Annotated in this window: 53 protein-coding genes and 3 riboswitches (1 of these 56 only partly in view); of the genes, 20 read left to right on the plus strand and 33 right to left on the minus strand. The window is 73.0% G+C overall.

Annotated features, from left to right (window positions below; genetic code table 11):
* Positions 1–94: 94 nt before the first annotated feature.
* From ACWDBB_RS19045 to ACWDBB_RS19055, 3 genes are all read right to left on the minus strand, one after another.
* On the minus strand, positions 95–484 hold the full coding sequence (locus ACWDBB_RS19045; RefSeq protein WP_074000911.1) for a DUF3040 domain-containing protein: 390 nt from the start codon (positions 482–484) through the stop codon (positions 95–97).
* 479 nt (positions 485–963) lie between these two features.
* Positions 964–1,716: a methyltransferase domain-containing protein gene (locus ACWDBB_RS19050; RefSeq protein WP_392922450.1), complete on the minus strand. Its 753-nt coding sequence runs from the start codon at positions 1,714–1,716 to the stop codon at positions 964–966.
* A 181-nt stretch (positions 1,717–1,897) separates the two neighbouring features.
* Complete coding sequence (locus tag ACWDBB_RS19055) at positions 1,898–2,479, minus strand: SAV_6107 family HEPN domain-containing protein (RefSeq protein ID WP_449790711.1); 582 nt, start codon at positions 2,477–2,479, stop codon at positions 1,898–1,900.
* Positions 2,480–3,094: 615 nt separating this feature from the next.
* Here ACWDBB_RS19055 and ACWDBB_RS19060 point away from each other — a divergent pair.
* Both ACWDBB_RS19060 and ACWDBB_RS19065 read left to right on the plus strand, forming a co-directional pair.
* The gene (locus ACWDBB_RS19060; RefSeq protein WP_449790712.1) at positions 3,095–3,694 is read left to right on the plus strand and encodes a DUF4126 domain-containing protein; all 600 of its coding nucleotides are present in this window, start codon (positions 3,095–3,097) and stop codon (positions 3,692–3,694) included.
* 23 nt (positions 3,695–3,717) lie between these two features.
* Entirely contained in the window at positions 3,718–5,235 is a 1,518-nt protein-coding gene (locus tag ACWDBB_RS19065; protein ID WP_449790713.1) for a phytoene desaturase family protein, read from the plus strand.
* Between the two features lie 16 nt (positions 5,236–5,251).
* On the opposite strand, the gene ACWDBB_RS19070 is transcribed toward ACWDBB_RS19065, so the two are convergent.
* Both ACWDBB_RS19070 and metF read right to left on the minus strand, forming a co-directional pair.
* Positions 5,252–6,127, minus strand: a complete 876-nt coding sequence (locus ACWDBB_RS19070) for a hypothetical protein (RefSeq protein WP_449790714.1) — start codon at positions 6,125–6,127, stop codon at positions 5,252–5,254.
* Positions 6,128–6,297: 170 nt separating this feature from the next.
* A complete protein-coding gene (gene metF / locus ACWDBB_RS19075; RefSeq protein ID WP_449790715.1) occupies positions 6,298–7,212 on the minus strand; it encodes a methylenetetrahydrofolate reductase [NAD(P)H] in 915 nt (304 codons plus the stop codon).
* 197 nt (positions 7,213–7,409) lie between these two features.
* On the opposite strand from metF, the gene ACWDBB_RS19080 reads away from it, so the two are divergent.
* The gene (locus ACWDBB_RS19080) at positions 7,410–8,564 is read left to right on the plus strand and encodes a polyprenyl synthetase family protein (protein WP_449790716.1); all 1,155 of its coding nucleotides are present in this window, start codon (positions 7,410–7,412) and stop codon (positions 8,562–8,564) included.
* 93 nt (positions 8,565–8,657) lie between these two features.
* Here the strand turns inward: ACWDBB_RS19080 and thiE are convergent, their stop codons facing one another.
* The 3 genes from thiE to ACWDBB_RS19095 are packed head-to-tail and all read right to left on the minus strand — an operon-like array spanning position 8,658 to position 10,918.
* Positions 8,658–9,305 (minus strand): thiamine phosphate synthase, encoded by a 648-nt coding sequence (gene thiE, locus ACWDBB_RS19085; RefSeq protein ID WP_449790717.1) that lies wholly within the window; start codon positions 9,303–9,305, stop codon positions 8,658–8,660.
* Entirely contained in the window at positions 9,305–9,670 is a 366-nt protein-coding gene (locus tag ACWDBB_RS19090; protein WP_449790718.1) for an Rv2175c family DNA-binding protein, read from the minus strand. The genes thiE and ACWDBB_RS19090 overlap by 1 nt, the downstream gene beginning before the upstream one ends.
* Before the next feature lie 42 nt (positions 9,671–9,712).
* On the minus strand, positions 9,713–10,918 hold the full coding sequence (locus ACWDBB_RS19095) for an NAD(P)/FAD-dependent oxidoreductase (RefSeq protein WP_449790719.1): 1,206 nt from the start codon (positions 10,916–10,918) through the stop codon (positions 9,713–9,715).
* A gap of 161 nt (positions 10,919–11,079) precedes the next feature.
* A riboswitch (TPP riboswitch) is annotated at positions 11,080–11,192 on the plus strand.
* On the opposite strand from ACWDBB_RS19095, the gene thiO reads away from it, so the two are divergent.
* The 4 genes from thiO (at position 11,187) to pknB (ending at position 15,334) form a co-directional block, all read left to right on the plus strand.
* Positions 11,187–12,371 (plus strand): glycine oxidase ThiO, encoded by a 1,185-nt coding sequence (gene thiO, locus ACWDBB_RS19100; protein WP_449790720.1) that lies wholly within the window; start codon positions 11,187–11,189, stop codon positions 12,369–12,371. Its footprint overlaps the riboswitch before it by 6 nt.
* Complete coding sequence (thiS, locus tag ACWDBB_RS19105) at positions 12,368–12,622, plus strand: sulfur carrier protein ThiS (RefSeq protein WP_449790721.1); 255 nt, start codon at positions 12,368–12,370, stop codon at positions 12,620–12,622. Before thiO ends, thiS begins: the two co-directional genes overlap by 4 nt.
* Positions 12,623–12,625: 3 nt before the next feature.
* A complete protein-coding gene (locus ACWDBB_RS19110; RefSeq protein WP_449790722.1) occupies positions 12,626–13,423 on the plus strand; it encodes a thiazole synthase in 798 nt (265 codons plus the stop codon).
* Positions 13,424–13,552: 129 nt separating this feature from the next.
* Positions 13,553–15,334 carry a Stk1 family PASTA domain-containing Ser/Thr kinase gene (gene pknB, locus ACWDBB_RS19115; protein ID WP_449790789.1) on the plus strand — a complete coding sequence of 594 codons (1,782 nt, stop codon included), beginning with the start codon at positions 13,553–13,555 and terminating at the stop codon, positions 15,332–15,334.
* Between the two features lie 19 nt (positions 15,335–15,353).
* On the opposite strand, the gene ACWDBB_RS19120 is transcribed toward pknB, so the two are convergent.
* A complete protein-coding gene (locus ACWDBB_RS19120) occupies positions 15,354–15,983 on the minus strand; it encodes a sulfite oxidase-like oxidoreductase (protein WP_449790723.1) in 630 nt (209 codons plus the stop codon).
* A 223-nt stretch (positions 15,984–16,206) separates the two neighbouring features.
* On the opposite strand from ACWDBB_RS19120, the gene bfr reads away from it, so the two are divergent.
* Positions 16,207–16,686: a bacterioferritin gene (gene bfr, locus ACWDBB_RS19125; protein WP_402405344.1), complete on the plus strand. Its 480-nt coding sequence runs from the start codon at positions 16,207–16,209 to the stop codon at positions 16,684–16,686.
* Positions 16,687–16,703: 17 nt separating this feature from the next.
* On the opposite strand, the gene ACWDBB_RS19130 is transcribed toward bfr, so the two are convergent.
* Together ACWDBB_RS19130 and ACWDBB_RS19135 are read right to left on the minus strand one after the other, a co-directional pair.
* Complete coding sequence (locus tag ACWDBB_RS19130; RefSeq protein WP_449790724.1) at positions 16,704–16,994, minus strand: (2Fe-2S)-binding protein; 291 nt, start codon at positions 16,992–16,994, stop codon at positions 16,704–16,706.
* A 160-nt stretch (positions 16,995–17,154) separates the two neighbouring features.
* Complete coding sequence (locus ACWDBB_RS19135; protein WP_449790725.1) at positions 17,155–18,504, minus strand: class II 3-deoxy-7-phosphoheptulonate synthase; 1,350 nt, start codon at positions 18,502–18,504, stop codon at positions 17,155–17,157.
* A gap of 302 nt (positions 18,505–18,806) precedes the next feature.
* Here ACWDBB_RS19135 and ACWDBB_RS19140 point away from each other — a divergent pair, with 302 nt between their 5' ends.
* The gene (locus ACWDBB_RS19140; RefSeq protein ID WP_449790726.1) at positions 18,807–20,744 is read left to right on the plus strand and encodes an anthranilate synthase family protein; all 1,938 of its coding nucleotides are present in this window, start codon (positions 18,807–18,809) and stop codon (positions 20,742–20,744) included.
* Between the two features lie 75 nt (positions 20,745–20,819).
* Here ACWDBB_RS19140 and ACWDBB_RS19145 read toward each other — a convergent pair whose 3' ends face one another.
* From ACWDBB_RS19145 to ACWDBB_RS19155, 3 genes are all read right to left on the minus strand, one after another.
* Positions 20,820–21,515 (minus strand): response regulator, encoded by a 696-nt coding sequence (locus ACWDBB_RS19145; RefSeq protein ID WP_392869375.1) that lies wholly within the window; start codon positions 21,513–21,515, stop codon positions 20,820–20,822.
* Positions 21,512–22,738 (minus strand): MacS family sensor histidine kinase, encoded by a 1,227-nt coding sequence (gene macS, locus ACWDBB_RS19150; RefSeq protein ID WP_449790727.1) that lies wholly within the window; start codon positions 22,736–22,738, stop codon positions 21,512–21,514. Before macS ends, ACWDBB_RS19145 begins: the two co-directional genes overlap by 4 nt.
* Before the next feature lie 64 nt (positions 22,739–22,802).
* Positions 22,803–23,624 (minus strand): lysophospholipid acyltransferase family protein, encoded by an 822-nt coding sequence (locus tag ACWDBB_RS19155; RefSeq protein WP_449790728.1) that lies wholly within the window; start codon positions 23,622–23,624, stop codon positions 22,803–22,805.
* 200 nt (positions 23,625–23,824) lie between these two features.
* Between ACWDBB_RS19155 and ACWDBB_RS19160 the strand changes: the two genes are divergently transcribed.
* Both ACWDBB_RS19160 and ACWDBB_RS19165 read left to right on the plus strand, forming a co-directional pair.
* Positions 23,825–24,619: an alpha/beta hydrolase gene (locus ACWDBB_RS19160; RefSeq protein WP_449790729.1), complete on the plus strand. Its 795-nt coding sequence runs from the start codon at positions 23,825–23,827 to the stop codon at positions 24,617–24,619.
* 10 nt (positions 24,620–24,629) lie between these two features.
* Positions 24,630–25,388, plus strand: coding sequence for a hypothetical protein (locus ACWDBB_RS19165; RefSeq protein WP_449790730.1), 759 nt, complete (start codon positions 24,630–24,632; stop codon positions 25,386–25,388).
* On the opposite strand, the gene ACWDBB_RS19170 is transcribed toward ACWDBB_RS19165, so the two are convergent.
* The 5 genes from ACWDBB_RS19170 to ACWDBB_RS19190 form a co-directional block, all read right to left on the minus strand.
* Positions 25,385–26,212 (minus strand): endonuclease/exonuclease/phosphatase family protein, encoded by an 828-nt coding sequence (locus ACWDBB_RS19170; RefSeq protein WP_449790731.1) that lies wholly within the window; start codon positions 26,210–26,212, stop codon positions 25,385–25,387. The two genes, ACWDBB_RS19165 and ACWDBB_RS19170, sit on opposite strands and share 4 nt — an antisense overlap.
* 169 nt (positions 26,213–26,381) lie before the next feature.
* A complete protein-coding gene (locus tag ACWDBB_RS19175) occupies positions 26,382–27,326 on the minus strand; it encodes an ROK family glucokinase (RefSeq protein WP_449790732.1) in 945 nt (314 codons plus the stop codon).
* 191 nt (positions 27,327–27,517) lie between these two features.
* Entirely contained in the window at positions 27,518–27,985 is a 468-nt protein-coding gene (locus ACWDBB_RS19180; protein WP_449790733.1) for a DUF5304 family protein, read from the minus strand.
* Between the two features lie 138 nt (positions 27,986–28,123).
* Positions 28,124–29,296 (minus strand): ArsA family ATPase, encoded by a 1,173-nt coding sequence (locus ACWDBB_RS19185; RefSeq protein WP_449790734.1) that lies wholly within the window; start codon positions 29,294–29,296, stop codon positions 28,124–28,126.
* A gap of 25 nt (positions 29,297–29,321) precedes the next feature.
* Positions 29,322–29,783, minus strand: coding sequence for an SRPBCC family protein (locus tag ACWDBB_RS19190; RefSeq protein WP_449790735.1), 462 nt, complete (start codon positions 29,781–29,783; stop codon positions 29,322–29,324).
* A 337-nt stretch (positions 29,784–30,120) separates the two neighbouring features.
* On the opposite strand from ACWDBB_RS19190, the gene ACWDBB_RS19195 reads away from it, so the two are divergent.
* Positions 30,121–31,914: an AMP-dependent synthetase/ligase gene (locus ACWDBB_RS19195; RefSeq protein ID WP_449790736.1), complete on the plus strand. Its 1,794-nt coding sequence runs from the start codon at positions 30,121–30,123 to the stop codon at positions 31,912–31,914.
* A 58-nt stretch (positions 31,915–31,972) separates the two neighbouring features.
* Here the strand turns inward: ACWDBB_RS19195 and ACWDBB_RS19200 are convergent, their stop codons facing one another.
* On the minus strand, positions 31,973–33,109 hold the full coding sequence (locus ACWDBB_RS19200) for a glycosyltransferase family 4 protein (RefSeq protein WP_392869394.1): 1,137 nt from the start codon (positions 33,107–33,109) through the stop codon (positions 31,973–31,975).
* 215 nt (positions 33,110–33,324) lie between these two features.
* On the opposite strand from ACWDBB_RS19200, the gene ACWDBB_RS19205 reads away from it, so the two are divergent.
* Positions 33,325–34,695, plus strand: coding sequence for a glycosyltransferase 87 family protein (locus ACWDBB_RS19205; RefSeq protein WP_449790737.1), 1,371 nt, complete (start codon positions 33,325–33,327; stop codon positions 34,693–34,695).
* A gap of 11 nt (positions 34,696–34,706) precedes the next feature.
* Here the strand turns inward: ACWDBB_RS19205 and ACWDBB_RS19210 are convergent, their stop codons facing one another.
* The 6 genes from ACWDBB_RS19210 to ACWDBB_RS19235 form a co-directional block, all read right to left on the minus strand.
* Positions 34,707–35,738, minus strand: coding sequence for a hypothetical protein (locus tag ACWDBB_RS19210; RefSeq protein ID WP_449790738.1), 1,032 nt, complete (start codon positions 35,736–35,738; stop codon positions 34,707–34,709).
* A gap of 170 nt (positions 35,739–35,908) precedes the next feature.
* Positions 35,909–36,955: an NlpC/P60 family protein gene (locus tag ACWDBB_RS19215; protein ID WP_449790739.1), complete on the minus strand. Its 1,047-nt coding sequence runs from the start codon at positions 36,953–36,955 to the stop codon at positions 35,909–35,911.
* Positions 36,956–37,181: 226 nt separating this feature from the next.
* Complete coding sequence (locus ACWDBB_RS19220) at positions 37,182–38,297, minus strand: NlpC/P60 family protein (protein ID WP_449790740.1); 1,116 nt, start codon at positions 38,295–38,297, stop codon at positions 37,182–37,184.
* Positions 38,298–38,307: 10 nt separating this feature from the next.
* A riboswitch (cyclic di-AMP (ydaO/yuaA leader) is annotated at positions 38,308–38,461 on the minus strand.
* Positions 38,462–38,799: 338 nt separating this feature from the next.
* Positions 38,800–39,840, minus strand: a complete 1,041-nt coding sequence (locus ACWDBB_RS19225) for an NlpC/P60 family protein (protein WP_449790741.1) — start codon at positions 39,838–39,840, stop codon at positions 38,800–38,802.
* 201 nt (positions 39,841–40,041) lie between these two features.
* Complete coding sequence (locus tag ACWDBB_RS19230; RefSeq protein ID WP_449790790.1) at positions 40,042–41,355, minus strand: NYN domain-containing protein; 1,314 nt, start codon at positions 41,353–41,355, stop codon at positions 40,042–40,044.
* A gap of 252 nt (positions 41,356–41,607) precedes the next feature.
* Positions 41,608–41,871: a hypothetical protein gene (locus ACWDBB_RS19235; RefSeq protein WP_449790742.1), complete on the minus strand. Its 264-nt coding sequence runs from the start codon at positions 41,869–41,871 to the stop codon at positions 41,608–41,610.
* A 201-nt stretch (positions 41,872–42,072) separates the two neighbouring features.
* Between ACWDBB_RS19235 and ACWDBB_RS19240 the strand changes: the two genes are divergently transcribed.
* Positions 42,073–42,900 carry a rhomboid family intramembrane serine protease gene (locus tag ACWDBB_RS19240; RefSeq protein ID WP_449790743.1) on the plus strand — a complete coding sequence of 276 codons (828 nt, stop codon included), beginning with the start codon at positions 42,073–42,075 and terminating at the stop codon, positions 42,898–42,900.
* The gene (locus tag ACWDBB_RS19245; protein ID WP_224278336.1) at positions 42,897–43,178 is read left to right on the plus strand and encodes an Lrp/AsnC family transcriptional regulator; all 282 of its coding nucleotides are present in this window, start codon (positions 42,897–42,899) and stop codon (positions 43,176–43,178) included. The genes ACWDBB_RS19240 and ACWDBB_RS19245 overlap by 4 nt, the downstream gene beginning before the upstream one ends.
* Positions 43,179–43,181: 3 nt before the next feature.
* Here ACWDBB_RS19245 and ACWDBB_RS19250 read toward each other — a convergent pair whose 3' ends face one another.
* The 3 genes from ACWDBB_RS19250 to ACWDBB_RS19260 form a co-directional block, all read right to left on the minus strand.
* Positions 43,182–44,549 (minus strand): aminotransferase class V-fold PLP-dependent enzyme, encoded by a 1,368-nt coding sequence (locus ACWDBB_RS19250; RefSeq protein WP_449790744.1) that lies wholly within the window; start codon positions 44,547–44,549, stop codon positions 43,182–43,184.
* Positions 44,550–44,601: 52 nt separating this feature from the next.
* Positions 44,602–44,720: riboswitch (SAM riboswitch) on the minus strand.
* Between the two features lie 109 nt (positions 44,721–44,829).
* The gene (trpD, locus tag ACWDBB_RS19255; RefSeq protein WP_449790745.1) at positions 44,830–45,906 is read right to left on the minus strand and encodes an anthranilate phosphoribosyltransferase; all 1,077 of its coding nucleotides are present in this window, start codon (positions 45,904–45,906) and stop codon (positions 44,830–44,832) included.
* 117 nt (positions 45,907–46,023) lie between these two features.
* Positions 46,024–46,449, minus strand: a complete 426-nt coding sequence (locus ACWDBB_RS19260) for a response regulator (protein ID WP_402405385.1) — start codon at positions 46,447–46,449, stop codon at positions 46,024–46,026.
* 395 nt (positions 46,450–46,844) lie between these two features.
* Here ACWDBB_RS19260 and ctaE point away from each other — a divergent pair, with 395 nt between their 5' ends.
* The 5 genes from ctaE to ACWDBB_RS19285 all read left to right on the plus strand — a co-directional run bounded on the left by ctaE (position 46,845) and on the right by ACWDBB_RS19285 (position 51,656).
* On the plus strand, positions 46,845–47,465 hold the full coding sequence (gene ctaE / locus ACWDBB_RS19265) for an aa3-type cytochrome oxidase subunit III (RefSeq protein ID WP_049651835.1): 621 nt from the start codon (positions 46,845–46,847) through the stop codon (positions 47,463–47,465).
* 187 nt (positions 47,466–47,652) lie between these two features.
* Positions 47,653–48,462, plus strand: coding sequence for a cytochrome bc1 complex diheme cytochrome c subunit (gene qcrC / locus ACWDBB_RS19270; RefSeq protein ID WP_360353819.1), 810 nt, complete (start codon positions 47,653–47,655; stop codon positions 48,460–48,462).
* Positions 48,463–48,470: 8 nt separating this feature from the next.
* The gene (qcrA, locus tag ACWDBB_RS19275) at positions 48,471–49,523 is read left to right on the plus strand and encodes a cytochrome bc1 complex Rieske iron-sulfur subunit (RefSeq protein WP_449790746.1); all 1,053 of its coding nucleotides are present in this window, start codon (positions 48,471–48,473) and stop codon (positions 49,521–49,523) included.
* Positions 49,520–51,181, plus strand: a complete 1,662-nt coding sequence (gene qcrB / locus ACWDBB_RS19280) for a cytochrome bc1 complex cytochrome b subunit (protein ID WP_449790747.1) — start codon at positions 49,520–49,522, stop codon at positions 51,179–51,181. Before qcrA ends, qcrB begins: the two co-directional genes overlap by 4 nt.
* 103 nt (positions 51,182–51,284) lie before the next feature.
* A complete protein-coding gene (locus ACWDBB_RS19285) occupies positions 51,285–51,656 on the plus strand; it encodes a GntR family transcriptional regulator (protein ID WP_449790748.1) in 372 nt (123 codons plus the stop codon).
* Between the two features lie 8 nt (positions 51,657–51,664).
* Here ACWDBB_RS19285 and ACWDBB_RS19290 read toward each other — a convergent pair whose 3' ends face one another.
* From ACWDBB_RS19290 to ctaC, 4 genes are all read right to left on the minus strand, one after another.
* Positions 51,665–52,921: an Ig-like domain-containing protein gene (locus ACWDBB_RS19290; protein WP_449790749.1), complete on the minus strand. Its 1,257-nt coding sequence runs from the start codon at positions 52,919–52,921 to the stop codon at positions 51,665–51,667.
* Positions 52,922–53,094: 173 nt separating this feature from the next.
* Positions 53,095–53,511: a cytochrome c oxidase subunit 4 gene (locus tag ACWDBB_RS19295; protein ID WP_392869420.1), complete on the minus strand. Its 417-nt coding sequence runs from the start codon at positions 53,509–53,511 to the stop codon at positions 53,095–53,097.
* Positions 53,511–55,286 (minus strand): aa3-type cytochrome oxidase subunit I, encoded by a 1,776-nt coding sequence (gene ctaD / locus ACWDBB_RS19300; RefSeq protein WP_449790750.1) that lies wholly within the window; start codon positions 55,284–55,286, stop codon positions 53,511–53,513. Before ctaD ends, ACWDBB_RS19295 begins: the two co-directional genes overlap by 1 nt.
* On the minus strand, positions 55,283–55,917 hold the 3' portion of the coding sequence (gene ctaC / locus ACWDBB_RS19305; protein ID WP_392869423.1) for an aa3-type cytochrome oxidase subunit II. Its footprint extends 220 nt past the window's final position; 635 of the gene's 855 nt are visible here — the last part of the coding sequence; its start codon lies off the right edge, out of view; the stop codon is at positions 55,283–55,285. The genes ctaD and ctaC overlap by 4 nt, the downstream gene beginning before the upstream one ends.

Genomic DNA, 55,917 nt, shown 5'->3' on the forward strand with positions numbered 1-55,917 from the left:
CACCTCGGGGTCGTCGGGGGCCAACGCCAATGCTCTCTCCAGGAGTTCGGCGGCTGACTGCCCGCCCCGGCTTCACAGGTATCGGCCCGGCGGCTCAGAAGCCCCCGGTCTGCTCGTCCCGGCGACGCTGCCAGCGCTGCTCCACCCGGTCCATCATCCCGGCCTTGCGGCGCGGGGCGGCGGCCGGGCGGGCCCCGGCCCCCTGGCCGGCGGGCCCACGGCGCCAGCCGGTCACGGCGAACACCGCACACCCGAGCATCACCAGGAAGCCCACGACGCTGACCCAGATCTGGTCCGGCACGACCATGCCGCCCATCAGCAGGCCGATGCCCACCACGAAGCCGGCGACGGCCAGGTAGACCCGCCGACGGGTGTAGGTGCGCAGCCCGGTTCCCTCAAGCGCAGACGCGAATTTGGGATCTTCGGCATACAGCGCTCGCTCCATCTGGTCGAGCAGTCGCTGCTCGTGCTCCGAGAGCGGCACGGAGTCCTCCTACTCGTCGGTCGCGGGTGCGACCGGTCCGCCCACCCCGGTCGGGGAGGCAAGTCCAATCAGCCTTGGGGCACACGGTCGGACGCCCGTGCGGGGGACCCGGCCCGTGTCGTCCATATGCCCCACGCGTCCGGCTGTCATGCTTTCCGGCTTTACCCAGATCATACGGTCCGTGGGCCCGTTACGGAGTGGTCGGCGCCGCGTGGGACGGGCCACTTCGTGCGGGGACGGCCGCACCGGTGTCAACGCACCACGCCCCGGACAAGTGCCCGATCGGATGGAATCGTCCCGGACCTGGGCAGGTTCGCCACCGGGCGCCGTGGCAGGGCCGGAGCCGGGCGGCGCGGGACGGGGACACGGCCGGGAGAACCGGCGGCTTCAAGATCCTGAACCGGCGCCGTACGGCGTGCGAAAAAGCCGTACGGCGGCGGGAGGGTCGGTGAAGGGGCGCGCGGGCCCGGAGGGGCGCCTCAGCCCAGGGTGGCCAGCAGGTGCAGCTGGGTCGCCACGGCGTGGAAGGCGGGCTGCGCGGCGGCGGCCTCCTCCAGCTTCAGCAGCGCGTCCAGCGCGCCCGGCTCGGTGTCCACCAGCACGCCGGGGACGAGGTCGGAGAAGACCCGTACGCCGTGCACCGACTCCACCCGCAGGCCCGCGGCCTCGGCCAGCCGGCCCAGCTCCTCGCCGGTGAAGCGGCGCGGCATCGGGTCCTGCTCGCCCCAGCGGCCGTCGGCGGCGGTGAGCACGGTGCGGGCCTCGTTGAAGTGGCCGGCCAGGGCGCGGGCCAGCACGGCGCCGTTGCGGTTGGCCGCCAGCAGGCTGACCACGCCGCCCTCGCGCAGGGTGCCCGCCAGGCTGCCGAGCGCCTCGGCCGGGTCGTCCACCATCTCCAGCACGCCGTGGCAGAGCACCGCGTCGACGCTGCCGGCGGCGACCAGCTCGGGCAGGGTCTGGGTGTCGCCCTGGACGGCCCGCACCAGGTCCGTCACACCGGCCTCGGCGGCCCGGCGCTCCAGGGCGAACAGGGCGTCCGGGCTCGGGTCGACCACGGTGACCCGGTGGCCGAGCTTGGCGACCGGCACGGCGAAGTTCCCGGTGCCGCCGCCGGTGTCGACCACGTCGAGCACCGGCTGGTCCAGCTCGGCCGACCGCTTCTCCAGGGCCGCCCGGACCACCTCCCACACCACGGCGGTACGCAGGGCGCTGCGGGGACGCGTCGGGTACAAGGTGGGGCTCCTTGGCACGTGCAGTTCGATCAGGATGCCTCCACCTTAGAGCCTGTCCCTCGGATCCTTGCCGGGCCCACGACGCTCCCCCGGCCTGCGGCCGGGAGGTGCCCCCACCTCCGCCTTGCGATGCACGCACCCCGACGCCGCGGCCTGGTCCGACGAAATCCAGGAGACAGGTCTAAACCGGCCCGGCGGGGACCACGCCCACGCCCGGCGGCTCGCCGCCGTCCGGCGGCAGCCGGGGCGGGGGCGGGACGGCGTGCAGGCCGAGCAGGCGCTCGACCAGGCGCAGGAACAGGGCGGAGTTGCGGATCAGGTCGTCGGCGTCGCGGGCCGAGGCGGCGCCCCTGATCCCGGCCTCGGCGGCGGCCCGGCGGCGGGCACCCGCACCGTAGTAGAGCGCCCACTCGGCGAGCTCGGGGGCCACCTCGGGCAGCACCTCCCACGCGCTGCGGATGGCCTTGCGGCGGCGCGGGCTCTTCTCCGGGCGCCCGCGCACCGCCAGGACGGCAGCCACCGTGCGCAGCGCGGCCAGGTGGGCGGTGGCGTAGCGCTCCAGCGGATCCTCCAGGGCGCGGGCCCGGGCGAGGGTGCGGTGGGCGTCGATGAGCAGGTCGAGGGCGGCCGGCGGCGCGGAGACCCGGCGCAGCACGGGATGGACGTCCGCTGTGGCGGGGCGTCCGGCGGACGGACCCGGGAAGAGCGGCAGGGCGGCGGAGTGGAGGCGGGCGGTGACGGGCTCAGGACGGCTGATGGTCATGGTCTCCCCCGTTCCGAGGCAGCGCGCGGACCGGGTGGCCCGTGCGTCTCCATCGTGGACGGCGGCACTGACAATCCGGGCCCCCGGTGAGCCGGAAGCGGGCAAGGGTGGCCGGAAAGGCTCCGGAAACGGCGTAAGGCGGCGGGCGCGGTCCTCCCCCGGTTCCGCGCCGCCGCCATGCCGTCGCTCCGCCGATCCCACGGTCGGCGGTGCGACTCCCCCGTACGGCCGGTCTCCCCCCGGCCCGCTCCGCCGCCCCGTGTCGGCGGTGCGAGGACCGTGACCAGCCCCGTGGCGGTCCGTCCGCCGCCTCCCCCTGGCGTTTCGCTTCCGGGGGACGGACGGATCCGCCGCCCGGGTGGGCCCGGCGCCCGACGCGCCGCCCTCCCGGGTGCCTCCACTCTCCCGTCTGCGCAGGTCGGCGGCCATCCGCTGAGGTACTCAACCGTGGATCTGAGTATCCGTACTCAGTCCGCCCCGGCCCGCCGGCCGCCGGAACCGGGAGGTGCGCCCACCGCGTCCCGGCTGCCGGTACGGTACGGCGGAGCCGGGCACGGACCGACCCCGCCGGACGACGAGACGACGAGGGGACGCGATGACGAGGAGGGGGACGAGATGACGGTCCTGCCGCTGATCTTCACCAGCGGACTGGCCAGCGGCGTCAACGCCTACGCGGTGGTGCTGCTGCTCGGCCTGCTGGGCAGGTTCGCCGACGCGGACTCGGTGCCGCGGGCGCTGGAGCGCACGGACGTGCTGGTCGTGGCCGGCGTGCTGTTCGCACTGGAGGCGGTGGCCGACAAGATCCCGTACCTGGACAGCGTCTGGGACGCCGTGCACACGGTGATCCGGCCGGTCGCCGGCGCCACCGTCGGCGTGCTGATCGCGAGCAACGACCCCGGCTCGCTGAGCGAGGTCGCGGCCGGCGCGATGGGCGGCACCTCGGCGCTGGTCAGCCACCTGGTGAAGGCCTCGCTGCGGATGGCCGTCAACACCTCCCCCGAGCCGGCCAGCAACATCGTGGTCAGCCTGGCGGAGGACCTCTCGGTGGCCGGCCTGATCACCCTGGCGATCTTCCACCCCTGGCTGGCCGCCACCGCGGCCGCCGTGGTCCTGGCCGTCGGGCTGCTGCTGGTCCGGCTGGCGGTCAGCAGGATCCGGGCCTTCCGGGCCCGCCGCCGCGAGCGCCGGGCCGCCCGGGCGGCGGGGGTCGCGTAAGGGCCGTCCTAGGATCTGGTGCCATGGCACGGATCGTCATCATCGGCGCAGGAATGAGCGGGCTCGCGGCGGCCTCACGGCTGGCGACCATCGGCCACCGGGTGACGGTCTGCGAGGCGGGCGGCACCCACGGGGGCATGGTCGGGCGGTACGAGCGCGAGGGCTTCGCCTTCGACACCGGGCCCGGGCTGCTCGCCCTCCCCGCGGTCTACCGCGACCTGGCGCTGAAGACCGGCAGGGAGCCGCTGGAGCAGCTGGTCGAGCTGGCCCCGGTCGACCCGGAGAGCCGGCACCTGTTCGCCGACGGCACCGTCGTCACCCTGCCGAACGCCTCCCGCGGCGGTGTCAGCCAGGCCCTGGACGCCGCCTTCGGCGCGGGCTCCGGCGCCCGCTGGAGCGCGGTGATGAACCACGGCCGGACGGTCTGGGAGGCCACCCGCCGCCCGCTGCTGGAGGAGCCGCTGCCGGCCGAGCGCGGCGTGCTGTCCGCGGCCGACCGGGCCCTGCTGGGCACCGACCCGTACCCCGTCCCGCCGCGCACCGGCCTGGCCCGGCTGCGCCGCGCGCAGCCGTGGTCCCTGGAGCACGTGGCCGCGCGCGAGCTCGGCGGCCACCCCGGCCTGACCGCCCTGCTGTTCGAGTCGGCCGTCCGGTACGGCTTCAACCCGGCCGAGGCGCCCGCCGGGGCCACCGTGCTGCCGTACATGGAGCAGTCCTTCGGCGTCTGGTACGTCCGGGGCGGCCTGCGGGCGCTCGCGGACGCGGTGTTCCGCCGCTGCGAGCTGCGCAAGGTCGAGTTCCGCTTCGACACCCCGGTCACCCGGGTGGTCGTCGAGGGCGGCCGGGCGCGCGGGGTCGAGACGGCGGGCGGCCGGATCGACGCGGACCTGGTGGTCTCCGCGATGGACACCGCCGCCCTCCACCGCCACGGCCTCTCCGAGTGGCCGGGGGTGCCGGCCGAGGACTGGGAGCCGCAGGAGGTGCCCGGCCGGTTCAGCGTGCTGCTCGCACTGCGCGGGCCCCGGCCGGAGGGCACGGCGCACCGCACGGTGGTGCACGCGGCCGATCCGGCTGCCGAGGCGAACGCCCTCACCCTCTCCGTCCCGCCGTGCGAGCGCCCCACCGTCCAGGTGCTGCGCCCGGACGACCCGGCGCTGCGGCCCGACGACGACCACGAGAGCGTGGTGCTGACCGCGACCGTCCCCGCCCAGGGCGAGTTCGACTGGACGGCGCCGGGCGTCGCCGACCGCTACGCCGACCACCTGCTCGCCCATGTGGACGCGGCCGGCCTGCGCCTGCGCGAGCGGGTGCTGTGGCGGGTCGTCCGCACCCCGGAGGACACCCGCAGGGAGACCGGAGCCCTCGGCGGCGCGGTCGCCCGCCCGGCCCTGGCCGGCTCCGGGGGCTCCTGGCTGAAGGCCGCCAACGAGTCCCCCGTCCCCGGGCTCTACCTGGTCGGCGGCAACGCCCACCCCGGCGGCGGCCTCGCCCGGGTCGGCATGTCGGCCTGCATCACCGCCGGGCTGATCGGCCCGGCCTAGGGCCGTCGGACCGGGGTCAGCCCTGGTGCCAGGTGTGCTGCTGCTGGTAGCCGTGGTTCTGGTCGTACGTCGGCTGCTGCGGGATGCCCTGGACGTTCGGGTCGGGCTGGGGCTGCCACTGCTGCTGGGGCTGGGCGTTCTGGTCCCAGGCCTGCTGGTGCTGCGGCTGCTGGTAGCCCGCGTACGGGTCCTGCTGCGGGTAACCGCCGTACGGGTCCTGCTGTTGCTGGGGGTAGCCGCCGTAGGACTGCTGGTCGTAGGACGACTGCTCGTACGGCTGCTGCTCGTAGCCGAAGGCGGGCTGCTGCTGGGTCTGCCACTGCTGCTGGTCGTAGCCGGCCTGGTAGGCGCCGGCGTACGGGTCCTGGGGCTGGTGCTGGACCTGCGGCTGCTGCTCGTAGTACGCGGAGGCGTAGACGCCGTCCTGGGCGAGTTCCTGCATCTCGAAGGCGGCGGTCTGCTCGACCTCCGGCACCTCGTCGGGCACCGGCAGGGGCTCCGGGGTCTCCTCGACGGCGCTGACCTCGCCGACCCGCTTCCGGGTGGCCGCGGCGGCCGCCACCGCGGCGGTGCCGCCGGTGAGGGCGCCGAGCAGCGGCACCTTGGCGAGCGGTCCGGGCAGGCTGCCGTCGGGCTTCCGCAGGGACCAGCCGGTCTGGTAGCCGCGCCTGACCGAGAGGGTGACGAAGGTCTGGCCGACCGCGAACAGCGCGGCGCCGGCGCCGATCACCACGACCGAGCCGAGGACCATCCCGACGGCCACGCCCAGGAAGCCGGCCAGGGCCAGGACCCGCCAGTGCACCGGGGCCCGGTTCTGCAGCAGCACCTCCGCGACCAGCCAGAGCGCCACCACCGCCAACGCGGCGTACAGCAGCAGGTATCCGATGCCCATCCGCCCGCTACCTCCAGTCGCGTGCCCGCGCGTGTGCGCCGCGCGTGTGCGGCGACTGTACCGGTTCAACGGCCGGGGTACCGCATCGCGTTCCCCGGGCCCCGGACACCGGCCGCACACGACCGGGCCCGCCACCCCCGGTACGGTGACGGGCTCGTGAACACCCGGCGTCAGCGCCGGTGCAGCCCCAGGTTCTGGTAGATCTCCAGCGTCGCCGTCGAGTGGTTCAGCGTGATGAAGTGCAGACCGGGCGCGCCCTCGGCGAGGAGGCGCTCGGCCATCGCCGTGGCGTGCTCCATGCCGACGGCCCGCAGGGCCTCCGGGTCGTCGATGGCCGCCCGCAGCCGGGCCTCCAGGTCGGCCGGGAAGGCCGAGCCGCTGAGCTGCGGGAAGCGCTCCAGCTGTTTGGCGTTGGTGACCGGCATGATCTCCGGGATGATCGGCGCCTCGCAGCCGGCGGCCGCCACCCGGTCGCGCAGCCGCAGGTAGTCGTCCACCTCGAAGAACATCTGGGTGATCGCGTAGTCGGCCCCGGAGCGGATCTTCGCGACGAAGTGCCGGATGTCCTCGTCCCAGTCGGTGGAGCGCGGGTGCATGTTCGGCGAGGCCGCGACGCCGACGCAGAAGTCGCCGATGCCCTTGATCAGCTCCACCAGCTCGTACGCGTAGGTGACGCCGTCGGGGTGCCTGACCCACTCGCCCATCGGGTCCCCGGGCGGGTCGCCCCGGACCGCGAGGACGTTGCGCACGCCCTGGTCGGCGTACTGGCCGATGATGTTGCGCAGCTCGGCGATCGAGTGGTCCACCGCGGTGAGGTGGGCGACCGGGGTCAGGGTGGTCTCGGTGGCGATCCGGCCGACCATGTTGACGGTGCGCTCGCGCGAGGAGCCGCCGGCGCCGTACGTCATGCAGACGAAGTTGGGGTCGAGGGGCTCGAGCCGGCGGATGGCGTCCCAGAGCTTCTGCTCGCCGACCTCGGTGCGCGGCGGCATGAACTCGAAGGAGAAGGAGCGCTTGCCGGCCGCCAGGAGTTCGCGCACGGTCAGTGCGCGATCCGTTCTCGTGGAAGCGATGCCGAGTGCCATGCTGGCAGGCTATCCGGCGGTCGGAGGGGCCGGACATCGGATTCCATCTATTGAGACAACTGATGGACGGCGCTCCGGTTCACCCCGGTAGGGCTCCGCGGCGCCTCCCGCGCGCCCCCGGCGGGGCCGCTCGCACGCCCGTTCCCGGCCGCCCCGCTACGCTTGCTGCACCCCCAGAGAACCAGCGGAGCCCCATCGTGACCTCGTCCAGCACCCGGCCGGCCAACCCCGGTTCGGCCATCAGTGCGGCCAGCAGTGCGGCCAATCCCATTGACGTGGAGGACGTCCGCACCCGCGTCAACGCGGCGCTCGCCGCGTTCATGGACGGCCAGTCCGTGCTGCTCGACAAGATCTCGCCCCGGCTGGCCCCCGCCGCCGACGCGCTGCGCGACTTCCTGCTGGACGGCGGGAAGCGGCTGCGCCCGGCGTTCTGCTACTGGGGCTGGCGCGGCGCCGGCGGCCCGGCCGGGGGCGCCACCGGCGAGGCGATCGCCAACGCGGCCGCCGCCCTGGAGCTGCTCCAGGCGAGCGCCCTGGTCCACGACGACCTGATGGACCGCAGCGACACCCGCCGCGGCCTGCCCTCGGTCCACCGCCGCTTCGAGGCGCTGCACCGCGACAACGGCTGGCGCGGTGACCGCGAGCAGTACGGCACCTCGGCCGCGGTGCTGCTCGGCGATCTGCTGCTGATCTGGTGCGACGAGCTCTTCCTGCGCTCCGGCCTGGAGCCCGCCGCCGTCCTGGCCGCCAAGCCGGTGTTCGACCTGATGCGCACCGAGGTCATGCTCGGCCAGTACCTGGACGTGCTGGAGCCGGTGGCCGGCGACTCGACCGACGAGGGCGCGCTGGACCGCGCGCAGACCGTGCTGCACTACAAGTCCGCGAAGTACACCATCGAGCGGCCGCTCCAGGTGGGAGCGCTGCTGGCCGGCGCCGGCCCCGAGCTGGTCGAGGCGTACGGGGCGTTCGGGCTGCCGCTGGGCGAGGCCTTCCAGCTGCGCGACGACCTGCTCGGCGTCTTCGGGGACCCCGCCGTCACCGGCAAGCCGGCCGGGGACGACCTGCGCGAGGGCAAGCGCACCCTGCTGGTCGCCCACGCGATGCGGGGCCTGTCGGCCGCCGACGCCCGACACCTGGACGAGCGGCTCGGCGCACCGGACCTGGCCGCCCCCGAGGTCGCCGAACTGCGCGCGCTGGTCGCCCGCAGCGGCGCGCCGGAGGTGGTGGAACGCCGGATCGAGGAGCTGATGCGGCAGTCGCTGGCCGCGCTGGAGGCGGCGCCGCTCGCCGACGGGCGGGCCCGTGCGGTGCTGCTGGCACTGGCCGAGGCCGCCACCGTCCGCAAGTACTGACGGACGGCGACGGCCTCGGGCGGGTTCTCTACCGGTTCGGGCCGGGGCCCCACGGATCCGGGGGGATCCGGCGGGTTCCGCGGACCCGGGCGGTCAGAGCGCGGCGCGCACCCGGCGGGACAGCTCGGCGGCGGCCGCCCCCGGGTCCGCCGCGGCGGTGATCGCCCGCACCACGACGATCCGGCGGGCGCCGGCGGCCAGCACCTCGTCCAGGTTGCCGAGGTCGATCCCGCCGATCGCGAACCACGGCCGGTCGGTGGCCTGCTTCGCCGCGTACGAGACCAGGCCGAGGCCCGGGGCCGGGCGGCCCGGCTTGGTCGGGGTCGGCCAGACCGGGCCGGTGCAGAAGTAGTCCACGCCGGGCTCGGCGATCGCCGCGTCCACCTCGGACTCGGCGTGGCAGGAGCGGCCGATCAGCACGTCCTCGCCGAGGATCGCCCGGGCGGCCGGTACCGGCAGGTCGTCCTGGCCGAGGTGCAGCACGTCCGGTCGGGCCGCGTGGGCGACGTCGGCGCGGTCGTTGACGGCCAGCAGCCTGCCGTGCCGTCGGCAGGCGTCGGCGAAGACCTCCAGGGCCGCCAGCTCCTGCCGGGCCTCCAGGCTCTTGTCGCGCAGCTGGACGACGTCCACCCCGCCCGCCAGCGCCGCGTCCAGGAACTCGGCGAGGTCGCCCTGCTCCCGACGGGCGTCGGTGCACAGGTACAGCCGGGCGTCGGCGAGGGCGGCGCGGGGGTCCGTCATCACAGCGCCATGGCCTGGGCGCGGCGCTTGACCTCCGTCGCCCGGTTCTCCCACAGCGCCTGCACCGGGGTGCCGGGCAGCGACTCGTCCTCGGAGAACATCCACTCGATGATCTCCTCGTCGGAGAAGCCGCTGTCCCGCAGCACGGTCAGCAGGCCGACCAGGTGCTTGACCGGGCCGGTCTCGTCGATGAAGGCCGCCGGGACCTGCAGGGACTTGTTGGGACCGCGGCGGACCGCGATCAGGTCACCCTTCTTGACCATGTTGCGGACCTCGGTGACCAGCACACCCCACCGCTCGGAGATGTCGGGCAGGTACAGCCACTCGGGGACCAGGGCGTCAGTCTTGGCATCGATCTCACTCACGGCACCAGACTGCCACCTCGACGGCCCGCCGCGCACCCGGCCCTACGCCACGGCCGCCTTCAGCGGCACCGCGGGGTCGGCCGCGCGGACCGGATCCAGCGCCGTGCCGCGCTCGATCAGCCTGCGCCCCTGGGTGAGGTCGCGCGGCCGGTCCACGGCCAGCAGCGCGCTCGGCACGCCGTCGCGCAGCCAGAGCACCGACCACTCGCCGTCCTGCGGACCGCCGCGCCAGAGCGGCACGTCGCCCTCGGCGTGCCGGCCGGCGTACTGGACCATCCGCCCGAACTGCTCGGACCAGAAGTACGGCACCGGGTCGTAGTCCGGCGCGTCCGCGCCCAGGACGGCGGCGGCCACCGCCTCACCGGACTGCAGGGCGTGGTCCCAGTGCTGGACGGCCAGCCGGGCGTCGGCCCGGGCCGACGGGTAGCTGACGCAGTCGCCCGCCGCGAAGACGCCGGGCACCGAGGTGCGCAGCCGCCCGTCCACGACGACGGCGCCGGTCGCGTCCAGCTCGACCCCGGTGCCGGCCAGCCAGCCGGTCGCGGGGCGGGCCCCGATGCCGACCACCACCTCGTCGGCGGGCAGGTGCGAGCCGTCCGCCAGCAGCACCGCGCCCGGCTCCACGGCGGCCACGCCGACGCCGCAGCGCAGCTCGATCCCGGCCGCGGCGTACCAGGCGGCCATCGCCGAGCCGATCTCCGTCGGCAGCGCGCCGGGCAGCGGCGCCGGACCGGCCTCGACCACCGTCACCTCGCAGCCGGCCGCGCGGGCCGCGGTGGACACCTCGGCGCCGATCCAGCCCGCGCCGACCAGCACCAGCCGCAGCCCGGGGCGCAGCAGCGCGCGCAGCGCCAGGGCGTCGTCCAGGGTGTGCAGCAGGTACGCCCGCTCGGCGCCGGGCAGGGCGCGCGGCACGGCGCCGGTGGCGATCACCAGCGAGCCGTACGGGAGGTCGCCGCCGTCGGTGTGCAGCACGCCGGGGGTGAGGCCGGTGGCGCGGCGGCCGGTGAGCAGCTCGATGTCGAGCTGCCCGTAGTCGATGTCCAGGGCGGTGGAGTCGGCCTTGCCGAGCAGCACGTCCTTGGAGAGCGGCGGCCGGTCGTACGGCGCGTGCGGCTCCTCGCCGACCAGCACGATCCGCCCCTGCCAACCGCCCTGCCGCAGCTTGAGGGCGCACTGCGCCCCGGCCAGCCCGGCTCCGACGACGACCACCTGATCCGTTCCGCTCAGCTCTGCCACGCCGGTCACTGTACTCAGCGGCCGACCGGCGGCCGCGGGGCCGGGGGTGGGCCGGGGGTGCGGGCGGTCCCTCCCCGGTTCGGGCCTCCGGCCGGGCGGGTCCCACCTCCCGCGCCGCTGTCCACCCCGCGTACGGGCCTTCGGCCGGGCCGACCCCCGGCGTTAAGGTGGGGGCACCACACGGGAGCCCGGCGGACCGGGCTGAGAGGCGGGCTGACACGGCCTGCGACCGTCCGAACCTGATCCGGGTCATACCGGCGAAGGGAGAAGAGCAGCTTTGTCACGCTTGCCATCGCCCGCCCACGCCGACGTGCTGGTGATCGGCGGGGGCGTCATCGGCCTCGCCATCGCCTGGCGCGCCGCCCAGCGCGGCCTGCGGAACGTGACCGTGGTCGACCCCTCCCCCGGCGGCGGCGCGGCCCGGGTCGCGGCCGGCATGCTCGCCCCGGTCACCGAGCTGCAGTACGGCGAGGAGCCGCTGTTGCGCCTCGGCATGGCCTCGAACGAGCGGTACGCGGACTTCGCCGCCGAGCTCACCGAGGCCGGCGGCGGCCGGGACACCGGCTACCGCCGCTGCGGCACGCTCGCCGTCGCGCTGGACTCCGACGACCGCGCGGAACTGCGCGAACTGCACGCCTTCCACCAGCGCCTCGGCCTGGACTCCGGCTGGCTGACCGGCCGGGAGGCCCGCAAGCTGGAGCCGATGCTCGCCCCCGGGGTGCGCGGCGGCCTGCACGTGGCCGAGGACCACCAGGTGGACGGCCGCCGGCTGCTGGACGCCCTGGTCTTCGCCTGCGAGGGCGCCGGGGTCCTGTTCCACCGGGCCGAAGCCGTCGAGCTGCTGGTCGGGAACGGCCGGGCGACCGGCGCCCGCCTGAGCACCGGGGAGACGGTGGGCGCCGAACAGGTCGTGCTCGCCGCCGGCCCGCACAGCCACCGGCTGCCCGGCCTGCCCGAGGGGGTGCTGCCCGCGATCCGCCCGGTGAAGGGGCAGGTGCTGCGGCTGCGCGTCCCTGACGCCTACCGTCCGTTCCTGTCCCGCAACGTCCGTGCCGTCGTCCGCGGCCGGCACGTGTACCTGGTGCCGCGCGAGAACGGCGAGCTGGTGGTCGGCGCGACCACCGAGGAGCAGGGCTACGACACCACCGTCACCGCCGGCGGGGTGTACGAACTCCTGCGCGACGCCCACGAGTTGGTCCCGGGCATCACCGAACTCCCGCTGCTGGAGACCTCGGCCGGGCTGCGCCCGGGATCACCGGACAACGCCCCGCTGCTGGGCCCGACCTCGCTGCCCGGGCTGGTCGCCGCCACCGGCCACCACCGCAACGGCGTGCTGCTCACCCCGGTGACCGCCGACCTGGTCTCCGAGTACCTGGCCACCGGCGAAGTCCCCGAGCTCGCAAGGCCGTTCACGCCCCTGCGCTTCTCCCCCGACCGCTCCACGACGAAGGCCTCCGCATGACCGAGACCACCCGGAACGGGACCCCGCAGAACGGGACCGCCCCGACCGAGATCACCCTGACCGTCAACGGCGAGCCCCGCCGGCTGTCCGCCGGGACCACCCTCGCCGAGGTGGTGGCCTCCGTCAGCGCCGCCAACACCGGCGTCGCCGCCGCGCTCAACGAGGCCGTGGTGCCGCGCGGTTCGTGGCCCGCGACGGCGCTGGACACCGGCGACCGGATCGAGATCCTCACCGCCGTCCAGGGAGGCTGAACCATGGCCGACGACCTTCTCACCATCGCCGGGACGTCCTTCTCCTCCCGGCTGATCATGGGCACCGGCGGCGCCCCCAGCCTGGAGGTCCTGGAGCGCGCGCTGCTCGCCTCCGGCACCGAGCTGACCACCGTCGCGATGCGCCGGGTCGACGCCGGCACCCAGGGCTCCGTACTGGACGTGCTGACCCGCAACGGCGTCCGGGTGCTGCCCAACACGGCCGGCTGCTTCACCGCCGGCGAGGCCGTGCTGACCGCGCGACTGGCCCGCGAGGCGCTCGGCACCGACTGGGTCAAGCTGGAGGTGATCGCCGACGAGCGCACCCTGCTGCCCGACCCGATCGAGCTGCTGGACGCCGCCGAGACGCTCGTCGACGACGGCTTCACCGTCCTGCCGTACACCAATGACGACCCGGTGCTGGCGCGCAAGCTGGAGGACGTCGGCTGCGCGGCCATCATGCCGCTGGGCTCGCCGATCGGCTCGGGCCTGGGCATCCGCAACCCGCACAACTTCCAGCTGATCGTGGAGGGCGCCGGCGTCCCGGTGATCCTGGACGCGGGCGCCGGCACCGCCTCCGACGTGGCACTGGCGATGGAGCTGGGCTGCGCCGCGGTGATGCTCGCCTCCGCGGTGACCAGGGCTCAGGACCCGGTGCTGATGGCCGAGGCGATGCGGCACGCCGCCGAGGCGGGCCGGCTCGCCCATCGGGCCGGCCGCATCCCGCGCCGCTTCCACGCCGAGGCCTCCTCCGCGATGGCCGGCCGGGCCGACCTGGACACCCGCGAGCGCCCCGCGTTCTGAGCGCCCGGCACGCCCACGGCACCGGCCCCCGCGGCGCGAAGCCGTGTCACAAGCAGGGCACAGCCGGGCCCGGAGGCGGTGTCCTCCGGGTCCGGCTCCGCCCGGCGGCACTAGACTCACCGGGTGGACATGGCACTGCACGACCCCCTGATCGGCAGCCTGCTCGACAACCGGTACCGGGTCGAGCAGCGCATCGCGACCGGCGGGATGTCCACCGTCTACCGGGGCACCGACACCCGCCTGGACCGGGTGGTCGCGCTCAAGGTGATGCACCCCTCGCTGGCCGGGGACGAGGGCTTCACCGCCCGCTTCATCCGCGAGGCCAAGGCGGTCGCCAAGCTCACCCACCCCAACGTGGTCAACGTCTTCGACCAGGGCGCGGACGGCGGCCACGTCTTCCTCGCCATGGAGTACGTGCCCGGCCGCACCCTGCGCGACCTGCTGCGCGACCGCGGCGCGCTGTCCGTCCGGGCCGCGCTGGACGTGCTGGAGCCGGTGCTGGCCGCACTCGGCGCTGCCCACAGGGCCGGGCTGGTCCACCGCGACGTCAAGCCCGAGAACGTGCTGATCACCGAGGGCGGCCTGGTCAAGGTCGCCGACTTCGGTCTGGTCCGGGTGCTCGGCACCGCCGACGGCGCGCCCACCTCGACCACCACTGCCACCGGCGGCACCGTCCTGGGCACCGTCTCCTACCTGGCTCCCGAGCAGATCCTCCCGGACACCCCCACCGACCAGCGGGTGGACGTCTACGCGGCCGGCATCCTGCTGTACGAGATGCTCACCGGCCACCGCCCACACACCGGCGACAACCCCGTCCAGGTCATGTACAAGCACCTGCACGAGGACGTCCCGGCCCCGTCGCTGGTCGCCCCCGCCGTGGGCCCCGAGCTGGACGCGATCGTGGCCGGCGCCTGCGCCCGGTCCGCCGACGCCCGTCCGTACGACGCGGTCGAGCTGCTCGCCGCCGTCCAGCGGGTCCGCCGCACCCTCACCCCGGCCGAGCTGGACGCCGAGCCGCCGGCCTCCACCCGGCCCAGCCCGCGCTACCCGACCAACGAGCCGACCTCGGTGATCCAGCCGCTGCCGCGGCCCGCCGACGAGCCGCCGACGGAGCGCACCAGCGTGCTGGACATGCCGCCGGAGCTGATGGACGAGTTGCTCGCCGAGCCGCGCCCGTACGACGAGCCGACCCCGGTGCACCGGCGCCGGCCGGGGCGGCCGCGCCGCCGTCTGCCCCGCGGGCCGCTGATCTGGACGGCCGCGGCGGTCGCCCTGGCACTGGCGATCGGCGGCGCCACCTACGGGATCTCCGAGGGGCTGTACGGTTCGGTGCCGGGCGTGCTCGGCAAGGACCGGGCCGAGGCGCAGCGGGTCCTGGACAGGGAGGGCCTGCACGGGAAGTTCGTCGAGGTGTTCAGCGAGTCCGTCCCGTCCGGGCAGGTGATCTCCACCGACCCCGGGGTGGGCGCGCGCACCCGCAAGAGCGACAGCGTCACCGTCACCCTGTCCAAGGGCCCCAAGCGGATCGCGGTGCCGGACCTCGCCGGGAGGAGCGCCGCCGACGCCGCCTCGACGCTGACCGGCGCCCAGCTGACCAGGGGCACCGTGACCGAGACCTACGACGACACGGTGCCCGAGGGCTCGGTGATCAGCAGCTCGCCGGCGGCCGGGCAGCTGCTGCAGGAGAACTCCGCGGTCTCGCTGGTGGTCAGCAAGGGCATGGTGCCGGTCCCGAACGTCACCGGGATGAGCAAGGACGAGGCGCAGAAGGCGCTCCAGGCGGCGGGCTTCACCATGCAGACCAGCGGCTGGGACGTGTTCGGCGCGGTCACGTCGTCCGGCCAGAGCCCGGCCGCGGGCGAGCGGCGCCCGCAGCGCAGCACGGTGACGGTCAAGTTCTCGCTGTTCTGAGTCCGAGAACCGGACGGGGTCAGCGCAGCGGCCCGTCGCCGGGCTCCTCCTGGTAGGAGTAGCGCTGCTCCCGCCAGGGGTCGGCGAGGTTGTGGTAGCCGCGCTCCTCCCAGAAGCCGCGCCGGTCGGCCCGCATGTACTCCACCGCGCGCACCCACTTGGGGCCCTTCCAGGCGTACAGCCGGGGCACCACCAGCCGGACCGGGAAGCCGTGTTCGGCGGTGAGCGCCTCGCCGTTGCGGTGGGTGGCGAGCAGGGTGTCCGGGTCCGCGAAGTCGGCCAGCCGCAGGTTGGCGCTGTAGCCATACTCGGCCCAGACCATGACGTGGGTGACGCCGGGAGCGGGCGGCACCAGGTCGAGCACGGCGGCGGCCGACACGCCCGTCCACTCGTTGCCGAGCACCGAGAACCTGGTCACGCAGTGCAGGTCCCCGACGACGGTGGTGCGCGGCAGGGCGTTGAAGGCGTCGAAGTCCCAGCTGTGCTTCTCCGCCGAGGCGGTGGCTCCGAACACCTGGAGGTCCCAGGTCAGCGGCTTGAAGCGGGGCACCGGCCCGTAGTGCAGGGCGGGCCAGCCGCGCTGCGCGCGCTGTCCCGGGGGGAGCCTCGGGTCAGACGGCGGAAGCGGTTCGTGTTTCGACTGACCCATGGATCCATGGTGACAGACGGCGGACAGGCCTCGGCGCACGCCCCTTCGCGCTGATTCGCGCCCCCGACCGTACGGACCGGCGGTCGCCCGCCCACCAGCACGTTTCGGCATGAATCGGATATTCCGACACATGTCCTAGTGAGTGTGAACTTACTGGAATTTCCTCCCAAAGCGGTGCCAGGATGCGCAGCACACCGGCAGCACGAGCGCAGGAGGCATCACCATGCAGGGCGATCCCGAGGTCATCGAGTTCCTCAACGAGCAGCTCACCGCCGAGCTGACCGCGATCAACCAGTACTTCCTGCACGCCAAGATGCAGGAGAACTTCGGCTGGACGAAGCTCGCCAAGTACACCCGGCACGAGTCCTTCGACGAGATGAAGCACGCCGAGACGCTCACCGACCGGATCCTGTTCCTGGAGGGGCTGCCCAACTACCAGCGACTGTTCCACGTCCGGATCGGCCAGACGGTCAAGGAGATGTTCGAGGCGGACCGCCAGGTCGAGGTCGAGGCGATCGACCGGCTCAAGCGCGGGATCGTGGTGATGCGGGCCAAGAACGACGTCACCTCGGCGAACATCTTCGAGGACATCCTGGCCGACGAGGAGCACCACATCGACTACCTCGACACCCAGCTGGAGCTGCTGGAGAAGCTCGGCGAGGCGCTCTACATCGCCCAGGTCATCGAGCAGCCGGAGTCCTGAGGCGCACGACCCCGGGCTCAGGCCGCCCGCAGCGGGACCACCGGGGCGATCCCCGGGGCCGGCGCCGGCACGGTCGGCCCCGCCGCCGGGACCTCCGGGTCCGCGAGGCCGAGCTTCGCGGCCAGCCTGGCGGTCGGGCAGGGGCGGGCGCCGTGCTCGCCGAGCAGCGCCTGGATGCGGCGCACGCAGGACCCGCAGTCGGTGCCGGCCCGGCAGTCCTTCGCGATCTGGCGCGGGGTGCCGGCACCACCGTCGATCGCCTTCTTCACCTGGTCCTCGGTGACCGCATGGCACATGCACACGTACATCGCGGTGTCTCCCGGGGGTGAAGCGGAGTGGATCTTGACTAAGGTCTGCCTTAGTTCACTGAGGCTTACCTTACCTGGAGAAACCGGTACGAAAAAGCCCCTCCGGGCTCGGGGACACCGATTCCGGAGGGGCCTTCGTCACATCGGACGGGCGCCGGGCCTACTGGCCGCGGTACATCTCCGCCACCAGGAACGCCAGGTCCAGCGACTGGCTGCGGTTGAGGCGCGGGTCGCAGGCCGTCTCGTAGCGCTGGTGCAGGTCGTCCACCATGACCTCGTCGCCGCCGCCGACGCACTCGGTGACGTCGTCGCCGGTCAGCTCCACGTGGATGCCGCCCGGGTGGGTGCCGAGCGCCCGGTGCACCTCGAAGAAGCCCTTGACCTCGTCCAGGACGTCGTCGAAGCGGCGGGTCTTGTGCCCGCTGGAGGCCTCGAAGGTGTTGCCGTGCATCGGGTCGCAGATCCACACCGGCTTGGCGCCGGAGGCGGTGACCTTCTCCACCAGGGTGGGCAGGTGGTCGCGGATCTTGCCCGCACCCATCCGGGTGATGAAGGTCAGGCGGCCGGGCTCGCGCTCCGGGTCCAGCTTCTCGATCAGGGCGAGCGCGTCGTCCACCGAGGTGGTCGGGCCGAGCTTGACGCCGATCGGGTTGCGGATCTTGGAGGCGAACTCGATGTGCGCGTGGTCCAGCTGCCGGGTGCGCTCGCCGATCCACACCATGTGGCCGGAGACGTCGTACAGCTCGCCGGTGCGCGAGTCCACGCGGGTCAGCGCGGTCTCGTAGTCGAGGACCAGCGCCTCGTGCGAGGAGAAGAACTCGACCGCCTTGAACTCCTCCGGCTCCACGCCACAGGCGCTCATGAACGCCAGGGCGTTGTCGATCTCCCGGGCGAGCTGCTCGTAGCGCTGGCCGGCCGGCGAGTTGCGGACGAAGTCCTGGTTCCAGGCGTGCACCTGGCGCAGGTCCGCGTAACCACCGGTGGTGAACGCGCGCACCAGGTTGAGCGTCGCGGCGGACGCGTTGTACATCCGCTTCAGGCGCTCCGGGTCCGGGATGCGGGACTCGGGGGTGAACTCGAAGCCGTTCACCGAGTCGCCGCGGTAGACCGGCAGGGTCACGCCGTCGCGGGTCTCGGTCGACTTGGAGCGCGGCTTGGAGTACTGGCCGGCGATGCGGCCGACCTTCACCACCGGCACCGAGGCCGCGTACGTCAGCACGGCGGCCATCTGCAGCAGGGTCTTCAGCTTGTTGCGGATGTGCTCCGCCGAGACACCGTCGAAGGCCTCGGCGCAGTCACCGCCCTGGAGGAGGAAGGCCTCCCCGCGCGCCACAGCTCCGAGCCGGGCGCGCAGCTGGTCGCACTCGCCGGCGAAGACGAGCGGCGGATACGAGGCGAGCTCGGCAAGGGTCTTGCGCAGAGCCTCTTGGTCCGGCCATTCAGGCTGCTGCGCCGCGGGCAGGGACTGCCAGGAGTGGGCAGTCCTCGGAGTGTCAGTCGTAGCGGTCACACCGCAAGGCTACGGGGTGACAGGAGTGACTTGTGACTATTGCCCGAAGGATGAGACACATCTCGGACAAACGCGTGATCCCCCTCACCCGTCCCGGCGTATCCGCTAGTCTCGAACCATGCACGCGCCCCACACCCACTCCTGGTGGTGGGCCTCCCCCAAGGGTGGCCCACAGACGACGCGTTCCTAGACGAACACGACGGCCGCCCCTCGGGGCGGCCGTCGGCGTCTGAGCAGACGGCCCTCCGGGAGCGGACCTTGCACCGCCTCTCAGCCAGTCCACCCGGAAGGATGCCGTTCCCGTGACCACCGCCGTCGATCTGCTCTCCCGCCTCACCGGCCCCGACGCCCCCGCGTTCGCCCTGCTGCACCGCCGCACCCCCCGGCTCAGCCCGGACACCGTCGAGGTGCTGGTCGGCACCGTCGACAGCTACGAGCGCCTCGCCGACCTGCCCGTACGCAGCGGCGCGCCGGCCGGCGGCGGCCCGGTGCACGACCTGCTCGCGCTCGTCCCGTACCGCCAGATCCGCGAGCGCGGCTTCGAGGCGCACGACGACGGCACCCCGCTGCAGGCCCTCTCGGTGACCGAGCAGCACACCCTCCCGTTGGCCGAATTCACCCACGCCCTACCGAACTTGCCGGTCTCACTTGCCGGTGGCGGGTTCGACGTGGACGACGACGCGTACGCGTCGATCGTCCGCCGGGTGATCCGCGACGAGATCGGCAACGGCGAGGGCGCCAACTTCGTGATCCGGCGCGACTTCCACGCGACGCTGGAGGACTTCGGGCCCGAACTCGCGCTGACGCTCTTCCGCCGGCTGCTGGAGCAGGAGCGCGGCGCGTACTGGACCTTCCTGGTGCACACCGGCGGACGGGTGCTGGTCGGCGCGTCCCCCGAGGTGCACGTCCGGCAGAGCGGCGGCACCGTCGTGATGAACCCGATCTCCGGCACCTACCGCTATCCCACCGGCGGCTCCGACCTCGACTCGCTGCTCCGCTTCCTGCACGACCCCAAGGAGCTGGAGGAGCTCACCATGGTCGTGGACGAGGAGCTCAAGATGATGTGCACGGTCGGCGATCTCGGCGGCCAGGTGCTCGGGCCCCGGCTCAAGGAGATGGCCCACCTCGCCCACACCGAGTACGAGCTGCGCGGGCGCACCTCGATGGACGTCCGCGAGGTGCTCCGCGAGACGATGTTCGCCGCGACCGTCACGGGCAGCCCGGTCGAGAACGCCACCCGCGTGATCAGGCGCTACGAGCCCACCGGGCGCGGCTACTACTCCGGCGCGCTCGCCCTGATCGGCCGCTCCGCCAGCGGCGGGCAGCTGCTGGACTCGCCGATCTGCATCCGCACCGCCGACATCGACCCGGCCACCGGCCGGCTGGTCGTCCGGGTCGGCGCCACCCTGGTCCGCCACTCCGTCCCGGAGTCCGAGGTCGCCGAGACCCACGCCAAGGCCGCCGGGGTGCTCACCGCGATCGGCGCCCGGCCCGCGCCCGCCCGGCTCCCCCACCCGGCCGGGCCCCGGCTCGCCGACGACCACCGGGTGCAGGCCGCCCTGGACGCCCGCCGGGCCGACCTCGCGCCGTTCTGGCTGCGGATGCAGCAGCCGGCCGAGGTCACCGAGGCCGAGCCGACCCTGGTCGTGGACGGCGAGGACACCTTCACCTCGATGCTCTCCCACCTGCTCGGCTCGCTCGGCCACCGGGTGACCGTGGCCCGGTACGACGAGCCGGGGCTGCGCGAGCGGGTCGCGGCGCACCGGGGCGCGCTGGTGCTCGGCCCCGGCCCGGGCGACCCGGCGCTCGCGGACGACCCCAAGATGGCGGTGCTGCGACCGATCGTCGCGGACGCGCTGGCCGCCGTCCGCTCCGGCGCCCGCACTGCGCCGCTGCTCGCGGTCTGCCTGAGCCACCAGCTGCTGGCCGCCGAGCTCGGGCTCGCGCTGGGCCGCAAGGCCGTCCCGTACCAGGGGGCGCAGGAGCGCATCGACCTGTTCGGCAGCAAGCGCACGGTCGGCTTCTACAACACCTTCACCGCGCGCTGCTCAGAGGCCGACGCGGCGCGGCTCGCCGCCGAGGGCGTCGAGGTCTCCCGGGACGCCCTCACCGGCGACGTGCACGCGCTGCGCGGGCACGGCTTCGCGGGGCTGCAGTTCCACCCGGAGTCGGTGCTCACCCGCGACGGCGTCGACATCGTGGCGGGCCTGCTGCGCGAGGCGACGGCCGCGCTGCGCTGAGCCGACGGGCCTGGCCGGGGGCGGATCCCCCGGTCACGCCCGGGCCAGGCGCCCCGGCCACCCTTCGGCCGGTCCTCAGATCTCGTCGTCCAGGCCCTGCTCGATGGCGTACCGGACCAGCTCCACCCGGTTGTGCAGCTGCAGCTTCCCGAGCGTGTTCTGCACGTGGTTCTGCACCGTCCGATGCGACAGCACCAGCCGGTCGGCGATCTGCCGGTAGGACAGCCCCTTGGCCACCAGCCGCAGCACCTCCGTCTCCCGGGCGGTCAGCTGCGGGGCGGCCGGCGCCGAGGCCGGGGCCGGCTCGGCCGCCAGCCGGCGGAACTCGCCGAGCACCAGGCCGGCCAGGCCCGGGGTGAACACCGCGTCGCCGACGGCCGTACGGCGCACCGCGTCCAGCAGCTCCTCCCGCCCGGCCGACTTCACCAGGTAGCCGGTCGCGCCGGACTTCACCGCCTCCAGCACGTCCTGGTGCTCGCCGCTCGCCGACAGCACCAGCACCCGGACCGCCGGGTCGTGCGCGACCACCTGGCGGCACACCTCGGCGCCGGGCAGGCCGGGCAGGTTGAGGTCCAGCACGACCACCTGCGGCGTGCAGGCGCGGGCCCGGCGGACGGCCTCCTCGCCGTCGCCCGCGGTGGCCACCACGTCCAGCCCGGCCTCGGCGAGGTCGCGCGAGACGGCGTCCCGCCACATCGGGTGGTCGTCCACCACCATCACCCGCACCGGCCGGTCGGCGGTCGGCTGATCGGTCATCGGCTGGTCGGTCATTGAATGGCCTTCCTCGGGACGCGCAGTTCGACCTCGACGCCCTCCCCGGGCGCCGAGTACAGCTCGGCCGTGCCGCCGAGGTCCAGCAGCCGGCCGCGGATGGACTGGGAGACGCCGAGCCGGCCGGCCCGCTCCGCCTCGCCGAGCCGCCCGGGGGCGTATCCGGGGCCGTCGTCCCGGATGCCGACCGTGACGGCCTCCGGCTCGTCCTCGACCAGGATCCAGGCCCGCGCCCGCTCCCCCGCGTGCTTGCGCACGTTGTCGACGGCGGCGCCGACCGCCGCCGCGAGCTCGCCCGCCGCCCGGCCGGGCAGCAGCACCGGGGTGCCGGGGGCGGAGAGGGTGATCCGCTCGTCCGCGTACGGGCGCAGCAGCGCGGTGAGGTCGCACGGCGCGTCCGGGTCCGCCGGCCCGGCGGCGTCGGCCAGCGGCGAGCGCTGGGCCGGCAGCGGACCGCCCGTCATCAGGGCCCGCAGCGCGCGCTCCTGTTCGCCCGCCAGCCGGCCGAGCTCGGCGAGGCCCGAGCCGGGGCCCGGTCCGCCGCCCGGCTCCGTGGCGCGGCGCTGGACCAGGGCGAGCACCTGGAGCACGCCGTCGTGGATGTCCCGGGAGAGCCGCTCGCGCTCCCGGGTGGCCGCCTCGACCTGGAGCGCCCGGGTGAGGGTGGCCTCGCTGGCCCGGGCCAGCTCGATCACGTAGCCGATCGCGCAGCCGGCCACCATCAGCAGCACGATGTTGTGGATGTTGTCGCCGGTCGGACCGCCGTGGCCGAGGATGTTGGCGACGCCGATCACCGAGCCCGAGGCCGCCGCCGGGCGCCAGCCGCCCTTGGCGGCGAAGCCGAGCACCGTGCCGGCCGCCCAGATGGTCGGCAGGGTGGGCGCGCCGTGGCTGATCCTGGCCGGGGAGTCGGTCATCCCGCTCATCACGATGCCGGTGACGGCGAGGGTGAGGTCGGTGCCCAGGACGTACCAGGTGCAGCGCTGCGGGTTGCCGAAGGCCCGGGTGCTGGCCAGGGTCCACAGGGTCAGCGCGCCGAGGAAGATCCAGCCGGCCACCGGGTGCAGGAAGTGCAGGTACGAGTTGAAGTACCGCAGCAGCGCGTAGCACAGGGCCAGCACCCGGAAGTAGGAGATCGCCCGCCACAGCGGGAGCTCGACGGACATCCCGCCGGCCGCCACCGTGCCGCCGACCGCGCCGGCTCTGCCGCCGTCGTCCGTCATCCGCCCCCGCCCCTCCCCTGGGCCCGTCCGGGTGGCCGCGCGGCCACCCGGGCGCCTGCTCCGGTTACTGCGGCTTCTCCGAGCTGCCCGCCTCGGCGGCCTTCTCGGCCTTCTCCGCCTTCTCCGCCTTCTCGGCCTCGGCGGCCTCCGCCTTCTCCGCCTTGGCGGCGGCCCGGCGCTCGGCGTCGGCCTTCTTCTTCTCCTCGGAGATCTGCCGCTTGGCGGCGGTCGCGTAGATGTCCACGTACTCCTGGCCGGACAGCCGCATGATCTCGTACATCACCTCGTCCGTCACCGAACGGAGGATGAAGCGGTCGTTCTCCATGCCGTGGTAGCGGGAGAAGTCCAGCGGGCGGCCGATCCGGATGCCGGGACGGATACCGAAGTTGGGAACGACCTGGCCGGGCGGCTGCACCTTCTCGGTGTCGATCATGGCGACCGGGATCACCGGGGCGCCGGTGGCCAGCGCGACGCGGGCCAGACCGCCGACCTTGCCGCGGTACAGCTTGCCGTCGGGCGAACGGGTGCCCTCCGGGTAGACGCCGAACAGCTCGCCGCGGTCCAGCACGGCGATGGCGCTGCGGATCGCGGCCTCACCGGCGCCGCGCACGCCCGAGCGGTCCACCGGCAGCTGGCCGACGCCCTTGAAGAACGCGGCGGTCAGCCGGCCCTTGAGGCCCGGGGTGTTGAAGTACTCGGCCTTCGCGATGAAGGTGACCCGACGCCTGATCAGCGCGGGGAAGAAGAACGAGTCCGAGAAGGACAGGTGGTTGCTCGCGATGATCGCCGCACCCTCGGCGGGGATGTTCTCCTCGCCCTCGATCCAGGGCCGGAAGAAGATCCGAAGCAATGGCGCGACGATCATCTTCATCAGTCGGTAGAACAACCCGGGCCTCCTGTTATGCGGACCGGTCGATCCTAATGCCCCGCGGCCGTCCGCCGCGCCCGGCCCCGCCGGGGGGCCGGTGCCCGGGCCCGCCCGTAGGGGGTGTACGACCCGGCGCGGCGCGTGGGACGATGCGGGTCCGCAGCACCTCCCCTCCAGCGTCCCTCCCCCAGCGCCACCCGCCCGCGAAGGAGTCCGCCATGCCGTTGCTGCCCGGTGCCGAGCCGTTCCGCCACCGTGGCGGACCGGTGGGAGTACTGCTCTGCCACGGCTTCACCGGGTCACCGCAGTCGCTGCGGCCGTGGGCCGAGGACCTGGCGGCGGCCGGCCACACGGTCTCGCTGCCGCTGCTGCCCGGGCACGGGACCCGCTGGCAGGACATGCAGGTCACCCGCTGGGAGGACTGGTACGCGGAGGTCGAGCGCGAGCTGCTGGCGCTCGCCGAGGAGTGCGAGCAGGTCTTCGTCTGCGCGCTGTCGATGGGCGGCGGGCTGGCGCTGCGGCTCGCGGCGCTGCACGGGCCGACCGTCTCCGGCCTGGTGCTGGTCAACCCGTCGGTGCGCTCGGACACCCCCGCGAGTGTGCTGCTGCCGGTGCTGCGCCACCTGGTCCCCAGCCTGCGCGGGGTCGCGGGCGACATCGCCCGGGCGGGCGCGGCCGAGGTCGGCTACGACCGCACCCCGCTGCACGCCGCCTGGTCGCTGAGCCGGCTGTGGCGGGAGGTCCAGGGGCTGCTGCCGGAGGTGACCCAGCCGGTGCTGCTCTTCCACAGCCCGCAGGACCACGTCGTCTCGCCGGCCAACTCCGAACTGGTGCTGGCCCGGATATCCTCGACGGACGTGGCGGAGCGGCTGTGCCAACGCAGCTTCCACGTCGCGACGCTGGACCACGACGCGGCGGAAATATTCGCGGCCAGCCAGGACTTCATCCGACGGCTGGCTCCCGCGCACGCGGCGGGCGTCATCCGGGTTGAATCCGACGACCACCATGGCTGAAGGGCCGGAAGTGCACGAGAGCAGCACGGCGGGCGGCGGGGACGAGACTCCCCGCGAGGACGGCGCGACCAAGGACGGCGGGACGAACGCCGCCGCCCCGGGCGGCGTGCCGGCGGACCGTACCGGAGCGGACGGCGGCGCCCCGACGCCCCCGCCCGTCCGGGACGCCGTCAAGGACGCCACCGAGGGCTCCGCGCAGGACGCCACCGAGCCCGCGGCCCCCGCCGAGCGCCGTCCGCGCCGCGCGCCCGAGCGCAGCCAGGCCGAGCAGGACGAGATCTTCGCCGCCCTGGTCGCCCAGTTCGACGACCCGGTCGACCTCAACAACCCGAACTGGCCCGAGATCGAGAACCTCCGGGCGCAGAACGAGCTCAAGGGCGGCCACCAGGACGGCGGCCGCGGCGACCAGGGCGACCTCTCCGACCTCGCCCCCAAACCCCGCCCCCGCTCCGGCCGGCCGGTGATGCCGGCGGGCGGCGCGGGTCCTCGGGACTTCGAGCTGGCCGAGGAGACCGACGAGGGCCACTTCGTCCCGCCGGAGCCCCCGCCGCTGCCGACCGCCGACGTGACGGCCAAGTTCGCCTGGCTGGCGGTGCTCGGCGGCCCCGCCCTGCTGCTGGTCGACGCGGTGGTCTGGCGGGAGATCTCCGGCTGGCCCGCCTGGGTCGGGATCACCGCCTTCCTCGGCGGCTTCGTCACCCTGGTCGCGCGGATGAAGGACCGGGACGAGGACGAGCCGGAGGACCCGGACCACGGCGCGGTCGTCTAGCCGTTCGACGGGATGATCGGCAGTTCGAGGACGGCGAGCACCGGCAGGTGGTCGGTCGCGGCCCGCAGGTCCGCCTCGGTGACGCCGGGCAGCCCGTGCGGCACCCCGCAGCCGAGGACGGTGATCCCGGGCGTGGCGAAGACGGCGTCGATCCGCTGATAGGGGCGCTCCGGTACGGAGGTGAACTCGCCTCCCCAGGGCGCGGTCGGGTACCCGTCCTGGAGCCGGGAGGCCAGCAGCCGCCAGCCCGGCCCGTCCGGGTGCTCGTTGAAGTCCCCTGCCACGACGCCGAGTTCGGCGATGCCGAGCTGGTCGAGCAGCAGCTCGAACTGCCCGTGGCGCTCCTCCTGGTCCAGGCTGAGGTGGCAGCTGGTGACGGTGAACGGCGCCGTGCCGGGCAGTCGCAGCAGCGCGCTGGCGAAGCCCCTGGCGTGCAGGCCGCGGGTCTTGGGCAGCAGCCGGTCGTGCACCTCCAGCAGTTCCACCGCACCGGGCCGGGCGAGCAGCAGCGGACCGGCGGCGGTGCGGCCGCCGCCGGCCAGCACGGCCGTCCCGGTGTTCCGGGCCAGCCAAGCGGCCTGGCCCTCGGGCCGCCAGTAGCGCGGGGCCTCCTGGACGCAGACCAGGTCCGGCTCGCAGGCCCTGATCACCCGGGCCAGCGCCCGCCGGTCGTCGCGCAGCGAGCGGATGTTGTAGCTGAGCAGGCGCAGCCGGCCCGGGCCGGGCGGGGGCAGCGGTGCGGGCCGGGCGGCGGCCTCGGCCGCGGGGGCGCCCGTGCTCGGGCCGGTGTTCGCGGTCGAGGCGTTCGTGGTCGCGGCGCTCATGGTCCTCCCCTGGGCGGTCACCGGATCGGTCCGACCGTACGCGGCCGGGCCGGGCCGGGACGTGCGACGGCGGCGGTGCGTCCGGGGTCGGTCGGGGCCCGGTCGCACCGCCGCCGGCGGGCTCGAGGAGTTCTCCCCCGCGGCCGAAGGCGCAAGGGGGAGGCCGTGATTACGGGACGCGGGCGAGGTCCGCCGCGCCGACGATGCCGGCGGCGGAGCCCATCGAGGCCAGCACGACCTCGGCGCGCGGACGGTGCACCCCGCCGGTCAGGTAGTGCTCGAAGGCCTTGGCGACCGGGTCGAGCAGCAGTCGGCCGGAGTCGGAGACGCCGCCGCCGAGCACGAAGACGCCCGGGTCGAACAGCGCGGCGAGGTCGGCCATGCCGCGGCCCAGCCAGTCGGCCAGCTCGGCGTAGCACTCCAGGGCGAGCGGGTCGCCCTCCTCGGCGGCCTGGGTGATGTGGATGCCGCGGATGGTCTCGGCCACGCCGTCGTTGAGCTCCAGCATCCGGTGGCCGCGCTGCGGGTCGGCGGCCGTCTTCTCCCGGCCGTAGCGGCGCAGCGCGCGGCCGGAGCCGTACTGCTCCCAGCAACCCTTGCCGCCGCAACCGCAGAGCAGGCCGTCGGGGACCATGTTGAGGTGGCCGATCTCGCCGGCCACGCCGAAGCGGCCGCGGTGCAGCCGGCTGTCCAGGACGATGCCGCCGCCGATGCCGGTGCCGACGGTGATCAGCACCATGTCGCGGTGGTCGGCGGCCGCGCCGAAGCGGAACTCGGCCCAGGCCGCGCAGTTGGCGTCGTTCTCGACGACGGTGGACAGGCCGGTGAGCTCCTCGATCCGCCCGCGCAGCGGCTCGTTCTCCCAGTCGATGTTGGGGGCGAAGATCACCGTGGAACGGTTGCTGTCGACGAAGCCGGGGGCTCCGACACCCACCGCCGTGACGCCGGGGTGCTCCTCCTTGAGCTCGCGCACCGCCTGCGCGATGGCGTCGACCGCCCACTGCGGATCGGCCGGGGTGGGCACCCTCGTCCGGGCCAGGATCGCGCCCGCGTCGTCGACCACGCCTGCCGCGATCTTGGTCCCGCCGACATCGACGCCGATGGTCAGAGCCATGTGTCCCTCAGCTATTCACTCGTTCCGCTGGACGGAACGCTACCGCCCAACCCGGCCCCCGTATACAGCCTCGCATACATTATCCGAAGACAATTCTAGGGAAACCGGGCCGCGAAGCTTCAAAAGTCGTATCTAATCTCCTCCTTCGTGACGTACGAGAGCAACGCGATCACCCTCCGAAAGTTACGGTTTCACTGCTTGGCGGACGGCCCGTCAGCCTCGTCAAAGCCGGCACCACGGCCGGCACCACGGTCCGCGCCGGGGGCGGCGTCGGAGTCGGCGTCGAGGTCGATCTTCTCGGTCGGCGCGCCCGGCCCGGCGGTCCAGCGGCTCTCGTGCCCGGCCACGGCGGCGCGGTAGGCGGCCAGCAGTTCGGAGCCCGCGGCGGCGAGCCCGGTGCCGGCGGCGGCGAGGTGGGAGTAGACCTCCGGCTGCTGGGTGCGCAGCCGGTCGGCCAGCCCGGAGAGGGTGATCAGGGTGGTGGCGCTCGCCTCCTGGGCCTTCTCGCCGAGCGCCCCGGCGAACCGGCGCACCTCGTCCACCAGCGGGCCCAGCTCCGGCCCGAACGGGTGTCCCTGGCCGCCGGGCCCGCCGTCCTGCCCGCCGCCGGGCTCGGTGCGGTCGTCGCCGGGCTCGGTGCGGTCGTCGGTGCTGGTCATCGCGGGCGCCTCCTCAGCCGTGGCCGCACCCCGCGGCCCTCCGGCCCGACGCTACCCGACCGGCCGGGCGGCCCGAAAAGCCGACGACCGCCCGCCGAGAGTCGCGTCGAACGCCCGCCGCCCCCGGCCGACCCCCCGTCAGCCCCGGGGCCAGAGCGCCGGGTCGGGCGCGAACCGCACCGAGAGCACCCCCTCCTGCAGCCCCGCCCCGGCCACCGCGCAGCGGCGCAGCGCGGACGGCAGGGTGAGCACCCGGCGGTGGGTGCCGAGTCCGACCACCAGTTCGTCGCCCCGGCGGACCAGGTCCAGCTCGGAGCGGTCGGCGCCGGGCAGGTCGAGGTGCCAGACCAGCAGGCCCTCCTCGGCGAGCCGGTCCTCGACCGGCCAGGGCTCGGGCGCGAGCCGCTCGGGCCCGTCCGCGTCCCCGTAGAGCCGGTCGGCGACGTCCTCCAGGGTGACCTCGGCCAGGCCGGTGATCAGCACCGGGGCGTCGGTCTCGGCGGCGAGCCCGGTCAGCTCCTCCTGCCGGCGGCGGGCCAGGGCGGCCAGCCAGGGGTCGGGTGAGGCGGCGGCGGCCTCGGGCAGCGCCCCGTGCACGACCACGGCGTCCGGCCGGTGCCCGTGCAGCGCGAGCCCGGCCCTGATCCGGCGCAGCTCCCGGTACGGGTGGCCGTCGGCCGGGACGACCAGCCGGACGCTGGTGCCGGGGTCGGTGATCGCGGCACGGGACTCGGCGAGGGCCGCGGCGGCCTTGGTGCGCCCCTCGTACAGCCAGTCGGCGGGCATCGGGACGCCGGCCAGCCCGGCCAGCAGCGGGCGCAGGGCCCGGGCGGCCTGGCGCTGCTCGGGGACGAGCCGGTCGAGGTAGCGGGCGAGCTGCTCGGGCAGCGCGAGGGTGGCGATCAGTTCGGCGGGCGGCGGGGCGAGCACCACCAGGACGTCCTGGTCAGCGGCGGGCAGGGCGCGCAGCAGGGCGAGCCGGGCGATGCCGGGGAGGGCGGTGAGCTCCTCGGAGTCGAGCTGTTCGGCGCCGAGCAGGTCGAGGGCGGGCTTGAGCCGGCCGGTGAGCTCGCCGACGGCGTAGCGGAAGGCGGCCTGCTCGTCGATCCGGGAGACGGTCAGGCCCGGGGCGTACAGCAGCGGTTCGGGCTCCAGCCGGGTGCCGAGGGCGGAGTCCAGGGCTCGGTGCGGGTCGTCGGCGGCCAGCAGCCAGGTTCGGTGGCCGCGCCGGGCGGCGTGCAGTGCGGTGGCGGCGGCCACCATGGGCGCGCCGGCGTCACCGCTGACCAGGATGGTGCGTGTCGCCGTCATGCCGTCCTCCCCCCGTTCGGTGGTGTCAGCTCTGGGCGGGCTTCTTGCCGTCGGTGCCCTCGACGCGCTTCTTCAGGCCGGCCAGGGCGCGGTCGATGATGACCTTCTCGGCCTTGCGCTTGATCATGCCGAGCATCGGGATCTTGACGTCCACGGCGAGCTGGTAGGTCACCTCGGTGCGGCCGCCGGCCAGCGGGGCGAGGATGTAGGAGCCGTCCAACGAGCGGAGCATCTGGCTGCGGACGAGGGTCCAGGAGACCTCGCGGTCGCCGTCCCAGGTGTAGGCGAGGACGTGTTCGTCGCGGATGGCGCCGGCGTCGAGCAGCAGCCGGACCTCGGCGGCGCGGCCGTCCTCACCGGTCTTCAGGACCTCGATCTCCTTGACCTCGCCGGTCCAGGCCGGGTAGGCGGCGAAGTCGGCGATCACGGCCATGACCGTGGCCGGGGTCGCGTCGATGGTGATGCTCGACCTGGTGTGCTCCGCCATGGAATGGCCCTCCGCCTCGTCGCCTCTGCCTGCCGGTCCGGCCGGGGCGCGCTCGGCCCGGTCCGCCCGGAGCAGGCTATCGCGACCGGTGCGCGACCCGGTGGCGCGGGCCTCGCTCCGCGGGCGGCCGTGGCACGGGCGGGCGCCTGGAAGGCGGGCATGTTACCCGCCGGTCGGGCCGCGCTGCCGTAGGGTGCCATTCGAACGACCCGGTCACGGCCTGGTCGGACCCGGCCGGGTGTGACACTTCGAACACCGGGGCCGACCCCTCTGGTCGAAGCTGCCTACCGGGCAGTAACGTCCTGCCGTCCCGCAGCGTCGCGAACGAGGAGCAGTCTTGCTCGACTTCAGCCTTCCGGCCCTCTACCAGGTACCGAGCGGCGGCAACCTCGCCGACCCGGTGCACCGGAACGCCGAGGAGCACCCGGACGTCGCCGTGCTCAGCCGCAAGGTGGACGGCCACTGGCAGGAGTTGACGTCGGTCCAGTTCCTGGCCGAGGTGCACGCCGCCGCGAAGGGCCTGATCGCCGCGGGCGTGCGGCCGGGCGACCGGGTGGGCATCATGTCCCGCACCCGGTACGAGTGGACACTGCTGGACTTCGCGATCTGGACGGCCGGCGCGGTCACCGTGCCGGTGTACGAGACCTCCTCCCCCGAGCAGGTCGAGTGGATCCTCGGCGACTCGGGCGCCGTCGCCGTGATCACCGAGACCGCCCAGCACGTCGCGGTGGTCGGCGAGGTCCGTGACCGGCTGCCGGAGCTGAAGCACACCTGGCAGATCGAGGGCGGGGCACTCGCCGCGCTGGACGCCGCCGGGCAGGACGTCCCGGACGCGACGGTCCACGAGCGCCGCCGGATCGCCGGCCCCGACGACGTCGCCACCATCGTCTACACCTCGGGCACCACCGGCCGCCCGAAGGGCTGTCAGCTGACGCACGGCAACTTCCTGGCCGAGTGCGGCAACATCGTCGAGCGCCTGGCCCCGCTGTTCCGCACCGGCGAGAGTTCCGTCCTGCTCTTCCTCCCGCTGGCCCACGTGCTCGCCCGGATCGCCGAGATCGCCCCGGCGATGGCCCCGATCAAGCTCGGCCACGTCTCCGACATCCGGGACGTCACCGCCGAGCTGGCCGCCTTCAAGCCGACCCTGATCCTGGGCGTGCCCAGAGTGTTCGAGAAGGTCTACAACACCGCCCGCGCCAAGGCCCAGGCCGACGGCAAGGGCAGGATCTTCGACAAGGCCGCCGACACCGCGATCGCCTACAGCCGGGCGCTGGACGCCGGCGGCGCCGGTCTGGTCCTGCGGCTCAAGCACGCGGTCTTCGACAAGCTGGTCTACAGCAAGCTGCGCGCCGCCCTCGGCGGCCGGGCCACCCACGCCATCTCCGGCGGCGCCCCGCTCGGCGAGCGCCTGGGCCACTTCTACCGCGGCATCGGCTTCACCGTCCTGGAGGGCTACGGCCTGACGGAGACCTGCGCGGCCACCGCCTTCAACCCGTACGACAGGCCGAAGATCGGTACGGTCGGCCAGCCGGTGCCCGGCTCCTCCGTCCGGATCGCCGAGGACGGCGAGGTCCTCCTCAAGGGCCCGCACGTCTCCACCGGCTACTGGAACAACCCGCAGGCCACCGCCGACGCCTTCAAGGACGGCTGGTTCTCCACCGGCGACCTCGGCTCGCTGGACTCCGACGGCTACCTGACCATCACCGGCCGCAAGAAGGAGATCATCGTCACGGCCGGCGGCAAGAACGTCGCCCCGGCCGTGATCGAGGACCGGATCCGCGGCCACGCCCTGGTCGGAGAGGTCATGGTGGTCGGCGACCGCAAGCCGTTCGTCGCCTGCCTGATCACCGTCGACCCGGACTTCTTCCCGAAGTGGAAGGAGCTCAACGGCAAGCCCGCCGGCGCCACCGTCGCCGACCTCGCCGAGGACCCGGACCTGCTGGCCGCCCTCCAGGCCGCGGTCGACGACGGCAACGCGGCCGTGTCGCACGCCGAGGCGGTCAAGAAGTTCCGCCTGCTGGACACCGAGTTCTCCGAGGAGAGCGGCCACCTGACGCCCTCGCTGAAGCTCAAGCGCAACGCCGTGCTGAAGGACTTCGCCGCCGACGTCGAGGCGCTCTACCGGAAGTAGCCGCCGGCGCCGTACGGGCCCCGCCTCTCCAGGAAGGAGGTGGGGCCCGTACGCGCCGTCACCCGGCCAGCAGCGAGGTCAGCCGCCCGGCCAGCAGGTCCCAGCGCCAGGAGCGCTCCACCCAGCGCCGCCCGGCCTCGCCCATCCGCCGCCGCAGCTCCTCGTCGCGCAGCAGCCGCACGATCCGCTCGGCCGCCGCCGAGGCCGAGCCGCCGGGCACCACGTACCCGGTCTCGCCTTCCAGCACCGCGTCCGGCGCCCCGCCGGAGTCCCCCGCGACCACCGGCAGGCCGGTCGCCGACGCCTCCAGGTAGACGATGCCCAGGCCCTCGACGTCCAGGCCCCCGCGCCGGGTCCGGCAGGGCATCGCGAAGACGTCCCCGGCGCCGTAGTGGGCCGGCAGCTCCTCCCACGGCACCGAGCCGGTGAACCGCACCGAGTCCCGTACGCCGGTGGCGTCCGCGAGCTTCTCCAGGTCCGCCCGGTACGGGCCGCCGCCGACGATCAGCAGCACCGCGTCCGGCACGTCGGCGAGGATCTGCGGCATCGCCTCGATGAGGGTGTCCTGGCCCTTGCGCGGCACCAGCCGGGAGACGCAGACCACCACCGGCCGGTCCGCCAGCCCGAGCCGGCGGCGCACCTCGGCGCCCCCGGAGTCCGGGTGGAAGGTCGTCTCGTCCACGCCCGGCGGCAGCTGGACCATCCGGGCCGCGGCCTGCGGCCCGACCGCGGCGGCGATCCGGGAGCGGGTGTACTCGCCCAGGTACGTCAGCACGTCGGTACCCGCGCCGATCCGCCGCAGCAGCTGCCGGGAGACCGGCAGCTGGGCCCAGGCGGCCTCGTGCCCGTGGGTCATGCCGAGCAGCCGGCCGGCCCCGGCCCGGCGCAGCGTGGGCGCCATCAGCCCGAGCGGGGCGGCGGCACCGAACCAGACCGAGTCGCACTTCTCCGCCCGCAGGATCTCGGCGGCCCGCCGGGTGACCCGCGGTGTGGGAACCATCACCTTCGTCCGGTCCCGGATCACCGGGAACGGCTGCTCCGCGTCGAAGCGGGCCACCTCGCTGCCGTCCCGCCAGGTGGAGGCGTAGACCACCACGCTGCCTGCGGGCTGACGGACGGCCATGTTGTGCACGAACGCCTGGATGCCGCCGGGGCGGGGCGGGAAGTCATTGGTGACGATCAAGGTTCTGTGCATCAGGCCAGGCTCGCTCGGTCGGGGGGTGCGCGGTGTACCGCTGGGTGATCCGTACGATAGGTCAACACCATGACCCGCCGGGAACGGAACCGCACACGGCAACCGTTTGACCCCCGGGTCAGTCCTAGTACCTAGGCCGTCGTCCAGGACGCGGCCCGGGCGTCCGTCGGTACGACGCCTCCGGTGGGGACGTCCGAGACGAACGAGGGAGCGCAGTGGAATTGGCCCCGGCCACCGAGCCCGGTTCTTCGCGCGGCCGCCTCGGCCGCCCGCTCGGGGCGCTCGCCGCGCTCGGTGCCACCTGGGTCGCCACCCGCGCCCTGCTGGTACTGCTGGCGACGGGCGTGCTGAAGGCGCCCGGCGGCGACGTCACCGCGGACGTCTGGATGATCTACCACGCCTGGTACGGCGTGCTCCAGACCGGCACCTTCCCGTTCGACGACGTGACCTGGCAGTACCCGCCGGGCGCCGCCCTGGTGATCCTGCTGCCGGGCCTGCTGCCCTGGTCGTACCTGGTGTCGTTCTGGGTGATCTGCGGGATCGCCGACGCCGCCGCGGCCGCGCTGCTGGTGCGCACCGGCCTGCGCCGGGGCCGGGCGCTGACCGGCGCCTGGATGTGGGTGGTGGGCGTCCCGCTGCTCGGCCCGATGATCTACAACCGCTTCGACGTCATCGTCACCGCGGTCGCCCTGGCCGGCCTGCTGGCGCTGATCCGCCGCCCGGCCGTGGGCGGACTGCTGCTGGGCCTGGGCGGCATCGTCAAGATCTGGCCGCTGCTCGGCCTGATCGGCACCCCCTCCGGCCGCCGCACCCGCCGCTCCTGGACGCTGGCGGGGGCCACCGCCGTCTCGATCGGCTTCCTGCTGACGGCCGGGATGAACGGCGCCTTCGAGTTCCTGGCGTTCCAGAAGGACCGCGGCATCGAGGTCGAGTCGCTCGGCGCGCTGCCGCTGCACTTCGCCCGGCTCGCCGGCGCCTGGGACGGCAAGGTCACCATGAACTACGGCTCCCCGGAGATGCTCGGGCCGTGGGTCAGCGTGATCAGCAAGGTGATGATGGCCGGCACCCTGCTGGGCTTCGCCTGGCTGCTGCTGTGGCGCTACACCTCCAAGCGCCGCAGCGCGGCCACCATGTACGACGCGGCGCTGTGCGCGCTGCTGATCTTCGTGGTGACCAGCCGGGTGATCAGCCCGCAGTACCTGGTCTGGCTGGTCGGCGTCGCGGCGGTCTGCCTGACCGTGCGCAACAGCAGCCAGCGGCCGGTGGCGCTGCTGATCCTGCTCGCCTGCCCGCTCACCCTGGTCGAGTTCCCGACCATGTTCACCCAGGTCCTGGCCAGCGAACCGGCGGCGGTCGCCGTACTGGCCGCGCGCAACCTGCTGCTGCTGGCCGCGGCCGTGCTCTCCTGCGTCCGGCTCTGGCGCTCCACCCGCGGCGAGGCGCCGCTGCCGCCCACCGTGGTGCTGGACCACGAGCCCGCCGCACTGCCGGCCGCCGGCTATCCGGTGCGCCCGGGCATCGCCTACGAGCAGGACCTGCTGGACGGCATCGACCACCCGGGCGCCCCGGCCCGGCAGCACCGCTGAGCCGGCGCCGGTCAGCCCTTCAGCGCCGCCACCTGCTCCAACCAGAGCCTGGTGAACTCCGCCAGCCCGACGCCCAGCTCGCGGCGCATCAGCCGGTCCGTCCGGCGCTCCCGGTCCTCGCCCTGCCCGTCGGCCGCTCCTACGGCCCGGTAGAAGGCGACCAGCCGCTGCGGCCCGTGGGTGCGGGCGATCAGCTCGCAGGCCAGCCAGGACTGCTCGTAGGCCTGGGCGATGCCGTCGGCCCCGGCGGCGAAGTCCCGGTCGGCGGGCAGCGCGGCGGGCTGCTTCCCGGCGGCGACGTCCCTGGCCAGCTCGGGGGCGATCTGCTGCGGGCCGCGGGCCGAGTCGCGGTAGGCCGTCCAGTCGGCGACGCCCTCGGAGAGCCACAGCGGGGTCCAGGCCCGGGTGTCGGCCCTGGTGGCGACGTGGGTGGCCTCGTGGGTGATCACCACCTGACGGCCGAAGTCGCTGAGCCGCCCGTACGCCTCCGGGTTGACCAGCACCCGGTCCGCCGGGGTGTGCCAGGGCGCGCCGGGGGCGGCCACGGTGACCGCCGCCATGCCCGTCCAGCCGTCCGGGTCGCCCTCCAGCAGCCGGGCGAACCGCTCCTCGGTGGCGGGCCGCTCCAGCAGCAGCCGCTGCGGCCAGGCGTCGCCCCAGACCTCGGTGACGGCGGGCACCGCCCGGTCCGCCACCGCGACCAGCTCGGCCGGGTCGGGGCCGTCGACCGGCCCGAGCACCAGGCAGTGCGCGCCCGGCGCCGACCGCAGCGGCCCGAAGTCCCAGGGCGCGGGCGGTCCGCCCGCGTTCTCCTCGCGCTCCACCCGCCAGCCGTCCCCGGCCGGGACCAGCTCGATCCGGCGCGGGTACACCACCGGGTACTCGTCGTACCCGGCGATCCGCACCGTCAGGTCGGCGGCGGCGGTCAGCCGTTCCGGCCCGCCGGAGGCGGCGAGCACCACGTTGCGGTACGCCGCCTCGGCCACCGGCAGCCCGGCCCACGGCGGTGCCGCCCCGACCCGCTCCGCCAGTGCGGAGGCCACCTCGCCGTGCCGGTCCGCCGAGCGCGCCGCGGGCGGCGCCGCCGGGGCGGCCGGGGGCAGCGACAGCTGGGCCAGCCCGCCGGCCGCGAGCAGCAGCGCGCCCCGCCGGGACAGGGCGCGGCGGGGGCGGGGTATCCCGGCGGGGTCGGCGGAGCCGGGCGTCGGGGCGTTCAGAGCCGGACCACCCCGGAGACCGGCATGGCGGTGACGCTCTCGTAGCGGACCTTGGCACCCGGGCGGGGGGCGTGCACGATCACGCCGCCGCCGGCGTACATGCCGACGTGGTGCATGTCCCGGTAGAAGATCACCAGGTCTCCCGGTCGCGCTTCGGACAGGCTGATCCGCTGCCCGGCGTACGCCTGGGCCTGCGAGGTGCGCGGCAGGGTCACTCCGGCCTGCCGCCAGCTGTAGTACATCAGACCCGAGCAGTCGAAGGCGTGCGGTCCGGTGGCCCCGTAGACGTACGGGGAGCCGATCATCCGCACCGCGGCGGCAAGCGCGGCCGCCCCCCGCTCGGAGGCGGGCGGGGCGGTGCCGAGGTCCAGCCGGTCGGTGCCCCGGGTGGCGCGCTGCTCGGCGTCCCGGGCGTCCTGGGCCGTCATCCGGGCCCGCTCGGCGGCGCCCAGGCCGTTCAGCAGCTTCTGCGCCCCGGCGAGCCGCTGCTGGATCTGCTGCTTGGTGTCGGCGAGCGTGCGGCGGGTCTGGTCCAGTTCGGCGAGCTTGCCGGCCGCCTCGGTGCGGCGCTGGTCGAGCCGGCGCTGCCGGGTGACCAGCTCGTGCAGGGTCTCCTGCTGGCGCGCGGCGGCCTGGCCCAGGGTGCGGGCGCGGACCAGGTAGCCCTCCGGGTCGGACGAGAGGAACAGCTGGGCGGTCTGGGCCATTCCGCCACCGCGGTACTCGGCCCCGGCCACTGTCGCCAGGTCGCCGCGCAGTTCGTTGAGCTGGTCCTGGGCAATGGCGATCTCGCCCTGGAGGATCGTGGTCTCGCCCTGGAGCCGCCGCTGGGCCTCCTGCGCCGCGTTCGCCTTCTCGGAGGCCTGCTCGGCCTCGTCGTACAGCTGCTCGACCTGCGTCCTGACGTCCTGACGATCGCCCGGGTCCGGGCTGTCCGGCGCGGCCTGGGCGCGGCCTCCGGCGGCCACGCCCAGCGCGGTGGCGGCGGCCGCGGTCAGCACCAGCGCCCGGGTGAGCAGTTGGGAACGGCGGTGCACGGGCATGGCGGCAGCGGCTCCAATCCTGCGGCGCGGCCCCGCCGCCGCACCGGGACGGGCGGCCGTCGAGCGGGAGTCCGGTGGCAGACGTTAGCGAGTCCGGGCAAGCGAGTCCAAACCCTTCCCAACCCGAATATTCGACCCCTAATCGGACATCAGCTCGACCCGCCGGAAAAGCCGCAGGCCCGGCCTTCCCTGGGGAAGACCGGGCCCGGAGGCGTCCGAGCGGGGATCAGACCCGCACGATGGAGGTCAGCGGCATGTTGCCGACCGCCTCGTAGCGCACCGACGCACCCGGCTTGGGAGCGTGCAGCACCTGGCCGTTGCCGGCGTAGATGCCGACGTGGTGGGCGTCGCTGTAGAAGATCAGCAGGTCGCCGGGCTGGGCCTGGGAGATGTCCGAGCCGATCCGGGTGCCGGCCCCGGCCTGCGCCTGCGAGGTGCGCGGCAGCGACACCCCGGCCTGGTTGAACGCCCAGACCATCAGGCCGGAGCAGTCGAAGGAGCCCGGGCCGGTGGCGCCCCAGACGTACGGGCTGCCGACCTTGGACGCGGCGTACGAGAGGGCGGCGGCACCGCGCGAGCTGCCCGCGGCCACCTTCACCGGAGCGGCGGTCGAGCCGGTCGCCAGGTTGCCGCGGCTGTTGTCGCGCGAGGCGCGGTCGGCCTGCTGCTGCTGCGCCTGGGCGGCGTCGGCCTTGGCCTTGGCGTCGGCCGCGGCCTTCTCCTCGGCCTGGCGCAGCGCCTGGCGGTCCTGCTCGGTCAGGGTGTTGAGCAGGTCCTGGGCCGCCTTCAGCTTGCCCTGGACCTCGTCCTTGGAGGCCTTCAGCTGCTGGGTGGTCGACTCCAGCTCGGCGAGCTTGCCCTGGGCCTCGTTGCGGTCCTGGTCGAGCTTGCGCTGCTGCTCCTGGAGCTCCTTCAGCTGCCCCTTCTGGGTGCTGCCGGCCTGGTTCAGCGTGCCGGCCTGGCTGAGGAAGTTGTCCGGGCTGGAGGAGAACATCAGCTGGACGGTCGGGGATATGCCCCCGTTGCGGTACTGCTCGCCGGCGATCTCGGCGAGGCCGCCCTGGAGCTCGGTGACCTGGGCCTGCTGACGGGCCACCTGGTCCTGCAGGCCGGAGACCTGCTTCTCCAGCTCCTGCTGCTTGGCCTGGGCGGCGTTGTAGTTCTCGGTCGCGACCTCGGCCTGCTCGTTGAGCTGGTCGACCTGCCCCTTGACCTGTTCCTTGGTCGGCTGCGGGTCCGCGTGGGCACCCTGCGCGGAGAGGACGACGGCCGCCGCGGCGACACCCGTCAGGATCGAGACGCGGGCGCGACCGGCGGGCTTGGGACGACGATGGGACGCCACGAAGGCGGACTCCTTCTTCCTACGTCCGCCTACCGGGTGAGCTGACGGGTTCGGGCCGGAAGCATGCCCTACGACGCCTCACGGCCGTTCCACCGGCCGACCTGGCGCCGATTCACCCCGGAGGAACATGGTTCCCCGGCTCCGCTCCGCAGCGCCCCCGAACACTGGGCTCCCCTGTCGGGCAGTCGCTTCGACCTGCCCCGCTGCCTCGCGAACTCGGCGGTAACCACCGCCGCCACCCTGGCTGGGCGATCGACAGTGCGGTGGTTCGGAGCATGACCCTAGTAACTGAACCGTGATCCGTTCAAATCCTTGTCAGAAAAAAGGCAGAAGATTACCCAAGTTCTTTTGTGAAAATGACCGATGGTGACCACTGGCACACACAAGGCTGATCGGTTCTCAGCATGTGGTCGCGAAAGGGCGGGAAAGCCGAACGCCACCCCCAAGGGAGGGTGGCGCTTTTCACAGGCCCTCGAGGGAGCCCGGCGGGCGTGTCGGACCGTCAGACCCGGCGGATGGTGTTGATCGGCATCGCGTCGGCCTTCATCACCTTCACCACGTCACCGGTGTGCGGCGCGTGGACCACCATGCCGTTGCCGATGTACATCCCGACGTGGTGCATGTCGGAGCCGTAGATCACCAGGTCGCCGGGCTGGGCCTGGTCCAGCGAGGGCACCCGGGTGCCGTAGTGGCCCTGCTCCTGCGAGGTGCGCGGCAGCGAGACGCCCGCCTGCCCGTACGACCAGACCATCAGGCCCGAGCAGTCGAAGGTGGTCGAGCCGGTGGCGCCCCACACGTACGGCGAGCCCTGCTTGCTCATCGCCTTGGCCATCGCCACGGCCGCGTAGCCGCTGGCCGGCGGCAGGCTGCCGAGGTCGACTCGCTCGCTGCCGCGCGAGGCGCGGTCGTCCTGCGCCTGCTGGGCCTTCAGCGCGGCGCGGTCGGCGGCGCCGAGCGAGTTCAGCAGGTCCTGGGCGGCCTTCAGCTTGGTGTTGACGTCCGCCTTGGCCTGATTGAGGTCCTTGGTGGTGGTGTCCAGCGAGGCGAGCACGGCGGCCGCCTCGGCCTTCTCCTGGTCCAGCCGGCGCTGCTGTTCCAGCAGCCCCTTGAGCGCCTCGGCCTGGCTGGTGCTGGCCTGCTGGACGGTCGAGGCCTTCTCCAGGTAGCCGGACGGGTCGGAGGAGAGCATCAGCTGGACGGACGGGTCGATGCCGCCGGAGCGGTACTGATCCCCCGCCACCTCGGCCAGGCCACCCTGGAGCTGGGTCATCTGCTCCTGGCTGCGGGCCACCTGGTCCTGCAGCTGGTCGGCCTGCTTGCGCAGCTGGTCGGCCCGCTCCTTGGCGCCGTTGTACTTCTCCGCCGCCTGCTCCTGCTCCTCCTGGAGCTGGTCGATCTGCGCCTTGACGTCCGCCTTGTTCGGCTGCGGCGCGGCGTGCGCGGCCACCTGGGCGGAGAGGGCGACCGCGGTCGCAGCGGCAGCGGTGAGCACGGAGATCCGCGCGCGGCTCGGCTGCTTGGGACGACGGCGGTGGGAGGCCAAGGGACCGGCTCCTTCTTCCAGCGGACTCACCTGATGGGATGAGATTCCCGAAAATAGGTTTGACGCCAGACCCTAGTGAAGATCTATCCGTTTTGCCACTCCCCCGATGGCATGAACTCGGCCACCCCACACTGACTCCACAGCCCCCTCACAAGGCCCCGGAACCGCCCCTGACCAGGAATCACACGGAATCGGCCGAGGTCAGGGTCGGGCCAGCCGGTTCAACAGCAGCACCGACGCCACGGGGCGCGCGCCCGCCTTCCGCACGCCCTCCGCGACCTCCCGGTCGGTGGACACCACCACCACCGGACGGCCCTGCGGCTCGGCCCGCACCAGACGGCGGATCAGCTCGTCGGCCGTTTCCCCGGTCCGGCTGAACCGCACCCGGACCCCGCGCGGTGGCGCCATGATCACCGGGACGTCCAGGTCCTGCCCGTCGAACACGCAGGTGACCTCCGCCTGGGTGCGCTGGGCCAGCATCGCCAGCCCGCCCAGCAGCCGGATCCGCTGTTGCTCCAGCGGCAGTGCCGGATAGCCGGCCTTGGTCACGTTGTAGCCGTCCACCACCAGGTGGACCTGGGGGATCGCCAGCAGCTGGTCCAGCAGCGCCGGATCGTCCTCGGCCAGCCCGCGCCGGGCCACGTCGTGCGGCGAGGCCGCCCCCGGCACCACCGCCTCCACCAGGTCCGCCGGGCGGATCTGGGAGACCGGCAGCGCCAGCTCCCGCTGCAGACCCTGGGCCGACTGCAGCACGGTGTCGAGCAGCAACCGCAGCCGCATGTCCTCGACGCTGCGCCCCTCGCGGGCCGACCGGCGGCCCTGCTCGGCCGCGGTCTCCAGTTCGGAGAGCCGGTGCCGGAGCCTGCGCGCCTCGGTCTCGGCAGCGCCGCGCTCGGCCGCGGCCTGCGCCTTCAGGGCCTCCAGCTCACCGCTCACCCGGCGGGTCTCGGCCTGCGCCCGGCGGGTGTCGCTCTCCAGCGACCGCACCTTCTTGCGCAGCGACTCGGCCTCCTTGCGGACACCGTCGGACTCGGCCCGCTGCCGGTCCAGGTCCGCCCGGGCGGCGGCCCGTACCTCAGCCAGCTCGGCCTGCAGCTTCTCCACCAGCCGGGCCGCCTCCGCGGCCGCGTCCTCGGCACCGGCCCGCTCGGCCTCCTCGCCGGCCTCGGCCACCAGCCGGCTCCAGCCCTCCGAACGCACCAGGTAGGCGGCGGCCGCGACGTCCATCGGATCGGCGGCGCTCGGGACGGTGCCGCACTCCAGCGCCCTCACCAGGTCCGGCTGCCCGAGGCGCAGCCGCTCGGCTATCCGCACCCGGAAGGCCGGCTCCGCCTCCAGCGCCGCCGCCAGCGCCGTGGCCGCGTACTTGGCCCGCCGCACCGGGGTGAACTTGACGTACTGGCGCAGGCTCTGCGGGAGCTCGGCCGGCGGCAGCCCGCCGAGCGCGTCCGAGGCCAGCCCGACCACGCGCCGGCGCACCCCCTCGGGCAGCGGCCGGTCGAGCTTCTCGGCCACGCGCTCCGCCGCGGGCTCGGAGGAGTCGTCCGCCGTCCCGGCCGCCTCGGCCTGGGCCTCGGCCGCAGCGGGCTGAAGCCCCTGGGCTTCGCCGGGCTCCTTCGCTGCGTCCACCACGTCCTCGGCTCCGATCCTGGTCCAGCGGGGTCGGCCGCGGCCGCCCCTGTCGTCACGCTCCGTGCGTCTTGTTCTGTATTGTCCCGTGCGGCGCGGGCGGGTGCTCCGCGCACCCGCCCGCCGCGGCGGCGGGGATCAGCCCTGCTCGGCGGGGGCCTGCTCCCCCTCGGCACCCGGGCGGGCCACCAGCTCGACCTGGTCCACCGCGTTGCACCAGCGGCAGCGCACCGACTCGATCGTCTCGCTGAGCACCTCGGTCTCCTCGACCTCGGACTCGCCGGCCAGGTCGAAGTGCAGGAACTCGGTCACCCGCGCGGTGCGGGTCACGTCGAAGCGGGTGAGGTTGCCGCACAGGGTGCAGCGCCAGCGCGTCTCGGCGGTCAGGGCGGGGACGGTCATCGGGGGTCCTCTCGGGTGGTCCCTGGGTGGGCTAGGCGCTCCCCCCGGAGCCCCGGCATCGGCGGCGGGAGGCGGGAATGCCCGCCCCAAGCCTATTGCCTGGGGCAACCACCGCGGCCACCGGTCGCCTGAACTCCCCGGCTAGTCCACCTGCCGTAAACCACCGTGTCACCTGCGGCGCCCGGAGGGATGCTTGGCCGCATGGCGCTCGCGGTCCCCGACCACACCGCCGCCCGGGCCGGCCGCCCGGCGGTGCCCGTCCCGGTGGTCAGCTACGCCCTGATCGCCCTCAACACCCTGGTCTTCCTGCTCGGCCCCGCCGCCGGGCTCAACCCGCTGTACGGCACCGGCCAGGCCCGGGTCTGCTCGGAGCAGCGGTACGAGCAGCGCTGGGGCGCCGTCCCGGCCGAGGTGCTGGCCGGACGGCCGCTGACCGCCGAGCAGCTGGCCGAGGCCCCCGACCCGGCCCCCGGCTGCCCGGCCGCCCCGACCCCGGGCAAGCACCCGGCCCTGTCCGTCCTCACCGGGCTGTTCCTGCACGCCGGCTGGCTGCACCTGCTGGGGAACCTGCTCTTCCTCCAGGTCTTCGGCCCCACCGTGGAACGGCGGCTCGGCCGGGCCAGGTACGTCCTCTTCTACCTGGCCGCCGGCAGCCTGACCACGTACGGCTTCGCGCTCGCCGAGGCGCACTCGCCGAACTCCACCCGGGTGCTCATCGGGGCCTCCGGGGCGATCGCGGCCGTCCTCGGTGCCTATCTACGCCTCCACCCCCGGGCCCGGGTGACCACCCTCGTCCCGCTGCTCCTCTTCCTGCCGCTGCGCTTCCCCGCCTGGCTGGTGCTCGGCCTCTGGTTCGCCCTGCAATGGTGGTCGGTGCACTCGGCCGGCCCCGGGGTGGCCTACCTGGTCCACGTGATCGGCTTCTCGGCCGGGTTCCTCTACGCCTGTACCGCGGTCCGCCACCCCCCGAGACGACCGCGCCGACGCCCGATACGCTGGCGGCACCCCACAAAGGAGCCCGAACTGTGATCACCGCCATCGTCCTGATCAAGACCAGTGTCGACCGCATCCCGGAGATCGCCGAGTCCATCGCCGCCATCGAGGGCGTCAGCGAGGTCTACTCGGTGACCGGCGGCTACAACCTGGTGGCGATGGTGCGGGTGCGCCGGCACGACGACCTGGCCGAGGTCATCCCGGGCCGGCTCAACAAGGTCCCGGGCGTGGCCCACACCGAGACCCAGATCGCCTTCCGCACCTACTCCCAGCACGACCTGGAGGCCGCCTTCGCCCTCGGCCTGGACGAGTAGCGGTCAGCCCTCGCGCCGAGAGTCGGCGACGCAACGCCCGCCCTCGTTGCGGTAGTTCCACGCCGCACCGTCCGTGACCAGCTCCCGGACGGCGGTCAGGAAGCGGTCGACGTGCTCGTCCGGCGTCCCGGCGCCGAAGCTCACCCGGATCGCGTTCAGGCTGCGCTCGCCCGGCAGCGAGGACTCGGGCGCCCCGCACTCGGACAGCGCGACGTCCTCGTCCCCGAGCAGCGTGCGCACCAGCGGGTGGGCGCAGAACAGGCCGTCGCGCACCCCGATGCCGTACTCGGCGGACAGCGCGGCCGAGAAGTGCGAGCTGTTCCAGCCCCGGACGACGAAGGACAGCACGCCCACCCGTGCGGTGTCGGCCCCGAACAGGTTCAGCACCTTGACCTGCGGGATCGCGGCCAGCCCGGCCGTCAGCCGGGCGACCAGCTGCCGCTCGCGGGCCTCCAGCGCGTCGAAGCCGGCCTCGGTCAGCGCCCGGCAGGCCGAGGCGATCGCGTAGGCGCCGATGACGTTCGGCGAGCCGGCCTCGTGCCGGGCCGGGCCGGTGTGCCACTGCACGGCCACCGAGCCGTCGGCCTCCCGGGCCACCGTCCGGGTCGCCCCGCCGCCGGCCAGGTACGGCTCGGCCTCGTCCAGCCAGTCCGCCCGGCCGGCCAGCACCCCGGCGCCGAACGGCGCGTAGATCTTGTGGCCGGAGAAGGCGATCCAGTCGACGTCCAGTTCGCGCACCGAGACCCGGTGGTGCGGCGCCAGCTGGGCGGCGTCCAGCACCACCCGGGCGCCGTGCCGGTGCGCGGTCCCGGTCAGCTCGGCGACCGGCCACAGCTCGCCGGTCACGTTGGAGGCGCCGGTGACGCAGAGCAGCTTGGGGCCCTCGGGTGCCTCGGCGAGCGCGGCGTCCAGCGCGGCCACCGCCTCGGCCCGCGAGCGCGGCGCCCGCAGGTAGGTGACGTCCAGTCCGGCGTGCGCCCAGGGCAGCAGCGAGGCGTGGTGCTCGGTCTCGAAGGCGAACACCCGGGTGCCGGCCGGAACGGCGGCGGCCAGCAGGTTGAGCGAGTCGGTGGTGGCCCGGGTGAAGACCACCTGGTCGCCCTCCCGCAGGTCGAGGAACTCGCCGACGGTGCGGCGGCTCTGCTCGAACAGGTCGGTGGACAGCTGGGAGAGGTACCCGGCCCCGCGGTGGACGCTGCCGTAGTACGGCGCGTAGGCGGCGACGTCGTCCCACACCCGCTGGAGCGCCGGCGAGCTGGCCGCGTAGTCGAGTGCCGCGTAGCCGACCTTCTCACCGCTGGCGAGCGGGACCTGGACGTCGGTGCCGAGGACGGCGAGCGGGGCGCAGATTTCGGTGGCGACGGGGGACATGGGGATGCACTCCTTCAAGGGGTAAGGGACCCCGGGAGTGTCATTCGTCCGGCGTCCGCGCTTGTCGCACGGACGGCTTGCCGTGACGACCCGGTCCTCACCCAGGGCACCCCGCCACGGACGGAGGGTTGCCGGACAGCAAGCTGGGGCTTTGTGCTGTCACTCATGACCTGGCGAAGACTCTAGGCCGCGCCCATCGGGCGGTCAAACGGGCGTCCGGCATCCGGACAGCGCGAGGGGCCCGCGGGAGGAGTTCCCGCGGGCCCCGCCAACTGCCGTGTCAGATCCGGCTCGTGGCCTCCGACCAACGCCGCAGCAGGTCCTGGGCCGCGCCGGAGTCGATCGCCCTGGCGGCCCGCTCCATGCCGGCCGCCAACTGCTCGGCGAGCGGTGCGTCGCGCAGGTCGAGCGCGACCAGCGCCGCCGCCGTGTTCAGCAGGACGGCGTCCCGGACCGGCCCGTGCTCCCCCGCCAGCAGCCGCCGCGCGACCTCCGCGTTGTACGAGGCGTCCGCCCCGCGCAGCGCCTCGATGCCGACCAGCTCGATGCCGACGTCCCGCGGGTCGAAGGCGGTCCGGGTGACCGCCCCTTCGCGCACCAGCCAGACCTGCGAGGTGGTGGTGATGGTCAGCTCGTCCAGTCCGTCGTCGCCGCGGAAGACCAGCGCCGTCGCACCCCGCTCGGCCAGGACCCCGGCGATCAGTCCGGCCAGCCGGGTGTCGAAGCAGCCGATGGCGTGCGCGGTGACCTTGGCCGGGTTGGTCAGCGGGCCGAGGATGTTGAAGGAGGTCGGCACCCCGAGGTCGCGCCGCGCGGTGGCGGCGTGCCTCATCGAGGGGTGGAACTTCGCCGCGAAGCAGAAGGTGAGCCCGACCTCCTCGGCCACCTCGGCGACCCGCCGGGCCGAGAGGTCCAGCGCCACCCCGAGCTTCTCCAGCACGTCCGAGGAGCCGCTGCTCGAGGAGGCCGACCGGTTGCCGTGCTTGACCACCTTGGCGCCGGCGGCCGCCGCGACGATCGCGGACATGGTGGAGATGTTGACGGTCTTCGCCCGGTCGCCGCCGGTGCCGACGATGTCCACCGCCGGGCCGGGGATGTCCAGCGGCTCCGCGTGCGCGTACATCGCGTCGACCAGGCCGCCGATCTCCTCGACCGACTCGCCCTTGGCCCGCAGCGCGATCATGAACCCGGCCACCTGTACGGGGGACGCCTCGCCGCTCATGATCCGGTCCATCGCCCACGCGGTGGACGAGCGGTCGAGGTCCTCCCCCCGCAACAGCGCCGCCAGGAGGTCCGGCCAGGTGCGGACCACCTGCGCGGGGTCGCTACCGCCGTTCGCAGGGTTCACGTTCACCATGGCTGACTCCAGCTGTTGTCGGTTCCCCACTACGGGGGGACGTCCGTACGGATGGAGCCAGCCTATCGAGCGAAGCCTCCGCTTCTACCCCTGTCCTTTCCAGTTGCCGGGCCGCCTTCAGCGGACTGCCGGAGTCCGCTTCGCCAGTCGCGCCCGCAGCAGGGTGGCCGCCGCCTCGGCCAGCGCCACCGGCTCCACCGGGTGGGAGATGGCCGCGTCGGCCCGGCTCCAGGCGGCGAGCCAGGAGTCCTGCGGCCGGCCGATCAGCACCAGCACCGGCGGGCAGCCGTAGATCTCGTCCTTGAGCTGGCGCGCGAGGCCCAGCCCCCCGGCCGGAACGGCCTCACCGTCCAGCACGCAGAGGTCCACTCCCCCCTTCTCCAGTGCCTTGAGCACCGCGGGGGTGGTCGCGCACTCCAGGTAGGTCAGTTCCGGAAGGTCCTCGGCGGGCCGGCGGCCGAGCGCCGTCAGCACCTGCTCGCGGGTGTTGCGGTCGTCGCTGTAGACGAGGACGGTGAGCATCTCATCGGTCGTGTACGCCATGGGCCCTGCTCCCTCAAGTGTGATCCGGACCACGTTCGCCTGATCCGGATGCTACTCCCGATCACCCCCGCCGAGTCCTCCTCGTGCAGCTTCCCGGCCAACCGGGCCGCACCCCGGCTCACCCACCCGGAGGACGGTCCGTCACCCGATCCCGTCCGGTCCACCCGTACGGCCGACCCCGGGTCCCGTCCCCTACCTCATGCGGCTGCTCCGGCCGTGCAACGACGCACCGGGCAACGGGGTCGCGGGCCCCTCCGAGGAACCATCAGAAAAGGGACACGCCGCTGCTCAGCCCCCGTCCGGACCCCGCGCCGCCCCCCAAGCGGGCATACCGCACGCACCGGACACTCCGAGGGACACCCCCCGACGTGAAGACGGAATAAGGGACCGACATAATGTCCGTCGTGGCGACAGCAACAGCAGTAGAAACCGGGCACGCGCACGGATCGGTCAACCGGCCGAACATGGTCAGCGTCGGAACGATCGTCTGGCTCAGTTCCGAGTTGATGTTCTTCGCGGCCCTCTTCGCGATGTACTTCACGCTCCGCTCCGTCAAGGGGCCGGAGTTCTGGACCGAGAAGGCCCACGCCCTCAACGTGCCCTTCTCGTCGGTCAACACCACGATCCTGGTGCTCTCCTCGCTCACCTGCCAGCTCGGCGTGTTCGCCGCCGAGCGAGGTGACGTGAAGAAGCTCCGGGCGTGGTTCATCCTCACGTTCGCCATGGGCGCGGTCTTCATCGGCGGCCAGGTCTTCGAGTACACCGAGCTGGTCAAGAAGGACGGCCTCTCGCTGTCCTCCGACCCGTACGGCACGGTGTTCTACCTGACCACCGGCTTCCACGGGCTGCACGTGACGGGTGGTCTGATCGCCTTCCTGCTGGTCCTGGGACGGACGTACGCAGCCAAGCGCTTCACGCACGAGCAGGCCACCGCCGCGATCGTCGTGTCGTACTACTGGCACTTCGTCGACGTCGTGTGGATCGGCCTGTTCGCGACCATCTACCTGATCAAGTAACCAGCTGATCAGGTCGCTGGCCACCGGCTGCGGCCCCCGCCCTCACCGGCGACGGGCCGCTTCTGCCGGTGCCGACGCTCCCACCGACCGACCGCGCGCGCAGCCCTAGACAGGCAGCCTCGTGCCGGCCAGACCGGCCGCCGGGTGCACCCACCAGTCGACCAGATCCTGACACCGGGGTTATTCCGTGAAAAAGCTCTCCGCACGACGGCGCCACCCATTGGCGGCGCTGGTCGTCCTACTTCTCGCCCTGGCGGCAACCGGGGGGCTGTACGCCGCGTTCGCGCCCGCCGACAAGGCGCAGGCCGACGTCGCCGCGCAGTCGCTCGCGATCGATGAGGGCAAGAAGCTCTTCGCCGTGGGCTGCTCCTCCTGCCACGGCCTGAACGGCCAGGGCAGCAGTGACGGTCCGAGCCTGGTCGGCGTCGGCTCCGCCGCCGTCGACTTCCAGGTCGGCACCGGCCGCATGCCCGCCCAGCAGCCCGGCGCGCAGGTCCCGCGCAAGAAGAACATCTACACGCAGGCCGAGATCGACCAGCTCGCCGCCTACGTCGCCTCCCTCGGTCCCGGCCCGGTGACCCCGACGGAGGAGCAGTTCACCTCGACCAACCCCGAGGACATCTCCAAGGGTGGCGAGCTGTTCCGCACCAACTGCGCCCAGTGCCACAACTTCGCCGGCCAGGGTGGTGCCCTGACCAAGGGCAAGTACGCCCCGTCGCTGGAGGGCGTGGACGCCAAGCACATCTACGAGGCCATGCAGACCGGCCCGCAGAACATGCCGTCGTTTCCGGACACCACCATGCCCGAGGAGCAGAAGAAGCAGATCGTGGCCTTCGTCCGCCACACCACCAACGATGAGCCCAACCCCGGCGGTCTCACCCTGGGCAGCCTCGGTCCGGTGACCGAGGGCCTGTTCGGCTGGATCTTCGGCCTCGGCACGCTCATCGCGGTCGCGATCTGGGTCGCCGCCCACACCACCAAGGCCAAGAAGTCATGAGCCACGACATGTCAGAAGAGAAGCTCCCGGAGCCGCACGGCTCCGCCGGCGAGGTGGCCGACCACGGCAGCCCGTTCGCCGACCCGGGCCTGCCGGCCCACGAGCCCCGTCGCACCGACATCGACGAGCGGGCCGCCAAGCGCGCCGAGCGCCAGGTCTCGCTGATGTTCGTGATCTCGATGCTCGCCACCGTCGGCTTCATCGCCTCGTACGTGGCCATCGACCCGGACAAGATCGTCTACATCTTCCCGCTCGGTCACGTCAGCGCGCTGAACTTCGCGCTCGGCCTGACCCTGGGTGTGGCGCTGTTCATGATCGGCGCGGGCGCGGTCCACTGGGCCCGCACCCTGATGTCGGACGTCGAGATGCCGTCCGAGCGTCACCCGATCGAGGCCTCCGACGAGGTCCGCGCGGACGTCATCGAGCAGTTCAAGACCGGTGCCGCCGAGTCCGGCTTCGGCCGCCGCAAGATGATCCGCAACACCCTGATCGGCTCCATGGCGCTGGTCCCGCTCTCCGGCGTGGTCCTGCTCCGTGACCTGGGCCCGCTTCCCGAGAAGAAGCTCAAGGAGACCGGTTGGAAGGAGGCGACCGAGACCAAGCCGCTGGCGCTCATCAACATGAACACCATGCAGCCGATGAAGCCCGAGGACATCGTCGTCGGCTCGCTCACCTTCGCCATGCCCGAGGGCCTGTCCACGCACGACGAGGACTTCCAGCAGCGGATCGCCAAGGACGCCCTGATGCTGGTCCGGATCGCGCCCGAGGACATCAAGGACGAGAAGTCCAAGGACCTCGGCTTCGAGGGCATCCTGGCCTACTCCAAGATCTGCACCCACGTCGGCTGCCCGATCAGCCTGTACGAGCAGCAGACCCACCACGCGCTCTGCCCCTGCCACCAGTCGACCTTCGACCTGGCGGACGGCGCCCGCGTCATCTTCGGCCCGGCCGGCCACCCGCTGCCGCAGCTGAAGATCATCACTGACGAGAAGGGCAACCTGGTCGCCACCGGCGACTTCGATGAGCCCGTCGGCCCGAGCTACTGGGAGCGTGCTCGATGAGTAGCGCGAGCAGCACCACGACCGGTGCCGCCAAGCCCTCCAGCACGCGTGAGAAGCCCGCCAACAAGTGGGAAGCCGCGGCTGACTGGACTGACGGCCGGCTGGGGATCTACTCCCTCGCCAAGGCCAACCTGCGGAAGATCTTCCCGGACCACTGGTCCTTCATGCTGGGCGAGATCTGCCTCTACACGTTCGTCATCATCATCCTGACCGGCGTCTACCTGACGCTGTTCTTCAAGCCCTCGATGGCCGAGGTCGTCTACGAGGGCTCGTACGTGCCCCTCAAGGGCATCCCGATGTCGGAGGCCTACGCCTCCACGGTGGACATCAGCTTCGAGGTCCGCGGCGGTCTGCTGATCCGTCAGATCCACCACTGGGCCGCCCTGGTCTTCGTGGCCGCGATGCTCGTCCACATGATGCGCGTGTTCTTCACCGGCGCGTTCCGCAAGCCGCGTGAGATCAACTGGGTCTTCGGCTTCCTGCTGCTGGTCCTGGGCATGTTCGACGGCTTCTTCGGCTACTCCCTGCCGGACGACCTGCTGTCGGGCACCGGTATCCGCTTCATGGAAGGCGCGATCCTCGCCGTCCCGCTGATCGGCACCTACGTCCAGATGTTCCTGTTCGGGGGCGAGTTCCCCGGCCACGACATCGTGCCGCGGTTCTTCACCATCCACGTGCTGCTGATCCCGGGCATCATGCTCGGCCTGCTGGTGGCACACCTGATCCTGGTCTTCTACCACAAGCACACCCAGTGGGCGGGCCCGGGCAAGACCGAGAAGAACGTCGTCGGCATGCCGCTGATGCCGGTCTACATGGCCAAGGCCGGTGGCTTCTTCTTCCTGGTGTTCGGCCTCATCGCCGTCGTCTCGGCGATCGCCACGATCAACCCGATCTGGGCGTACGGCCCGTACCGTCCGGACCAGGTCTCCACGGACGCCCAGCCCGACTGGTACATGGGCTTCTCCGAGGGTCTGATCCGTGTCATGCCGGGCTGGGAGATCAGCGTCTGGAGCGGCCACACCCTCAACCTGGGTGTCATGGTCCCGCTGGCGATCTTCCCGCTGGTCCTGGTCTCGATCGCGGCCTACCCGTTCATCGAAGGCTGGATCACCGGTGACAAGCGCGAGCACCACATCCTGGACCGCCCGCGCAACGCCCCGGTCCGCACCGCCCTGGGTGCCGCCTGGATCAGCCTCTACCTGATCCTGCTGATGGCCGGTGGCAACGACCTGTTCGCCACCCACCTGCACCTGTCGATCAACTCGGTGACCTACTTCGTCCGCGTCGGCTTCTTCGTCGTCCCGGTCGTGGTCTTCATCGTGACCAAGCGCTGGTGCCTCGGCCTCCAGCGCCGCGACAAGGAGAAGGTGCTGCACGGCCGCGAGACCGGCGTCATCAAGCGCCTGCCGCACGGCGAGTTCATCGAGGTGCACGCCCAGCTGCCGCAGCAGGACCTGTACAAGCTCACCGCGCACGACCAGAACCAGCCGGTCGAGCTGCCGGCCCAGACGGACGAGAACGGCGTGGCCCGCAAGGCCGGCGTCCTCACCCGCACCCGGGCCAAGCTCTCCCGCGGCTTCTACGGCGAGGGCAGCCAGATCCCCAAGCCGACCGCCGAGGAGCACCACGAGATCACCAGCGGCCACGGCCACCACTGATCCCGTAGGCACCACCGAGTCACCCCGAGGGCCGCAGACCAGAGTTCTTCTGGTCGGCGGCCCTCGGGCTTTCCCGTACCCGCCCGCGTCACCAGGAGCCCCCGTGCAGCTCTCCGTCGACCCCGCCTCGGCCACTCCCCCGTACGAGCAGATCCGCGCCCAGATCGCCGAGCGGGCCCGCTCCGGCGAACTGCCGACCGGGCTGCGGCTGCCCACCGTCCGGGCCCTGGCCGAGGAGCTGGGGCTGGCCGCCGGGACGGTCGCCCGGGCCTACCGCGAGCTGGAGGCGGACGGCGTTGTGGAGACCCACGGCCGGCGCGGCACGCTGATCGCCGCCACCGGGGACGCCGCCCATCGGCTGGCCGCCGAGGCCGCCGCCGAGTACGCCGCTCGCGCGCACCGCCTGGGCGTCTCCCACGCCGACGCCCTGGCCGCCGTGGACACCGCGCTGCGGCTGGCCTACCCGGAGCTCTGACGGTCCCGTCAGAGCTCCGGACGGATCATCCCCGCGGCGGGGGCCTGGGAGGCCGGTGAGGTGGTGCTGACGGGCTGTCCGGAGGCGCTGTGCTTGACCCACTCCGTCCAGGCCACGTTCCAGTCCCCGAAGCCGTTGCCGAAGGGCTCCATCGGGCCGCCGCGGCTGTTCACCACCGTCACCAGGTCCCCCACCCTGGTGTGCTGGTAGAACCACTCGGCGTTGTCGGTGCTCATGCCGGTACAGCCGTGGCTGACGTTCTCGACGCCCTGCGAGCCGACCGACCAGGGCGCGGCGTGTACGTACTCGCCGCTCCAGGTCACCCGGGTGGCCCACTTCACGTCGAGGTCGTACGACTCCGCGCTGCCCGCCGCTATGCCGATGGTCTCGCCGTTCATCCGGACCGAGCGCTCCTGGCCGAGCACCACCTTGATGCCGTTGCGGGTGTCGAAGCCGGGCTTGCCGGTGGTGACCGGGATGGTCCGCAGCACCTCGCCGTCACGCTTCAGGGTGAGCTCGTGGGTCCCCGCGTCGATCACCGACTCCACCCGCTCGCCGATCCGCAGCTTCAGCGAGCTGCGGTCACCGCCGTAGAGGCCGTCGGCGATCCGGCTGCCGGTGCCGTCGAAGGCCAGCGAGACGGTCGTCCCGGCCGGCCAGTAGGTCTCCGGGCGGAAGTGCAGGTTCTTGTCGTCCACCCAGTACCAGGCGCCGGTGACGGCGGGCTGGGAGCCGACGGTCAGCACGTGCTCGACCTCCAGGCGGGCCTGCGGGTCCTTTACGGCCTCGGAGAGCTGCACGGTGAGCGGCTGGCCCACCCCGTAGACGCCGCTGCCGGAGGAGTCCGGGCCGAGCTTGGCGGTGAGCAGGCGCTGGCCGGGGAGGGTCCTGAAGTTCGCCGTGGTGTCGCCGCGGCCGCCCTTGCCGTCGTCGGCGGAGATCCGCACGGTGTACGCGGTGGCGGCCTTCAGCCGGCCGGTGGTCTGCCAGCTGCGCTGGTCCTCGGCGAGCTTTCCGGCGACCACCCGGCCGTCCGGGCCGACCACGGTGACGTCGGTGAGCCGGCTGTCCTTGACGGCGGTCACGGTGACCGGCTGGGACGGGTCGACCTTGTCCTTTGCGGAGAGGTGGACCAGTGGGGCCGCGTCGATCCGGTGCGGTCCGACGGGCTCCTCCTCCCCGGCCGTGCAGGCGGCCAGGGGGGCCAGCACCGCGAGGGCCAGCGAGATGCCGCCGAGAGTTGCGCTTCCCCGCCTGTCGGCCATGACCGCCTCCGAAGGTTCGCACGATTGATCAGATCGTAGGAACGCCATCTGGTGGAGCGACATCCGGGGGACTTCCGATTCACCCACCGGAGTGAGCCCGTCACCCTGCAGGATGCAGCAGGGCCGGTCCTCCCGTGCGGGAGGACCGGCCCTGGTGCCGGAAAGCGGGAACCCTACTGGTTCTGGTTCTCGCCCCGGTAGAACTCGAAGACCCATCCGAAGATGCCGATCATGATGATCGGGGCGGCCCAGAACATCAGCCACCAGCCGAAGATCACGCCCAGGAAGGCGAGCGCGCCACCGAGCGCCAGCGAGAGCGGCTGCCAGCTGTGCGGGGCGAAGAAGCCCAGCTCGCCGGAGTCGTCCGCGACCTCGGCCTCGGGGTTGTCACCCGCGCCGCTGTCCACCCGGCGGGCGGTGAAGGCGAGGTAGTACCCGATGAACGCGCAGAGGCCGAAGGCCAGGAACAGCGCGGTGGTACCGGCGGCCTCGATGCCGAGGTCCGAGTGGTTGGTCCACAGACCGTAGGTCAGGGCCATCGCCAGCACGAAGACCGACAGGCCCAGGAAGATCTTTCCCTGTTCCTTCATCAGGCGTCGCCCTCCTTGTTGCCCTTGTCCAGCTTCGGGGCGTCGTACTTCGCCGGGGTCACGCCGGCGAGGTGCTTGGCCGGCTCACCGTGGTTCTCCAGGTAGTCCAGCGCGGCGATCTCCGGGTGGTGGAGGTCGAAGGCCGGGGATTCGGAGCGGATCCGCGGGAGGGTGAGGAAGTTGTGCCGCGGCGGCGGGCAGGAGGTCGCCCACTCCAGCGAGCGGCCGAAGCCCCACGGGTCGTCCACGGCGACCTTCTCGCCGTACTTGGCGGTCTTCCAGACGTTGTAGAGGAACGGCAGGATCGACAGGCCGAGCACGAAGGAGCCGATGGTCGAGACGGTGTTCAGGGTGGTGAAGCCGTCCGCGGCCAGGTAGTCGGCGTAGCGGCGGGGCATGCCCTCCGCGCCGAGCCAGTGCTGCACCAGGAAGGTGGTGTGGAAGCCGACGAACAGCGTCCAGAAGGTGATCTTGCCGAGGCGCTCGTCCAGCATCTTGCCGGTCATCTTCGGCCACCAGAAGTGGAAGCCGGCGAACATCGCGAAGACGACGGTGCCGAAGACCACGTAGTGGAAGTGGGCGACGACGAAGTACGAGTCCGAGACGTGGAAGTCGATCGGCGGGGAGGCCAGCAGAACACCGGTCAGACCACCGAAGAGGAAGGTGACCAGGAAGCCGACCGTCCAGAGCATCGGGGTCTCGAAGCTCAGCGAGCCCTTCCACATGGTGCCGACCCAGTTGAAGAACTTCACACCGGTCGGGACCGCGATCAGGAAGGTCATGAACGAGAAGAACGGCAGCAGTACCTGCCCGGTGACGTACATGTGGTGCGCCCACACCGTCACGGACAGACCGGCGATCGCGATGGTGGCCGCGATCAGGCCGGAGTAGCCGAACATCGGCTTGCGGCTGAAGACCGGGATGATCTCGGACACGATGCCGAAGAACGGCAGCGCGATGATGTACACCTCGGGGTGGCCGAAGAACCAGAACAGGTGCTGCCAGAGCATCGCCCCGCCGTTGGCCGGGTCGAAGACATGGGCACCGAACTTGCGGTCCGCCTCCAGGGCGAACAGCGCGGCGGCCAGCACCGGGAAGGCCAGCAGGACCAGCACCGAGGTCAGCAGGACGTTCCAGACGAAGATCGACATCCGGAACATCGTCATGCCGGGAGCGCGCATGCAGATGATCGTGGTGATGAAGTTGACCGCACCGAGGATCGTGCCGAAGCCGGAGAAGGCCAGACCCATGATCCACATGTCGCCGCCGATGCCGGGCGAGTGCACGGCGTCGGACAGCGGGGAGTAGGCGAACCAACCGAAGTCGGCGGCGCCGTTCGGGGTGACGAAGCCCGCCACCGCGATGGTCGAACCGAAGAGGTACAGCCAGTACGCGAACATGTTCAGACGCGGGAACGCCACGTCCGGGGCGCCGATCTGGAGCGGCATGATCCAGTTCGCGAAGCCGGCGAAGAGCGGCGTCGCGAACATCAGCAGCATGATCGTGCCGTGCATCGTGAACGCCTGGTTGAACTGCTCGTTCGACAGGATCTGGGTCCCGGGACGAGCCAGCTCGGCGCGCATGACCAGGGCGAGGATGCCACCGATCAGGAAGAAGGCGAACGACGTGGCCAGGTACAGCGTGCCGATCGTCTTGTGGTCAGTGGTGGTCATCCACTTGATGATGGTCGAACCCGGCTTCCGGGTCCGCTGCGCCCCGACCGTGACGGCCTCGGCGCCCCCGCCGGCCGCGGCGGGCTCGTTGAGGATTGTCACTTCTCTTCACTTCCCATGGTGATCAGGCCGGAGGGCACCGCACCGTTCTGGCCCTTGGCGCGAAGCTCGGCCAGGTGCTTGTCGTAGTCGGCACGGTCGACGACCTTGACGTTGAACAGCATGCGCGAGTGGTCGACGCCGCAGAGCTCGGCACACTTGCCCATGTACTCGCCCTTGACGGTCGGCGTGACCTCGAACTTGTTCACCACGCCCGGCACGACGTCCATCTTCATCATGAAGTTGACGGGCCAGAAGTCATGGATGACATCACGCGAGGTGAGGCGGAACTGCACCTTCTCGTTGACCGGCAGCCAGAGCGTCGGAGCGTCCTTGGGCGTACCGACCTCGTACGCGGCGTCCTTGTTGGCCGGGTCGGGGGTCTCGGTGTTCTCGTAGTTGAACGCCCAGCTCCACTGGAAGCCGACCACGTTGACGTAGTGCTGCGGCTTCTCGGAGACCTGCGTCAGCTTCGACTCGTCGCGGGCGACGAAGTAGAAGAGGACCGAGACGATGATGATGGGGACCGCGGTGTAGAGCGCCTCGATGGGCACGTTGTACCGGGTCTGCGGGGGGATCTCCACACCGGTGCGCTTGCGCCGGTGGAAGATCACGCTCCAGATGATCAGACCCC

It is taken from the genome of Kitasatospora sp. NPDC001095 (assembly GCF_053598615.1).

Coding starts and splice junctions, on each gene's coding strand:
- ACWDBB_RS19110 (WP_449790722.1), top strand. CDS start 12,626: ATGGCCGACGACCTTCTCACCATCGCCGGGACGTCCTTCTCCTCCCGG.
- ACWDBB_RS19200 (WP_392869394.1), bottom strand. CDS start 33,109: ATGCACAGAACCTTGATCGTCACCAATGACTTCCCGCCCCGCCCCGGC.
- ACWDBB_RS19240 (WP_449790743.1), top strand. CDS start 42,073: ATGGCGCTCGCGGTCCCCGACCACACCGCCGCCCGGGCCGGCCGCCCG.
- ACWDBB_RS19235 (WP_449790742.1), bottom strand. CDS start 41,871: ATGACCGTCCCCGCCCTGACCGCCGAGACGCGCTGGCGCTGCACCCTG.
- ACWDBB_RS19175 (WP_449790732.1), bottom strand. CDS start 27,326: ATGGCTCTGACCATCGGCGTCGATGTCGGCGGGACCAAGATCGCGGCA.
- qcrB (WP_449790747.1), top strand. CDS start 49,520: ATGAGTAGCGCGAGCAGCACCACGACCGGTGCCGCCAAGCCCTCCAGC.
- pknB (WP_449790789.1), top strand. CDS start 13,553: ATGGCACTGCACGACCCCCTGATCGGCAGCCTGCTCGACAACCGGTAC.
- ACWDBB_RS19190 (WP_449790735.1), bottom strand. CDS start 29,783: ATGGCGGAGCACACCAGGTCGAGCATCACCATCGACGCGACCCCGGCC.
- ACWDBB_RS19120 (WP_449790723.1), bottom strand. CDS start 15,983: ATGGGTCAGTCGAAACACGAACCGCTTCCGCCGTCTGACCCGAGGCTC.
- ACWDBB_RS19060 (WP_449790712.1), top strand. CDS start 3,095: ATGACGGTCCTGCCGCTGATCTTCACCAGCGGACTGGCCAGCGGCGTC.
- trpD (WP_449790745.1), bottom strand. CDS start 45,906: ATGGTGAACGTGAACCCTGCGAACGGCGGTAGCGACCCCGCGCAGGTG.
- ctaE (WP_049651835.1), top strand. CDS start 46,845: ATGTCCGTCGTGGCGACAGCAACAGCAGTAGAAACCGGGCACGCGCAC.
- ACWDBB_RS19145 (WP_392869375.1), bottom strand. CDS start 21,515: ATGACCGACCAGCCGATGACCGATCAGCCGACCGCCGACCGGCCGGTG.
- bfr (WP_402405344.1), top strand. CDS start 16,207: ATGCAGGGCGATCCCGAGGTCATCGAGTTCCTCAACGAGCAGCTCACC.
- ACWDBB_RS19250 (WP_449790744.1), bottom strand. CDS start 44,549: ATGTCCCCCGTCGCCACCGAAATCTGCGCCCCGCTCGCCGTCCTCGGC.
- ACWDBB_RS19260 (WP_402405385.1), bottom strand. CDS start 46,449: ATGGCGTACACGACCGATGAGATGCTCACCGTCCTCGTCTACAGCGAC.
- ACWDBB_RS19160 (WP_449790729.1), top strand. CDS start 23,825: ATGCCGTTGCTGCCCGGTGCCGAGCCGTTCCGCCACCGTGGCGGACCG.
- macS (WP_449790727.1), bottom strand. CDS start 22,738: ATGACGGACGACGGCGGCAGAGCCGGCGCGGTCGGCGGCACGGTGGCG.
- ACWDBB_RS19065 (WP_449790713.1), top strand. CDS start 3,718: ATGGCACGGATCGTCATCATCGGCGCAGGAATGAGCGGGCTCGCGGCG.
- ACWDBB_RS19170 (WP_449790731.1), bottom strand. CDS start 26,212: ATGAGCGCCGCGACCACGAACGCCTCGACCGCGAACACCGGCCCGAGC.
- metF (WP_449790715.1), bottom strand. CDS start 7,212: ATGGCACTCGGCATCGCTTCCACGAGAACGGATCGCGCACTGACCGTG.
- ACWDBB_RS19215 (WP_449790739.1), bottom strand. CDS start 36,955: ATGCCCGTGCACCGCCGTTCCCAACTGCTCACCCGGGCGCTGGTGCTG.
- thiE (WP_449790717.1), bottom strand. CDS start 9,305: ATGACGGACCCCCGCGCCGCCCTCGCCGACGCCCGGCTGTACCTGTGC.
- ACWDBB_RS19290 (WP_449790749.1), bottom strand. CDS start 52,921: ATGGCCGACAGGCGGGGAAGCGCAACTCTCGGCGGCATCTCGCTGGCC.
- qcrA (WP_449790746.1), top strand. CDS start 48,471: ATGTCAGAAGAGAAGCTCCCGGAGCCGCACGGCTCCGCCGGCGAGGTG.
- ACWDBB_RS19295 (WP_392869420.1), bottom strand. CDS start 53,511: ATGAAGGAACAGGGAAAGATCTTCCTGGGCCTGTCGGTCTTCGTGCTG.
- ACWDBB_RS19180 (WP_449790733.1), bottom strand. CDS start 27,985: ATGACCAGCACCGACGACCGCACCGAGCCCGGCGACGACCGCACCGAG.
- ACWDBB_RS19055 (WP_449790711.1), bottom strand. CDS start 2,479: ATGACCATCAGCCGTCCTGAGCCCGTCACCGCCCGCCTCCACTCCGCC.
- ACWDBB_RS19185 (WP_449790734.1), bottom strand. CDS start 29,296: ATGACGGCGACACGCACCATCCTGGTCAGCGGTGACGCCGGCGCGCCC.
- ACWDBB_RS19130 (WP_449790724.1), bottom strand. CDS start 16,994: ATGTACGTGTGCATGTGCCATGCGGTCACCGAGGACCAGGTGAAGAAG.
- thiS (WP_449790721.1), top strand. CDS start 12,368: ATGACCGAGACCACCCGGAACGGGACCCCGCAGAACGGGACCGCCCCG.
- ACWDBB_RS19070 (WP_449790714.1), bottom strand. CDS start 6,127: ATGGGCATCGGATACCTGCTGCTGTACGCCGCGTTGGCGGTGGTGGCG.